General features: G+C 56.9%; 49 protein-coding genes (2 of these 49 only partly in view). 12 read left to right on the top strand and 37 right to left on the bottom strand.

Annotated elements, in window-relative coordinates; translation table 11 throughout:
- The 6 genes from G482_RS0104650 to G482_RS0104625 form a co-directional block, all read right to left on the bottom strand.
- Positions 1-995, bottom strand: partial view of an HlyD family type I secretion periplasmic adaptor subunit gene (locus tag G482_RS0104650; protein WP_034618779.1) — the 5' portion only. It extends 337 nt beyond the left edge of the window; 995 of the gene's 1,332 nt are visible here — the first part of the coding sequence; its start codon is at positions 993-995; its stop codon lies off the left edge, out of view.
- On the bottom strand, positions 992-3,142 hold the full coding sequence (locus G482_RS0104645; RefSeq protein ID WP_028449058.1) for an ATP-binding cassette domain-containing protein: 2,151 nt from the start codon (positions 3,140-3,142) through the stop codon (positions 992-994). Before G482_RS0104645 ends, G482_RS0104650 begins: the two co-directional genes overlap by 4 nt.
- Positions 3,135-4,721, bottom strand: a complete 1,587-nt coding sequence (locus tag G482_RS0104640) for an ABC transporter transmembrane domain-containing protein (RefSeq protein WP_169721050.1) — start codon at positions 4,719-4,721, stop codon at positions 3,135-3,137. The genes G482_RS0104645 and G482_RS0104640 overlap by 8 nt, the downstream gene beginning before the upstream one ends.
- Before the next feature lie 29 nt (positions 4,722-4,750).
- The gene (locus tag G482_RS17305; RefSeq protein ID WP_034618778.1) at positions 4,751-5,899 is read right to left on the bottom strand and encodes an HD-GYP domain-containing protein; all 1,149 of its coding nucleotides are present in this window, start codon (positions 5,897-5,899) and stop codon (positions 4,751-4,753) included.
- A 207-nt stretch (positions 5,900-6,106) separates the two neighbouring features.
- Positions 6,107-7,522, bottom strand: coding sequence for a GNAT family N-acetyltransferase (locus G482_RS0104630; protein WP_028449056.1), 1,416 nt, complete (start codon positions 7,520-7,522; stop codon positions 6,107-6,109).
- A gap of 244 nt (positions 7,523-7,766) precedes the next feature.
- Entirely contained in the window at positions 7,767-8,597 is an 831-nt protein-coding gene (locus tag G482_RS0104625; protein WP_028449055.1) for a class I SAM-dependent methyltransferase, read from the bottom strand.
- Positions 8,598-8,915: 318 nt separating this feature from the next.
- Here G482_RS0104625 and G482_RS17300 point away from each other — a divergent pair, with 318 nt between their 5' ends.
- The 3 genes from G482_RS17300 to G482_RS0104610 are packed head-to-tail and all read left to right on the top strand — an operon-like array spanning position 8,916 to position 11,627.
- The gene (locus tag G482_RS17300) at positions 8,916-10,238 is read left to right on the top strand and encodes a M23 family metallopeptidase (RefSeq protein ID WP_051258718.1); all 1,323 of its coding nucleotides are present in this window, start codon (positions 8,916-8,918) and stop codon (positions 10,236-10,238) included.
- A gap of 24 nt (positions 10,239-10,262) precedes the next feature.
- A complete protein-coding gene (locus G482_RS0104615) occupies positions 10,263-11,360 on the top strand; it encodes an anhydro-N-acetylmuramic acid kinase (RefSeq protein ID WP_028449054.1) in 1,098 nt (365 codons plus the stop codon).
- Positions 11,361-11,378: 18 nt separating this feature from the next.
- Positions 11,379-11,627 (top strand): DUF2164 family protein, encoded by a 249-nt coding sequence (locus G482_RS0104610; protein WP_028449053.1) that lies wholly within the window; start codon positions 11,379-11,381, stop codon positions 11,625-11,627.
- A gap of 2 nt (positions 11,628-11,629) precedes the next feature.
- Here the strand turns inward: G482_RS0104610 and G482_RS0104605 are convergent, their stop codons facing one another.
- The 4 genes from G482_RS0104605 to G482_RS17290 form a co-directional block, all read right to left on the bottom strand.
- A complete protein-coding gene (locus tag G482_RS0104605) occupies positions 11,630-13,750 on the bottom strand; it encodes a prolyl oligopeptidase family serine peptidase (RefSeq protein ID WP_028449052.1) in 2,121 nt (706 codons plus the stop codon).
- An 85-nt stretch (positions 13,751-13,835) separates the two neighbouring features.
- Positions 13,836-15,404 (bottom strand): L-piperidine-6-carboxylate dehydrogenase, encoded by a 1,569-nt coding sequence (gene amaB, locus G482_RS0104600; protein WP_084414453.1) that lies wholly within the window; start codon positions 15,402-15,404, stop codon positions 13,836-13,838.
- On the bottom strand, positions 15,401-16,519 hold the full coding sequence (locus G482_RS17295) for a saccharopine dehydrogenase family protein (protein WP_051258732.1): 1,119 nt from the start codon (positions 16,517-16,519) through the stop codon (positions 15,401-15,403). Before G482_RS17295 ends, amaB begins: the two co-directional genes overlap by 4 nt.
- Complete coding sequence (locus G482_RS17290) at positions 16,519-17,352, bottom strand: DUF1338 domain-containing protein (RefSeq protein ID WP_034618777.1); 834 nt, start codon at positions 17,350-17,352, stop codon at positions 16,519-16,521. Before G482_RS17290 ends, G482_RS17295 begins: the two co-directional genes overlap by 1 nt.
- A 164-nt stretch (positions 17,353-17,516) precedes the next feature.
- Here G482_RS17290 and G482_RS0104585 point away from each other — a divergent pair, with 164 nt between their 5' ends.
- Positions 17,517-19,415 carry an MFS transporter gene (locus tag G482_RS0104585; protein ID WP_028449050.1) on the top strand — a complete coding sequence of 633 codons (1,899 nt, stop codon included), beginning with the start codon at positions 17,517-17,519 and terminating at the stop codon, positions 19,413-19,415.
- 108 nt (positions 19,416-19,523) lie between these two features.
- On the opposite strand, the gene G482_RS0104580 is transcribed toward G482_RS0104585, so the two are convergent.
- The 6 genes from G482_RS0104580 to G482_RS19415 form a co-directional block, all read right to left on the bottom strand.
- A complete protein-coding gene (locus G482_RS0104580; RefSeq protein WP_028449049.1) occupies positions 19,524-19,958 on the bottom strand; it encodes a DUF4124 domain-containing protein in 435 nt (144 codons plus the stop codon).
- Between the two features lie 126 nt (positions 19,959-20,084).
- Positions 20,085-21,089 carry an ADP-glyceromanno-heptose 6-epimerase gene (rfaD, locus tag G482_RS0104575; protein ID WP_028449048.1) on the bottom strand — a complete coding sequence of 335 codons (1,005 nt, stop codon included), beginning with the start codon at positions 21,087-21,089 and terminating at the stop codon, positions 20,085-20,087.
- Positions 21,090-21,098: 9 nt separating this feature from the next.
- Positions 21,099-22,874 (bottom strand): glycoside hydrolase family 9 protein, encoded by a 1,776-nt coding sequence (locus G482_RS0104570; RefSeq protein ID WP_245575242.1) that lies wholly within the window; start codon positions 22,872-22,874, stop codon positions 21,099-21,101.
- A 79-nt stretch (positions 22,875-22,953) separates the two neighbouring features.
- Positions 22,954-23,832 (bottom strand): ROK family protein, encoded by an 879-nt coding sequence (locus tag G482_RS0104565; protein WP_034618775.1) that lies wholly within the window; start codon positions 23,830-23,832, stop codon positions 22,954-22,956.
- Between the two features lie 2 nt (positions 23,833-23,834).
- Positions 23,835-24,512: a uracil-DNA glycosylase gene (gene ung / locus G482_RS0104560; protein ID WP_028449045.1), complete on the bottom strand. Its 678-nt coding sequence runs from the start codon at positions 24,510-24,512 to the stop codon at positions 23,835-23,837.
- Entirely contained in the window at positions 24,509-24,964 is a 456-nt protein-coding gene (locus tag G482_RS19415; protein ID WP_028449044.1) for a PilZ domain-containing protein, read from the bottom strand. The genes ung and G482_RS19415 overlap by 4 nt, the downstream gene beginning before the upstream one ends.
- Before the next feature lie 196 nt (positions 24,965-25,160).
- Here G482_RS19415 and G482_RS17280 point away from each other — a divergent pair, with 196 nt between their 5' ends.
- A complete protein-coding gene (locus tag G482_RS17280) occupies positions 25,161-25,967 on the top strand; it encodes a carbonic anhydrase (protein WP_051258717.1) in 807 nt (268 codons plus the stop codon).
- Positions 25,968-26,041: 74 nt separating this feature from the next.
- Here the strand turns inward: G482_RS17280 and acnB are convergent, their stop codons facing one another.
- Together acnB and G482_RS0104535 are read right to left on the bottom strand one after the other, a co-directional pair.
- Positions 26,042-28,627 (bottom strand): bifunctional aconitate hydratase 2/2-methylisocitrate dehydratase, encoded by a 2,586-nt coding sequence (gene acnB / locus G482_RS0104540; protein WP_028449043.1) that lies wholly within the window; start codon positions 28,625-28,627, stop codon positions 26,042-26,044.
- Positions 28,628-28,868: 241 nt separating this feature from the next.
- Positions 28,869-30,347 carry a DNA recombination protein RmuC gene (locus tag G482_RS0104535; RefSeq protein ID WP_028449042.1) on the bottom strand — a complete coding sequence of 493 codons (1,479 nt, stop codon included), beginning with the start codon at positions 30,345-30,347 and terminating at the stop codon, positions 28,869-28,871.
- Between the two features lie 73 nt (positions 30,348-30,420).
- Between G482_RS0104535 and flgA the strand changes: the two genes are divergently transcribed.
- The 6 genes from flgA to G482_RS0104505 all read left to right on the top strand — a co-directional run bounded on the left by flgA (position 30,421) and on the right by G482_RS0104505 (position 38,400).
- The gene (flgA, locus tag G482_RS17275; RefSeq protein ID WP_051258716.1) at positions 30,421-31,119 is read left to right on the top strand and encodes a flagellar basal body P-ring formation chaperone FlgA; all 699 of its coding nucleotides are present in this window, start codon (positions 30,421-30,423) and stop codon (positions 31,117-31,119) included.
- A gap of 156 nt (positions 31,120-31,275) precedes the next feature.
- On the top strand, positions 31,276-32,202 hold the full coding sequence (locus G482_RS0104525) for a bifunctional riboflavin kinase/FAD synthetase (protein ID WP_028449041.1): 927 nt from the start codon (positions 31,276-31,278) through the stop codon (positions 32,200-32,202).
- Between the two features lie 30 nt (positions 32,203-32,232).
- On the top strand, positions 32,233-35,118 hold the full coding sequence (ileS, locus tag G482_RS0104520) for an isoleucine--tRNA ligase (protein WP_028449040.1): 2,886 nt from the start codon (positions 32,233-32,235) through the stop codon (positions 35,116-35,118).
- The gene (gene lspA / locus G482_RS0104515) at positions 35,111-35,602 is read left to right on the top strand and encodes a signal peptidase II (RefSeq protein WP_028449039.1); all 492 of its coding nucleotides are present in this window, start codon (positions 35,111-35,113) and stop codon (positions 35,600-35,602) included. Before ileS ends, lspA begins: the two co-directional genes overlap by 8 nt.
- The gene (gene ispH, locus G482_RS0104510; protein ID WP_028449038.1) at positions 35,599-36,519 is read left to right on the top strand and encodes a 4-hydroxy-3-methylbut-2-enyl diphosphate reductase; all 921 of its coding nucleotides are present in this window, start codon (positions 35,599-35,601) and stop codon (positions 36,517-36,519) included. Before lspA ends, ispH begins: the two co-directional genes overlap by 4 nt.
- Positions 36,520-36,624: 105 nt before the next feature.
- Positions 36,625-38,400: a GGDEF domain-containing protein gene (locus tag G482_RS0104505; protein WP_028449037.1), complete on the top strand. Its 1,776-nt coding sequence runs from the start codon at positions 36,625-36,627 to the stop codon at positions 38,398-38,400.
- Positions 38,401-38,463: 63 nt separating this feature from the next.
- Here the strand turns inward: G482_RS0104505 and rfaE1 are convergent, their stop codons facing one another.
- From rfaE1 to G482_RS19405, 19 genes are all read right to left on the bottom strand, one after another.
- Positions 38,464-39,387, bottom strand: coding sequence for a D-glycero-beta-D-manno-heptose-7-phosphate kinase (gene rfaE1, locus G482_RS17270; protein WP_051258715.1), 924 nt, complete (start codon positions 39,385-39,387; stop codon positions 38,464-38,466).
- Positions 39,388-39,391: 4 nt separating this feature from the next.
- A complete protein-coding gene (gene pyrF, locus G482_RS0104495) occupies positions 39,392-40,090 on the bottom strand; it encodes an orotidine-5'-phosphate decarboxylase (protein WP_028449036.1) in 699 nt (232 codons plus the stop codon).
- Between the two features lie 41 nt (positions 40,091-40,131).
- Complete coding sequence (lapB, locus tag G482_RS0104490) at positions 40,132-41,307, bottom strand: lipopolysaccharide assembly protein LapB (RefSeq protein WP_211227557.1); 1,176 nt, start codon at positions 41,305-41,307, stop codon at positions 40,132-40,134.
- Positions 41,308-41,310: 3 nt separating this feature from the next.
- Positions 41,311-41,613 (bottom strand): LapA family protein, encoded by a 303-nt coding sequence (locus G482_RS0104485; RefSeq protein ID WP_028449034.1) that lies wholly within the window; start codon positions 41,611-41,613, stop codon positions 41,311-41,313.
- A gap of 114 nt (positions 41,614-41,727) precedes the next feature.
- Positions 41,728-42,012 (bottom strand): integration host factor subunit beta, encoded by a 285-nt coding sequence (locus G482_RS0104480; RefSeq protein WP_028449033.1) that lies wholly within the window; start codon positions 42,010-42,012, stop codon positions 41,728-41,730.
- Between the two features lie 25 nt (positions 42,013-42,037).
- Entirely contained in the window at positions 42,038-43,726 is a 1,689-nt protein-coding gene (gene rpsA / locus G482_RS0104475; RefSeq protein ID WP_231550504.1) for a 30S ribosomal protein S1, read from the bottom strand.
- A 179-nt stretch (positions 43,727-43,905) separates the two neighbouring features.
- Positions 43,906-44,562 carry a (d)CMP kinase gene (gene cmk / locus G482_RS0104470; protein ID WP_028449031.1) on the bottom strand — a complete coding sequence of 219 codons (657 nt, stop codon included), beginning with the start codon at positions 44,560-44,562 and terminating at the stop codon, positions 43,906-43,908.
- 106 nt (positions 44,563-44,668) lie between these two features.
- Positions 44,669-45,658 carry an L-glyceraldehyde 3-phosphate reductase gene (gene mgrA / locus G482_RS0104465; RefSeq protein ID WP_028449030.1) on the bottom strand — a complete coding sequence of 330 codons (990 nt, stop codon included), beginning with the start codon at positions 45,656-45,658 and terminating at the stop codon, positions 44,669-44,671.
- A 27-nt stretch (positions 45,659-45,685) separates the two neighbouring features.
- Positions 45,686-46,555 carry a prephenate dehydrogenase gene (locus G482_RS0104460; RefSeq protein ID WP_034618774.1) on the bottom strand — a complete coding sequence of 290 codons (870 nt, stop codon included), beginning with the start codon at positions 46,553-46,555 and terminating at the stop codon, positions 45,686-45,688.
- Positions 46,552-47,220 (bottom strand): META and DUF4377 domain-containing protein, encoded by a 669-nt coding sequence (locus G482_RS19410; protein WP_051258714.1) that lies wholly within the window; start codon positions 47,218-47,220, stop codon positions 46,552-46,554. The genes G482_RS0104460 and G482_RS19410 overlap by 4 nt, the downstream gene beginning before the upstream one ends.
- Before the next feature lie 10 nt (positions 47,221-47,230).
- Positions 47,231-48,235, bottom strand: coding sequence for a 3-deoxy-7-phosphoheptulonate synthase (gene aroF, locus G482_RS0104450; protein ID WP_245575241.1), 1,005 nt, complete (start codon positions 48,233-48,235; stop codon positions 47,231-47,233).
- Positions 48,236-48,375: 140 nt separating this feature from the next.
- Positions 48,376-49,542 carry an MFS transporter gene (locus G482_RS17260; RefSeq protein ID WP_034618768.1) on the bottom strand — a complete coding sequence of 389 codons (1,167 nt, stop codon included), beginning with the start codon at positions 49,540-49,542 and terminating at the stop codon, positions 48,376-48,378.
- Positions 49,543-49,604: 62 nt separating this feature from the next.
- Positions 49,605-50,171, bottom strand: a complete 567-nt coding sequence (pgsA, locus tag G482_RS0104440; protein ID WP_028449026.1) for a CDP-diacylglycerol--glycerol-3-phosphate 3-phosphatidyltransferase — start codon at positions 50,169-50,171, stop codon at positions 49,605-49,607.
- A 114-nt stretch (positions 50,172-50,285) separates the two neighbouring features.
- Positions 50,286-51,620, bottom strand: a complete 1,335-nt coding sequence (locus G482_RS0104435) for a DUF3422 family protein (RefSeq protein WP_028449025.1) — start codon at positions 51,618-51,620, stop codon at positions 50,286-50,288.
- A gap of 194 nt (positions 51,621-51,814) precedes the next feature.
- Entirely contained in the window at positions 51,815-52,570 is a 756-nt protein-coding gene (rlmB, locus tag G482_RS0104430; RefSeq protein WP_028449024.1) for a 23S rRNA (guanosine(2251)-2'-O)-methyltransferase RlmB, read from the bottom strand.
- An 81-nt stretch (positions 52,571-52,651) separates the two neighbouring features.
- The gene (locus G482_RS0104425; RefSeq protein ID WP_051258713.1) at positions 52,652-53,101 is read right to left on the bottom strand and encodes a gamma-glutamylcyclotransferase family protein; all 450 of its coding nucleotides are present in this window, start codon (positions 53,099-53,101) and stop codon (positions 52,652-52,654) included.
- Between the two features lie 27 nt (positions 53,102-53,128).
- Positions 53,129-54,457, bottom strand: coding sequence for a chitinase N-terminal domain-containing protein (locus G482_RS0104420; RefSeq protein ID WP_028449022.1), 1,329 nt, complete (start codon positions 54,455-54,457; stop codon positions 53,129-53,131).
- 21 nt (positions 54,458-54,478) lie between these two features.
- Entirely contained in the window at positions 54,479-56,191 is a 1,713-nt protein-coding gene (recJ, locus tag G482_RS0104415; RefSeq protein ID WP_028449021.1) for a single-stranded-DNA-specific exonuclease RecJ, read from the bottom strand.
- Positions 56,191-57,222, bottom strand: a complete 1,032-nt coding sequence (locus G482_RS19405) for a hypothetical protein (RefSeq protein WP_051258712.1) — start codon at positions 57,220-57,222, stop codon at positions 56,191-56,193. Before G482_RS19405 ends, recJ begins: the two co-directional genes overlap by 1 nt.
- Positions 57,223-57,594: 372 nt before the next feature.
- Here G482_RS19405 and G482_RS0104405 point away from each other — a divergent pair, with 372 nt between their 5' ends.
- On the top strand, positions 57,595-57,671 hold the start of the coding sequence (locus G482_RS0104405) for a DEAD/DEAH box helicase (RefSeq protein WP_051258711.1). The gene runs 1,729 nt beyond the window's last position; the window shows 77 of its 1,806 coding nt (coding positions 1-77); it begins with the start codon at positions 57,595-57,597; its stop codon lies beyond the right edge, outside the window.

Below are 57,671 nucleotides of genomic sequence, written 5' to 3'. Positions count from 1 at the left end.
ATACCCTGCCCGGTAGGAACGACTTCTGCTACCGTCCCGCCTGGCGGGATAACCGTACCCGCTTGGGTATGCGGCAGATTGGTAACCACGCCGTCCACTGGGCTTTTCACTTCGATATCGCGTTGGTTATCTGTCAATGCGGCAAGTTCAGCCTCAAGCTCACGATAAGCCTCGGTGGTTTTGCTCAGCTCAAGGCTGAGTTGCTGATTAAGGTCGGCGCGGATTTTCAGCAAATCGGCATCAATCGCCCCCATACCGCTACCGATGCTTTGTACCCGGGCTTGTAGATCAGATAAGCGCTCTTCCAGTGCACTGGCTTGTTGGCGGGCTTCGCTTAAGGCTAACTGTGAAATCACGCCTTTTTGCACCCCTTCTTCCAGTCTTTTAATACGTTGGCGTGCTTCATTAAGTTGTGACTCAACGAGCCGGATATCGCGCTGGGCCGCCTGCTGTTGGGCTGTTTGCTGCCCCCCTTCGCTACGTTTGGCGGTAAGCGCCGCATCACGGACGGCTTTTTGCTCACGATAGCTACTTTGCGCTTGTCTCACGAGGCGCGGATAGTCGGCCTCATAAGGTGAGAAATCTGGCGCCCGACCTTCAAGCAAAGCCAGCATCCGCTCACGATCGATCGCGAGCGAATTCAAGCGGATATTGGCTTGTGCAGCCCGCTTTTCAACATCAACAGCTTTAAAGCGCGCAACAAGCTGGCCAGCTTTCACGGTATCGCCTTCTCGTACCAAGAGCTGCTCGATAACCCCACCAGTTTGGGTTTGCAGCACTTGCACGTAACCGCTCGGAATCACCTCCCCGCGCGCGCGCGCCAGCTCATTGACAGGGGCAAAGACAGCCCAAAGCAAAAAAGCGAGGACCAGCAGCACAATCAACCACATACTGCGGCGCAAAGCGGGGCTCATGCCCGGGTCTTCAAGTAGTTGCTGGATTTGTCCTTGGGTCTGTACTAGCAGTGCTTGGCTAGAGGAGTGTTGCGGCATCATGAACGAGCCTCCACAGAATCGGCCACGACTACGGGGCCAAAATGCGCCAAGCTGCCCGCATGTAACACGGCGATGTGTGACATAAGTTGTATCAGCTCTGGGCGATGGGTAATCAGAATTAGTGTGGTCTTGCCTTGCAGCCGGCGAAGCAATGCTTGTAGATACGGGTCTAGCTCTGGATCTCGATCGGGTAATGGGTCATCCAGAATCAGCAGCGGTGGCTGCCCAAGCAAGGCACTGGCCAGCCTCGCGATATAACGCCCGCGCAGAGCGGCAAGATCTTGCCGCGAAGCCATAATTTGCTGCGCCAAGCCGCTTTGCGCATCGCCGGCATTAAAATATCGATACCAGTCTGGCCCGGCCACATCCGTAAGCGCCGCCAGCAATTGCGTATCCGTCGCCTGCTGGTGGCGCAAGGTGAGTGATTCGCGCAAAGTGAGCGGTACCCCCGGCATTCTTTGCGGCAAATAGCCCACGGCAGCACGGTAACTAGCCAGCTCAATTTGCCGCAAATCGGTGCCATTAACCAAGACTCGGCCATTTTGCGGGGGGTGTAAACCAAGCAACGCTTCCACCAGAACGGTTTTACCCGCGCCATTCGGCCCGACCAGCGCAAGGCTGGCGCCGGCAGGTAACACCCAACTTAGCCCTTGTAAAGCCGGCTCGCGATCCTGCGCAAATCGCAGATAAAGCCGATCCAATTCAATACCTAGCGCTGAGCCTTTTTCCAGCCGCCGGCCCAGTGGCATTTCGGGCTCGCTCGGTGTAGCTAGCAACTGCACCAGTTGTTGATTGGCAGCGTGCAATGAACGCAGGCGCACTTGGGTTTGCAGCATCTGCTGTGCTGGCGTAGTAATGCGCCAAATCAGCATCATGGTGGCAATCAAACCGCCGGTGCTCATTTGCTGCGCTAACACCAGCCAGATTCCCACCGCCATCGTGGCCAAAACTGTGAGAGACGATAGCATTTGTCCGGCAGCCAACACAGCGCCCTGCACCAAAGCGTGATCTCGGCTAGCCTTGGCTGACTGCAATAGCTTCTGTGGCAAAAACTGCTGCCAAAGCAATGGCGCTGCAGTGTGCCGCACAGATCGTAAGCGCTGAACTAATGCAAGCTGCAGAGCCCCAAGCTGCCGATTAGCTGTGCCAGTTTGCTGGGCATGCCAACCCAGCCAGCGGTTGAGCGGCCAAGCCAGTAGCGCAAAGAGCAGCAAGCTCAGCAGCGGCACTAGTACCACTAGGCCACCAATCAAGGCAATCACCAGCAAAAACAGCAGCACAAAGGGAAAATCGATATTGAGTGGGCCTTGGCTGGAAAACCACTGCCGCACCGACTCAAGGCTACGCATACGGGAAAGGTTGTTATCTACCCCAGAGCGCATACTGGCCGCCAAAGCTAAATCCAACGTGCGCTGTAAAGCCAGCTGAGCAATGCGTTGCCCCGTGCGAGCAGAGAGTGCACTCAAGACCTGATTGCGCACCAAACGCAATACCCACGCCCCGAGCACCAGCATTAAGGCGCCCACACTCATCGCTAGCATGGTGTCATAAGCCCCAGTAGGAATCACCGAGTTGTACACCAACATGGTGAATAAGGAGACTACCAAGGCAATAAGATTGATCAAGGCGCTTAGTACCCCGACTCCGCGTAGCTCGGGTGCGGCACGTTGCAACCAATCCCCCAACCAGGCAGCACCGCCGTGCTGCGGCTGACTTAACAACGGATCAGGTTCAAGCTCGATTACTTGTTCGATCGCTGCGGGGCTAACTGCATGCAGACTTAGCCCGTCATGAAGCAAAATCTGTTGTTGCTGTCGCCCAAGATCGACAGCTAGACCCGCTGGTAATACCAGTAGCTGCCCTATCCTGCCGGCGTAGCGCTGCGGCGGACGCTTTAATAGGCGAAAACCCAATTGTTGCAACACTGCGCACAGCTTAACCAGTGGCGCGGCTGCTTCAATAACACTCAATGCAGTTTGTAACTGCCGCTCAGAGCCAGACCATTGATGTAGACACAATAGGCTGGCCAGTAATTTGGCGCTTTGGGCGTCGATGTGTGGGCAGGTGGCGATTATTTCATGCAGCGCTTGCAAGCGGGCTGATTGCTCAAATTCGGTTTGCCATTGGCCATTTACATGCTCAGTCATGACCCACCTCAGCGTTATCGAGCGTGATGATCTGCTGGGCAACCGCCAACAACTCAGGCTGATTACTCACCAGCAACACCGTAGTGCCGTGCGCCTGTTTGGCCAGATAGTCAGCCAGTTGTTTCAGCCCACCTAAATCAATTCCTATTGCAGCATGATCTAAAAGCAGCAATCTGGGCTGCTGCAGCAAAGCGCGCAGTACGCCAATCCGCTGCACAATGCCCTGATTCAGCGTTTCCGCCCCTACGGCACCAATCGGTGTATGCAGGCCTAATGCGAAGGACTTAAGCGCGGCATCGAAATCCAGTGCTTGCATCAACTCGCTAAGCTGCGCTTGCCGGCTTTCATCAAACAGCAGCAGATTGTCACGAATGGTGCCAGGCACCAGCGCGACCTGCCGGCCTGCCATAGCCACCAAAGCGACGGGGGGAACTGAAGAAGCTGTCGTCGCTAATGTCTGTGATGAACTGCTTGGCGTGGAGACAAGCGATGCAACTGCGTGCAAAAAATCGCTCGCACGCACGGGATCATTGCTTTTAACGGCAATGACTTGCCCTGCTGGCAACGCTAATGGCGTTGAGAAATACGCTGGTGCAATCAATTCGATTTGATCGCTGCCCTTTGACCGAATCTCAACACCATGCTGGCTTGACTGAGGTGGCAGGGCTAGTAGCTGATCTACTTGGGACTGCGCCTCTCGTGTACGCGACCATTGCGCCCAAAACCCTAGGCTGGCCATCGCCGGGCCGATTGAGCGGCCTGCCAACATACTGCACGCGGCCAAAGCGCCCGTCGTAAGTTGACCTTGCAATACCAAGACGGCCCCAAATGTTACGACCAAAATAGTCGACAGCTGCCCAATCAGGATCGCATTTTCCCGCACCGCCCCACTTTGCGCTTCAAGCGCGGCATTAGCAGCAAAATAGTCAGCATTTTTTTGCCGCCAACGCATGGCTATTCGATATTCGGCAGCAATGCTCTTTATATAAGGTAAAGCGGTGAACGTCGTCCATAGAAAATCATTGCGCACCGCCTCTTGCGCGGCAGTGGCCGCCGCATAGCGCTGAATTTGTTTCGCTCGATAGCCAGCCAGACCAATCGCGAGAATAAACAGCAAGAGTGGAATAGCTGCTAGCCAACCGCCCAAATAGGCAATCAAACCGATATACAGTAAGGCAAAAGGCACTTCGTATAGCGCCACCGCCGCTGCGCCCGACCAGAAATCACGTACTTGCTGCACAGCGCGCAAGGCCTCGTGGGTTTGCGCGGTGCCGATGCGCTCTAATTGGGCAATCGGTGCTGACTGCAAACGCTGACAGAGTTCAAGCGTGGTTTGTACTTCATAGCGCATCCCCAGATTCGCAAATAAGGCGCTGCGGCCAAAGCGAAGTAGCGCCTCCAGCACGATCGCCAAAGCCACGCCCAGCACCAGAAAGGTGGCCGTGCCATAGGCCTGGGCGGGCAAGATCCGGTCGTAGATTTGCAGCAATGCCAAGGGCAAGGCCAAACCCAAGGTATGAATCACCACTGAGGCCAAAAAGGCAGAACGGGTGAGATGAATCGTGCGCCGAGTATGCATGGCTTTGTCAGTCCATCGTGATGGCTCGATCATGGCTTTTCGGCCAAAGATTGGTCAAGGTAGTTCAATTTTCGTTGCCAATCTGCCTCAGCATCCGCGTGTTCGGCGGCGATATGCGCAAATTGCGCCTCTAGCAGCATAAAAGCATCCACAATATCGGGATCAAAATGGCTGCCGCGCCCGTGGTAGATTTCAGCCACGGCATCGGCATGAGGCATGCCGGCTTTGTAAATGCGGCGACTAATGAGCGCGTCGTACACGTCGGCAATCGCCATCAGTCGCGCTGCCAGCGGGATATCATCGCCAGACAAGCAATCCGGGTAGCCACTACCATCCCATTTTTCATGATGCGAGCGGGCAATCGCTTTCGCAGTGGCAAGAAATGGCACGCTTAAGCCTAAATTTGCCTCAGCCGTTTCGATCGCCGCCGCGCCTTGCTGTGCATGGGTTTTCATAATTTCAAACTCGGCGGCATCGAGTTTGCCAGGTTTGAGCAAAATTCGATCCGGAATACCCACCTTGCCGATATCGTGCAAAGGCGCTGACTGGTACAGCGTTTCAATTTGCGTGGTGGTGAGCTCGGCCGCAAAGCGCGGATGATGCCGCAGCTGCTCGGCCAAAGCCCGTACATACAGTTGTGTACGCCGAATATGCTGGCCGGTGTCGCTATCGCGGGTCTCGGCTAAGGAGGCCATCACTTGTATCGTGACTTGTTGAATGGCGGCGAGCTCAGCTGTTTGGCGCCGCACTTCGGACGCCAAAAAATCATTTTGATCACGCAAAAAATCGGCCGCACTTTTAAGTAGAAGGTGATTTCTTACCCGGGCCAAGACCACCGGCGCACTAAATGGTTTGGTAATGTAATCAACTGCCCCTAAGGCCAGACCACACTCTTCCTCAGCCGCACTATTATTGGCGGTAAGAAAAATTACCGGTATCGCCTGCCAAGCCGGATTTACCTTGAGTTGAGCGCAAACGGCATAGCCATCCATCCCCGGCATCACCACATCCAGCAAGATAAGATCCGGCAATTCCCCCTGCGTCAGCAGCTGAATGGCTTTTTCACCACTGCTGGCTAAGCGGACCCGATATTCATCCTTTAGAAGATCACTCATCAGCACCAGATTTTCACTGGCATCATCAACAACCAAGATGCGGGGGCGGAGAATTTCAGTCATGTCTGTGCCTGCCGAGATGAAAACTTACTCTCCAGCGTAGCAGGGAAAGTCAGCGCTTTCAGCTGCGCTGCTTAATGCCAACCATTCGCACCATCTGCAGCTAAAAAACAGGGGCAAAGTGAACCACCACCTTACCCCTGTCCTTGCCAGCAGTTGCTATTGCTGTTTGCGGCCGCTATTACAACTTACCGTAACCCCAACTGAAACTCATCTTTGCTGGGCCAACCACGCCGCGCGTAACTCAGCATACGGAACGCCCTCAATCACTAGCCCATCCAGCTGCCCGCCCTGTATCTGGGCACCTTGCCAATCACAATCTTCCAGCCTTGCGCCCGATAGGTCCACTCGGCTTAGCCTCACCGGCTGCACATCACCGTGCCACCCCAGCGCCAGATCATGCAAATGGGCGCCACCCCATGAGGCATGACAAATCTCCAGCCCCGCCAGGCGCGCGTCGCCGATGCGCAGGCCCGTGGCATTCACATTGTGCAGTCGCGCGCGCTCAATTGAACTATTAACGATCTGCAAATCTGGCCAGCCACAATCGACCACGTGTAATTCAGGCCGATATTCGCCTAAAAAGCCATGCGGTTGGCTAGGCGCCTCTGGCACCGCCGCGGCCACCTCTTTGCGAAAATAGCGATAGCCGCCACTGCAATCAGTCTCTTGATAGCCGCAGCGCTGATAAAAACGCGCATTGTCGGCACTGGCCGCAGACGTACCCAGACTCCAGCTTTGCGCCGTAGGGTATTGCGCCTCAAGGAGCTGCAACACATGTTGCCCTAGCCCCTTGCGCCCGAAGGCCGGATCGATAAAAAACCAGTTGATGCTGATATCCCGCGCAAACGGCCCTTCCACGCAGACACCGCCGACCAGGACCTCGCCCAGACTCACCACCCAGTATTGCGCGGCCTCAATCAAGTAGCGGATCATCTCGGCCGAGTTATACCCGCCCGGGCCTGCGGCGGGGTTATCCAGTGCATTCCATGGCCCCCAACGCTTGGCGTGCTCTACATAGGCCGCAGTTTGCATGGCAGCCAGCTCACGCACATCGGCCTGGGTGGCGCGGCGTAGTTGCAGCGGCCATGCCAATAGATCGGGTCGTGGTAGCCGCCAGAAGGTGAATGGCTCACCATCATCCAGCGTTACTTCGCCGCGTGAGATAAAGCCAGCCTTTTGCACCACCCGCAGCGAGCCCTGATTCCAGTCTTTCACAATCGCCAGCACGGCGGGCAAATGTGGGCATTGCGCAAAGATGGCTTGCGTAAACGCCCGCACCGCCTCGGCCATTAGCCCCTGCCCCCAGTGCGCAGGGGAAAGGGCGTAAGCAATTTCCGGCCCCGTTTCATTCAGGCCGATTTTGGGCCAGATCCCCAGCCAGCCGATAAGCTCACCGCTGTCACGCAAGCAGATGGCGGCCAGCCATTCGGGGGCTTGTGGATCAAACTCGGCGTAATGGGCAATCCACCAGCTGAGATAATCAGTAAGTTGGGGCCGGCTCATAGCCCAATCGGGCAAAACGGCCAGGATTTCAGCTTGCGCGGTCAGCGCCAGCATTGCGTCAAGATCAGCGAGGGAAAAACGGCGCAGCACCAGCCGCGCGGTCGTCAGAGAAGAGAGCATGAGTGTACCTGAAATAGCGAATTCAAATTTGCCGCAAGCCAGCTCAGAACTAAGCTGCTTGCCAAGGAAATAGCGAGCCCGATGGCGCCTAAAGCGCGATCAGCAAGCTGAGTCGGGGGCAAATTAATTCGGCACAGGGATACACTCAAAGTCGATGTAAGGTATGGCGCCAGCATATACCCACATAATTTATATGGTCAATGCCAGCGCCGAGGGTGTTGCTAAACTGCGCACACCCGTCGCTTTATACCTCGTACATAAAGCGATTGGTCATTTCTTGCAGATTGAGCTCATCCAGGATTTGCGCCATGCGCTCGCGCGCTTGCTTGCGCGCCACACTGCTATTGCGGCTGGCAATAATCAGCTCGTTTTTCATCGAGTGTTCCCAGCCCACTAGCTCGGTCACGGTGACTTGATAGCCTTTCGATTGCAACAGCAAGCAGCGCAACACATTGGTCAGTTGGCTACCAAATTCGCGGGTATGAATCGGGTGGCGCCAAAGCTCGGCCAAGGGCGTGCGCGAGAGCGACTGGCTTTTGTGTTTGCGCAGCACGCTGGCCACTTCGGCCTGGCAGCACGGCACCAATACCATGTGCTGGGCGTTTTTTTCGAGGCCAAAGCGAATCGCATCGTCGGTCGCGGTGTCGCAGGCGTGCAGCGCCGTTACGATATCGATCTCGGCCGGCATTTCTTTGGCCGCGGCGGCCTGCTCGACCAACATATCGAGGAATGTCATCCGGCTAAAGCCGCAGTTTTGTGCCAGTTCACGCGATTTTTGTACCAGCTCGGCGCGAAACTCGGTGCCATAGATGTGGCCGGCGGCTTTGTCTTTGAAAAACAGATCGTAAATGATAAAGCCCAGATACGATTTGCCCGCGCCATGATCCACCAGCGTGACGTGCTCGTGCTGGCTAAGCACATCGTTGAGCAGCGGCTCGATGAAATTAAACAGGTGATACACCTGCTTGAGCTTGCGGCGGCTATCTTGGTTGAGCTTGCCATCCCGAGTCAGGATATGCAGGGCTTTTAGTAGCTCCACCGATTGGCCGGGGCGAATTTCAGGAATCGTGCTCATAAAATACTCTCCAGGGGTATAAGGCTAAGGCCAAATTAAATTAGCACGTCTAACCAGATACCCACTTTAAAAATCAAAAGCCAAACCTTTGATCGGTTTGGTAAAAGTACCACCGCGGAACTGCCGATCAGCGGCGACAGTCTGCCAGCTGCAGTCCCTGCCTACGCTCACGGCCTATCAGCCCTGCCGGCAGCGCATTTCTGTCGAATCTAGTCAGCTCTAGTTAGCCGCTAGAAATTGGCATTTTGGTAAAAACTGGTAGTCTAGCGCCCGGAAAGGCTGTTAGATCAGCCGCTTAGCAGTCGAGATGGTGTTTGAATGGCCGAGATTTTACCGCAAAACCCGCCGCGCGCGGACCGTAGCCCTGTTGCCAGCTGGCAGCGCCAGCATATGCAATGGCTCGTCGCCGCTGTGTTAGTCCCCCTGAGTATGACCCTCACCGCCTATGGCGTGGTGGAATTCGGCCCTCAGGTTACGACCACCTTTAGCACCGTCACCCAAACGCTGCCCACGCCGGAGCTGCGCGCCGAAAATGGCGATGTCAGCCTTAATCATGTGGAAGTGATCCGCAGTGGCGACAGCCTGAGCCGCCTACTGGCGCGGATGGGCGTGATCGATAGCGAGCTGCAGCAATTTATTCAAACCGACCCCACCGCCCGCAAACTGTATGAACTCAGCCCCGGGCGTTTTCTGCAGGCCAGCACCCGCCCCGATGGGCTGATTCGCGAAATCAGCTATGTCACCAGCAAAGGCGAAGAAGTCCGCATCGGCCGCGAAAACACCACCCTCACCGCGCAAGCCAGCCCGGCGCAAACGCAGACTCAAACCTTTTTGAAATCAGGCCGGATTAATAGCTCGTTTTTTGCTGCCACCGATGCGGCCGATATACCCGATGCGATTACCCAGCAATTGATCGAGCTGTTTGCCAGCCGCGTGGATTTTCACCACAAGCTGCAAAAAGGCGATCAGTTCACCGTGATTTACGATGCCGAAGTTCATCAGGGCAGTTTGGTGCGGCCCGGTAAAATCTTGGGGGCGCAATTTATCAGCAACGGCGTGGTACACGAGGCGATGTGGTATGCCGATGGCAGCCCCAGCGGCAATTACTACACGCTGGATGGTGCCAGCCTGAAACAGGGCTTTATCAGCTCGCCGGTGAAGTTTTCGCGAGTGAGCTCCGGTTTTGGGATGCGTTTTCATCCGGTGATGTTTGACTGGAAGCAGCATCGCGGCGTTGATTATGCCGCACCGACCGGCACCGAGATTATGGCCACCGCCGATGGCGTGATTACCAAGCTGGCGCGCGAAGCCGGTTATGGCAATGTGATCGAAATTCGCCACGACGGACGCTACAGCACCCTGTATGCGCATATGAATGCCTTTGCGCCAGGTTTGAAAGTGGGCAGCAACGTCACTCAAGGCCAGATCATCGGTGAAGTAGGCAGTACCGGCCGCAGCACTGGGCCGCATTTACATTACGAATTCAAAATCAATGGCGAGCAAGTTGACCCGCTGGCGGTGAAACTGCCCGAAGGCAAAAAGCTCACTAATCAGCAGCTATTGGCCTTTGGCCCGGTGGCACGCAGCATGAAACGCCAACTTTCTATCGCCGGACAGGTAGAATTGGCGCAACTCGACTAATCGCGCCGTAGGCGCGCCTGCGCCATGACTGCTTCTGCGTATTACATTGGCTTAATGACCGGCACCAGCCTCGATGGGATCGATGCGGTGCTGGTGGATTTTGCACCCGACTCCCCCCAACTGATTGCCACCGCAAGTGCGCCCCTCCCGGCCGATTTGCGCGCCGAGCTCTTGGCCTTGCAAAGCCCCGGCGCGAATGAGCTACAGCGCGCGGCGTTGGCCGCCAATGGCCATAGCCGCGCTTCAGCGGCCTTGGTACAACAATTATTAGCGCAAGCGCAGCTCAACCCGGCGCAAATCAAAGCCATCGGCAACCATGGCCAGACCATCCGCCATCGCCCTGAGCTGGGGTATACGCTGCAAATCGGCAACCATGCTTTGCTGGCGGAAGATACCGGCATTACGGTGATTGGTGATTTTCGTTCGCGCGATGTAGCAGCCGGTGGCCAAGGCGCACCGCTGGTGCCGGCTTTTCATCACGCACTGTTTGCCGCGCCCGGACGCAACCGGGTGGTGCTCAATATCGGCGGCATGGCCAATTTAAGCTGGCTGGGCGCCGATGGCTGGGTCACTGGCTTTGATAGCGGGCCGGGCAATGTGCTGCTCGATAGCTGGATCGCCCAACAACGCGGCGCCAGCTACGACGCCGATGGCGCTTGGGCGGCCACTGGCACGGTCAATGCAGCGCTGTTAGCCGCGCTACTGGCTGAGCCCTATTTCGCCCTGCCCGCGCCTAAATCCACCGGGCGGGATTTATTTGATGCGGCCTGGCTGCAAGACAAACTCAGTGCCTTTAGCGCGCTGGCCGCGGTGGATGTTCAGGCCACGCTGGCCGAGCTAAGCGCCCAGACCATGGCCGCAGCGATATTGCAGCTCGGCCAACCCGATGAAGTATTTGTCTGCGGCGGCGGAGCATTTAACACCGACCTGCTGCAACGCCTGGCGCGCCAGCTCGGCTGCCCGATCAGCACCACCGCGGCGCTCGGCGTCGCTCCCACCTGGGTCGAGGCTTATGCCTTTGCCTGGCTGGCACTGCGCTGCCAGCAAGGGCAAAGCGGCAATTTGCCCGCCGTAACTGGCGCACGGGGCGAGCGCATTCTGGGCGCGATTTATCCAGCCTAAACCATCGAAGGGGAAGCCATGGCCGAGCTAATCGATAAAGCCACGCTGTTGCGCGCCAGTAGCGCAGTGCAGGATTATTTAGCGCAAGAAATGGAGGTGGAAGCCAGCCAGCTGCAATGCCAGCTCTTGCTCGATTTTTTGCTGCACAGCGAGTTTGGTACGGCGCTGTATCACGGTGCGCTGCAAGACGCTCAGCAACAGCTACAGCGGCAACTGGAAGATCTGCCGCTGTACTGCCTACCGCCGGCGGAGCGCCGGCGCAGCTAAACTTAAGCCGCTGCCGACATCCCCAGCTGTTTACGCAAAAACACCATCACGCGGGCAAAGTCGGCGGCCACCGCCTGCTGGCCGCTACGGCCACCATGCCCGCCCTGCGGGCTTTCCCAAAATAATACCGGCTGACCCGCACTCGCCAGCGCCGCAGCCATTTTGCGCGCGTGGCCGGGGTGCACCCGATCATCATCGCTGGCGGTGGTGAGCAAGATCGGTGGGTAGCGATGAGCGCTGGCCGGCTGAATACAATGATAGGGCGATAAAGCCGCCAGCCAGCCCGCCTGTTCGGGCTTGGCTGGGTTGCCATATTCGGCCAGCCAGCTGGCGCCCGCCCCGAGCTCCGGGTAGCGCAATAAATCCAGCACCGGCATTTCACAGACTACCGCCCCGAGCGGCAGCAAATCTGCCCGCTGCGCGGCCTGCTGCATAGTGCGCGCCACCAGCCAGCCACCGTGACTGCCGCCTTGCAAAGCCAGCTGCTGCGCTTGCAGCCAGCCTTTGGCTTGCAGATCGGCCATGATGGCCAGTAGATCGTCTACGCTGCATTGCCGCTGCTCGCGCAGCGCCGCCTGATGCCAGCGCGCACCAAACTCACCGCCGCCACGCACATTGGCCACCACATAGCGCCCACCGGGGGCGAGCCAGTGCGGGCCGAGGTGATCGAGGTAATACGGCAACTGTGGCACGGCAAAACCGCCATAGGCATACAGTAATGTGGGGGCTGGCTGCCCTGCCAGCGCGGCGGCTTCGACCACAAAATACGGCACCCGCGTGCCATCGGCACTGGTGGCCCAACATTGCTGCACCTGATAATCCGCCGGGTTCAGCTCCGCCGGCTGCTGGCGCAAGCACTGCGCCGGGCTCGCAGCTCCCAGCTCACAGGCATAGACCGCCGCGGGGGTCAGAAAATCGTTGTAGCTGTAGTAGATAGTATCGGTCTGCCAGGGCTGGCACATGATTTCCAGCACCCCGCCCGTGGGCAGTGGATTAGGACAAGCTTGCCACTCCCCCTGAGCATGGCGCCAGCTGTGCGCGACGCAGCGCACCTGATCCAGCACAATCAGCAGCAAGCATTGCCAGCTGCCCACCACCATCTGCACCGCCTGCTGCGGGCTAGGCGCGAAAATCAGCTGCGCACGCCCCAAGATACCTTGCTGGGTATCGAGCTCTACCGCAACCACACTGCCGGCCACAAACTCATACCCCTGCCCAGCCGGATCGGTATAGGCCCAAGCGGCCTCCAGCCGCACAATCAGATCGCCATGACTGTAGGCTTCGACTATTGCCTTGGGCGGCAAGGGTAAATGAACCGGCTCGATCTCCTCGTCGCACGCGCATTCGGGCAGCCAGAAATAACTACGCCGATGCAAATCTAGCGCCACTTCTGCCAAATCGATCTGCGCCGCGCCACGCTCGCCCTGCGCTAAAAAGCGCCACGCGCCAACTTGCAATACCTGCTCTGGTAGCACCAGCATCGAGGTGGAGTCCGCCCAGCTTTGCCCGCGCCGATACAGCACCAGCTCGCGCGAATAGCCGGCGGTGGTTTGCTGGTCTTCATCCCACGCCGGGCACACCCACAGGCTATCGAGATCACGCCAGCTGATCTGGCTTTTGCCTAGCGGGAAGGCAAACCCATCGGCCACAAAGGCTCGTGCGCCCAGATCATATTCGCGCACTACACAGGCATCGCCACCGCCGGGGCTCAGGCTCAGCAAACAACGCTCAGGCTGCAGCACATAATGCGCCACCCCCGCCAGCTGCCAGGCCACGCCTTCGGCTGCGGCCAGCGTATCCAGATCCAGCAGGGTCTGCCATTCGCAATGGCCCTGCCCATAGTCCGCTACGCGGCAGCGGCGATAGATGCCCAGCGGCTGCGCCGCACTTTGGGCAAAATGATAGAGATACTCACCGTGCACATTGCCATAGGGAATCTGCCGCTGATCCCGTCGCGTTTGCAGCACGGCCGCACTGATGGCGGCGAAAGCGGGGTCGGTCTCTAGCTGCAGCTGTGTCTTCGCCGTGGCGCTTGCGGCCCACTGTTGCACAGCTGGATCGGCGTTGTTTTCTAGCCATAAGTAGGGATCGTGGCTTGGGGTGGGTAGCGCGGGGGTATTCATCATTGCAGAGGGGAAATGGGTAGTAGATCGGGTGGTAGATCAGTTGCAGGGGGCTTAGGTCGGCGATGATACCATCCACGGCCGCTCAGTCAGTGCCTAGACCAAACTGCACCCCTTGCGCCAGCGGCAGACTTTGGCCGTAATTGATGGTATTGGTGCTGCGGCGCATATAGTTTTTCCAAGCGTCCGAGCCGGATTCCCGCCCTCCACCAGTGGCCTTCTCGCCGCCAAAGGCGCCGCCGATCTCAGCCCCGCTAGTGCCGCAATTGACATTCGCCAAGCCACAATCCGAGCCGGCGGCGCTGATAAACAACTCGGCCTCACGTAGATCACGGGTAAATATCGCCGAGGATAAGCCCTGGGCCACGGCATTATTCAAGGCAATGGCTTCGCTGAGCGTATCGTAAGGCAGCAGATACAGCAGCGGCGCAAAGGTTTCTTCCTGCACCACGGCGGTTTGCGTTGGCATACTGATCAGGGCGGGCTGCACATAATGCCCCACTGGCACTCCGACCACCACTTGGCCGCCCGAGAGTAAAGTACCCCCCTCTTGTATCGCCTGCTGGATCTTATTTTTCATAGCCTGCAGGGCAATACTATCGATAATCGGCCCCACCAGCGTACCAGCCACACGCGGGTCGCCTATGGCTAGCGTTTTATAGACCTGCACCAGCGCCTCGCTCACTTGCGCCAAGATACTGCGAGGCACCAAGAGCCGGCGCAAACTGGTGCAACGCTGCCCGCAAGTACCCACCGCTGAAAACACGATAGCCGGCAGCGCCTGCGCCCAATCGGCGGTGGGCGTTAAAATCAGCGCATTATTGCCCCCCAGCTCCAGCAAGCTGCGGCCAAATCGCGCGGCCACCCGTGGCGCCAAAGCCTGCCCCATCCGCGTTGAGCCCGTTGCCGACAGCAGCGCCACTATGGGCGAATCGGCCAGCGCCCCACCAACAAGTGCATCGCCCTGCACCAATTGCAATAAGCCTGCCGGTGCGGCATGCGCCTGCAAAACGGGTTGGGCCAGCTGCTGCATCGCTAGCGCAATCAGCGGGGTTTTCTCGCTGGGTTTCCATACCACCGCATCCCCGCACACCAGCGCCAGCATGCTATTCCACGCCCACACGGCCAGCGGAAAATTAAACGCGGTAACCACGCCCACCACGCCGAGTGGATGCCATTGCTCGAGCAAGCGATGCTCTGGCCGCTCGCTAGCGATGACCAGCCCATGCAGCTGGCGAGAAAGCCCCACCGCAAAATCACAAATATCGATGCATTCCTGCACTTCGCCCAGCGCTTCGCTTTCGATCTTGCCGGTTTCCAGCACGATGAGCTTGGCCAGTGCCGCTTTATGGGCGCGAATCACCTCGCCCAAGGCGCGCACCAGTGCGCCACGTTGCGGAGCGGGCCGCAGCCGCCACTGTACAAACGCCGCCTGCGCGGTATTCAAAGCCGCAGGTAGCTCGGTGGGTGGGAAATAGGCTTGGCGGCCGTGGCTGGCGCAATCGATCGGGCTAGATAACTCGCGCTCGCCCACTACCAAGACCGGGTACACTGGCAGCCCATCGACCCAGCCGGCCGGCCAGCGCCCCTGCCGGATTAAATCGGCCAGTCCCAGCTCGGCGGCCACCTCGCTGAGTGTATACAGGGCCGTCATACCGGTACCTCCTGCGCATAGCGATCAATCGCGTAATACTGCCCAAAGCGATTGGCCAGCAAAGCGGCCAGCGTGATTTCTTCCTGCGCCACAAAGCCACGCCGCGTGGCCCGTTGCGGCAGTAAAAGATCGACTGCGGCACACGCCGCCGCGGCGGTGGTGAGCTGGATGGCGCTCCAGGTTTCACCAGCAATTTCGCGGTGATACACCTTGCGCGCGTCGGTAATCTGCCGGTATTGGCCATCTAGCTCGCCACTGGCGGCGACCATAATCAGCACCACATCCTGCAGCGTAACCGGAATGGCGGCTTCCAAGATCTGTTTGAGTTGCCGCCGGCTGGCCTGATCGGCGCCTAGGCGCAAATCATTGAGCAGAAAATCCATCCGTTCGCGGTGCCCCAGATAGCGCACGGTTTTGTAATCGAGCTGATTAACCCGCCCGGCCCAGGTTTCGCATAAGGTACCCAGCCCGCCCGAGGTGTTAAACGCCTCGTATTCGATCCCATCAAGCGCGAAATGCTCTAGCCCTTCTAGCGCCTGCACTTCCAGCCGCACGCCATGGCGGATGGCCGCGCAAGGGTTGCAATATTCATTGATCAGCCCGTCGGTCGACCAGGTGAGGTTGTATTTAAGCGCGTTATTCGGGTATTGCGGCAACGCCCCAACCCGCATTTTCAGCGTATCAAGCCGGCTAAAACGGCTAGCCAGCGCATGGGCCAAGATGCCGATAAAACCGGGGGCCAGGCCGCATTGCGGCACGAAGATTTGCCCCGCACGCGCCTGCAGGGCCAGCTCACGTATCAGCGCGGTGGCGGTGGTGTCTTCGGTCAAATCAAAATAACTGCAGCCTGCCTGCAATGCGGCGTGGGCAATGCGCGGGTTTTGATCAAAAGCCGTAGCGGCAATCACCGCGTCTTGCCCGCGCAATAACACGCTGAGATCTTCATCGCCGCGCAGTTGCAACGTTTGCAGCCCGCTTTTAGGCCAATAAGCTTGCAGCCGCGCGAGTGCGGCGGCGGCGGTATCCAGTAACACAATCTGATAATCGCCACTGAGCAGCAGTAATTTACAGATGCTGGCGCCAATTTTCCCCGCGCCGATGATGACTACCTGCATCATTGCCCCCTTGCCGCACCGGCGGCGGGCTGATTCATGGCGCTATTGGTCGCTCGATTCGTGGAGGTGAAGATTTGATTCGCGTTAGCTGCCACAAAGCCCGAATACCACTGCCCATCAGGCTGGCGAAAACGCTGGGCAAATTCGTAGTAACAGCCAGGCACGGTATAAAGGCCATCGGCCAGCGCCACTTCAACCGGGCTGGCTATCGTTGCGGCCTGAATAAGCAGATCTTCCGGCTGGCCTTTAATCAATCCTCCAGCCGTATTCATGGGGTATCCATCTGCAAGCAAACTATCTACTACCTCTTGCAGTGATACCCCCAGGTGATGCACGGCAATGGTAAAATGATTGGCATGCAGTCCATGCACCGCCAGCCAAGCCGCGTATTCGCTCACGGCCGCCAGCGCCTGAAATTCGGCATAGCTCGGGGCCGGCCATAGCCGCCCAGCCCAAAATAGTCCGTAGCCCAAATCCGGCGGCAAGGTCATTTGCCCCAGTAACCGCGCCAAGATCGCCTGGGCGGCGTCTGGCAAGGCGCTGATTTGCAGTTCGCTTAAAAATACCAGCGGCGCTGTAGGCTCCAGATGCACATAGCCCCACGCCTGCAGGTGCTTATCGGGAAACACATAGCGCTGCTCACGCCGGTAGCCAAGCTCTAAGAGCCAAGGCTCAAGCACGGCGATGCCCAGCTCAGGGGTGGCAAAGGTGCGAAACGCGACATGATCATTGGGCACCTGCGCGCCACCAAAGCGCGCACGGATAATGGCGGCCTGCGGGTTGAGCTGGGTATAGTCATCCCAAAGCTGGGCAAAGAATGTGGGGTAGTCCATGGGGCACTCCTGCGGTGCACTTATGCCCACCATAGGCAGCGCGCCTGATGTGCTGCTGCAACATGCCGACTAGCGGTGCATGGGCGCGGCACGGGCTACATGGCAGTGGGATAGGCTTGCGAGCGGCTTTCGATTAGACTGGCGGCACTCTACTTTTTGCCCTCATGCCCATGCACGATACCCAGCAACCCGAAAGCCAGTTTGGTCTCTTTCGCCAGCGCCGTTTCCTGCCGCTCTTCATCACCCAGTTTTTTGGCGCTTTTAACGACAATCTGTTTAAAAACGCCTTTCTGGTGCTGGTGACTTTTCATGGCCTGTCGATGCTGGGCATGAATACTGCGATGATTGTGAATCTGAGCGCCGGGATTTTCATGCTGCCGTTTTTCCTGTTTTCGGCCCTGGCCGGGCAGCTGGCGGAGAAATACGATAAAGCCACACTGGCGCGCTGGATCAAGCTCTTGGAAATCGCCATTATGCTGGTGGCTGGCTTTGGCTTTATCTGGCACAACGCCACCTTGCTGATGGCGTGTCTGTTTATGATGGGCGTGCACTCGGCGCTCTTTGGCCCGCTGAAATACTCGGTATTGCCGCAATACCTGCATGAACGCGAGCTCCTGGGCGGCAACGGCCTGATTGAAATGGGCACTTTTGTGGCGATTTTGCTGGGCCAGATTGCTGGCACCATGATCGTGCAAAGTCGCGCCGGCGGTGAAAACCTGATTGTGTTTGCCTGCGTCACAGTGGCGATCATCGGTTACCTCAGTAGCCGCAGCATGCCACCTGCCCCGCCCACGGCCCCCAACATCAAGCTCAATTGGAATGTCTTTAGCGAAACCATGGCGATTATTCGCCATGTGAAAGACAACAAAACCGTATTTAACAGCCTGTTGGGCATTTCCTGGTTTTGGTTTTTTGGTGCGGTGTATCTGACCCAGTTTCCGGAGCTGGCCAAAAACGTACTGCATGGCACCGCCGATGTATACACGCTGATTATGGCGGTGTTTTCGCTGGGTGTAGGCTTGGGCTCGGTATTGTGTGAAAAGCTCTCGGATCGGCAGATTGAGCTGGGCTTAGTGCCGTTTGGCTCGATTGGTTTATCGGTTTTTGGGGTTGATCTCTTTTTCGCCACCAGTGCGGTGCCTGCCGCCCATTACACACTCAGCAGCTTTCTGGCCGAGCCCAGCCATTGGCGTGTGTTGGCAGATATTTTGCTGATCGGGGTGTTTGGCGGCTTCTTTATTGTGCCCCTGTATGCCCTCATCCAAACGCGCACCGAGCGCGAATACACTTCACGCGCCATCGCCGCCAATAACATCCTGAATTCTCTCTTTATGGTGATTGGCGCGATTATGAGCATGCTACTGCTGGGCAATGGCGTGAGCATCCGTGAATTACTGCTGATCGTGGCGATCATGAATATTCTGGTGGCGATTTACATCTACACGCTGATCCCCGAATTCTTGATGCGCTTTATGGTCTGGATTCTCACTCACACGCTATATCGGGTGAAAAAAGAGGGCCTGATGCATATTCCGGCCAGTGGCCCCGCGGTGCTGGTGTGTAATCACGTTAGCTATATGGATGCGCTGGTGATTGCCGGCGCCATCCGCCGCCCCACCCGCTTTGTGATGGATTATCAGATCTACAATCTGCCGGTGATCAATTTTATCTTCCGCACCGCCGGCACGATCCCGATTGCTTCCGCGCGTGAAGATGCGCAGATCAAAGAAGCCGCCTTTGAGGGCATTGCTGCCGCGTTGGCAGCGGGTGATTTGGTGGTGATTTTCCCCGAGGGGCGCATTACCAAAACCGGCGAAATGAATCGCTTTATGCCGGGCATTGAGCGGATTTTGCGCGATAGCCCGGTGCCAGTTATTCCGATGGCGTTGCAAGGCTTGTGGGGTAGTTTCTTTAGCCGCAAAGATGGCGCGGCAATGATGAAATGGCCACGGGGCCTGTTCTCGAAAATCGCGCTGCGCATTGGCCCAGCCATTGCCGCCGCCGAGGCTGACCGCCAGGGCCTGGAGGATGCGGTACGGGCGCTGCGCGGTGAAGTGCAATAAACGCTTTTGCATGCAAATACAAATAAAAAAGGGGTGCCAATGGCACCCTTTTTTAGTATCGCAGGTCGGTCGCCGCGCGGCGCGCGACTTAAACCACGACCGAGCTGCTTACTTGCAGTTTTTCTCCAGATACGCCTGTTTCTCGGCGATTTCTGCCGTTTTCTTTTCTGCCGGGAGATATTCAATCGAACCATCTGGCCGGTAAGCTTTAAAGAGTTTGCTTTGCTGCAGGAAATTCAGCCGCTCTTGCGCGGCCTTACACGCCGCTTCATCACGCGCGGGCTTAGTGGTCGGCGACGCGGGGGACGCCGGTGCGGCACCGGGTTTGGCTACCGCGCTGGCCGCAGCATCGGTCTTTGGCGCACTCACGGTGGTAACCGCAGACTCTTTGATATTGATCGGCTTGGCTTTGCCGGCTTCTTTGGGGGGCGGCTGGTCGGAATAGACGGTCCGGCCAGTTGAATCTACCCATTTGTAGACTTGGGCCTGTGCACTAAAGGCAAGGCCTGCGGCCACGATGGCCAATCCGATTACTGCGCGCATGTGATGTCCTTTGCGTTCTGGCTTTTGCTCTGCTTGCCATCTTAGCCCGCCACAGCGGTGCCTGCCAGTATGCAGGCCCACTGTGACGTAATGGCGTGGTTATGGCATGACCCGGATCAGCGCGATCTAGCGCTGACCTAACAAGCTTTGCACATAGCGGGCCACGCCCTCTTCCACGGTCAGGAATTTCTCCTGATAGCCCGCTTCGCGCAACAAGGTGAGGTCCGCCTCGGTAAAGCACTGATATTTGCCTTTGAGTGCCTCTGGAAAATCAACGTATTCCAGCAAGCCCTGCGCCAGCAGCTCTTCCAGACTCAGCGCGGGTTTACCCTCGGCCAGCCGGCAGGTATTGACCGCGGCGACGGCAATATCATTAAACGGTTGTGCCCGGCCAGTGCCCACATTGTAAATGCCGCACACTTCGGGGTTATCGAGGAACCACAGGTTCACTTTCACCACATCTTCTACCGAGATGAAATCGCGCGTGTGGCCGCCGGCCGGATAACCGCCGTATTCGCCAAACAATTTCACCTTGCCGGTGGCCTGATACTGATTGAAGTGGTGGAAAGCCACCGAGGCCATCCGCTCTTTGTGCCATTCGCGCGGGCCGTAGACGTTGAAATAACGGAAACCGGCTACTTGCGCGGTAATCTCGCCGGCGGCGATGCGCTGGCGCAAGACCTGATCAAACAGCAACTTCGAGTAGCCATAGACATTCAGCGGGCGCTCGCAATCGGGCGTTTCGATAAAGCCGTTTTCGCCATTGCCATAGGTGGCGGCTGACGACGCATACAGAAACTGCACCTCTTCTGACTGGCACCAGTCAAACAGACTGAGGGTGTACTGATAGTTGTTATCCATCATGTACTTGCCATTGTGCTCCATTGTGTCTGAGCACGCACCCTGATGCAGCACGGCCGACACCATGCCATCAAAGGTGCCAGCGGCCAGCTCTTCGATAAAGTCGTGCTTGTCCAGATAGTGAGCGATCTGCAGATCGGCCAGATTGCGGAATTTATCCCCGCGGGTGAGGTTATCTACGGCGATGATGTCGGTTTCACCGCGCTCATTCAGCGCCTTTACAATATTCGAGCCGATAAAACCGGCTGCGCCAGTGACGATAATTGCCATATAGTCTCCTTAAGCCGCGGCCTGAGTGGCCAAGCGGGTACACAATGCCAGATACAGCCAGGCTGCATGCGGCATCCATTGTTCGGTCCAGCGCCAGCTATTGGCCATGGTCGCGATCTCGGATGGACGGAAATCGATATCCGTTTCATCATCCAGCCCGCTGGTAATACCGTTACACACGCCACCCGGAGCATTAAAGAAGCCCGGTTCATAGCGCGGATTATTCCGCCCCCAGCCTTGCAACATGCAGGCGTCAAACGGATTATTGCCCAAGACCCAATCCAGCGCGGCCTGCTCATAGCGCGCGAGCTGCGCGACCAACTCGGCCTCGCCCGCAAACAGGCGCTGCGCCCGCGCCGCCGCGGCAGCAATCGAGCCCAAACGCGCATTTTCGCCCTGCCACCAGTAGCCAGTGCCATTGTCATGCGGGATAAAGAACTGGGTATTGCCCGCTACGCCTTGCTGCTTAACGTATTGGCGCGGATACCCGAAGGGGTTATTCACTTCATTAAAGGTAATTTGCAGCTCATACGCATAGGCTTTGCGCAGCGCGGCTTTCACATCTGCCACCAGCGCGTGATCAGGGGCCACCTCAACAAAGCGCATCAGGGCGATATACAGCAAGCCCGCTTCGGCCGCGTGGAAGAAGCTACGCTCGCCCAGATGATCGGCCACAAACCAGCCAGCAGCCTGCTGACGCGCCAGCAATTGGCTAACACGGCTGGCTGCCGCGCTTAAATATTCAGCGGCCGGTGCCACCGCTTGTAGCTCGCAGGCGGCCAGCAAGGCGCAATAGTCGTCGATGATATTCTCAACGCCATCTTCGAGGTAGCTGACATTGTTCGCTTGCAAATGGGCAAAACCGCGTTGCGCCGCGGCGAGGTATTCGGCACGGCTAAATTCGCCATCGCGCGCCAGGGTGCTGGCACGGGCCAGTGCTGCAATCGCCGAGCCGCCACCTTGCCGGTACGCGGCTTGATAGGTGGTGTATTTGTCGCCTTTATTGGTTTTGTATTCGCATAAACTTCGGCGAGCTGGGTCTTTGCTCCACTGATCAAACTGCGTCATGTAGAAAAAGCCGCTCTCATCCTGCATGCGCAGCAGGTAATCTGCGCCGTGGCAGGCTTCGTCGGTAATCCGCTCGTAAAACCATTTATTAAAGAAGGCGATTTTCTCGGCGTCATCCGGAATCAGCCCCAAGGCAATATGGTTTTCCAGCCAGATGGGGCGCGCGGGCAGCTGCGCCAGCCCATCGACCAGATTCCACACCACCTGCGGGGTTTGCTGCGGGTTCATGTATTGCGCAAAGGACAAATGCGACAGGTATTTAGAGACATCGCCCGAGGCGTCGTACCAGCCACCGTGCACGTCTTTGGTGGCGTTGCTACCTTCAATCGGCGCGTTACGATCAGCATTATCAAAAATGCCGGTGCAGCGTTGGCCTTTGATGTAATGCACGATGTCGGAAATCAAGAGCTCGCCCAGCAAATGGCCGGCTACTTTAAAAGGTGCCGACACCAGCGGCGGTAGCAGGTCATCCACCGCGATGAAATACTCACCCTGCTGGCTTAGCTCGCTAAAATCAGCCTGCCAGTAGTGGCGTTTCTTGCCATCACGAGTCCAGTTCGCTACCGTACCCTGCGGGAGTATCGGCCCGCGTAGCACAGCCTGACGCGTCTTTGCGTCATATACGGTATAGGTTTTGCCTACCAGCAGATCGGGGCCAGCCTCGATCAGTGCTACTTTGCGCCCTTGGGGCTCAAAGCCCAGGTGATTCAGGATCATCTTCACAATGCACTCGCTTATCGCTAGAAAGTATTGAAATTCGGTTGTTTCGGTGCTTGCCGCCGCGCACGTTTAGTTGTTAATCGCGCGCGTGTTCATCCAGCCAGTTGCGCACCGCGCCGATCATGCCGGCATGATTACCGGCGCTGGCCAGCACTAATTCGGTCATCTGCTGAAAATCGGGCTGCAGGGCCGCCTGTACCGCCGCCTGCAACTGACGATGAAACGCATCCCCACGCGCAGTAATCCCACCGCCAATCACCAGCCGTTGCGGGTTAAAGGCATAAATCAGATTCGCCAGGCCTTTACCCAGAAGGCCAAACCAGCGCTCAACATGCGGCACTATCGCTACATCGCCAGCATCATAGCGGGCAAAGATGGCGCGGCCATCCAGCTGGGTTTGCAGATCGGCATTTACGGCATTAACAAGGCCACGCATGGAGGCGTGGTCTTCCCAGACCAGGCCATCGATCCACATATAGCCCCACTCGCCCGCTGCCGCCCGATGCCCACGGTAAATCTGGCCATTGAGCACAATGCCGCCCCCAATCCCGGTACCAATCGCCACTGCAATATAATGCCGCACTTGCTGCGCCGCGCCCCGCCAGCCTTCGGCCAAGGCCACGCAATTCACATCATTATCGATGCTCACGGGTAGCCCCAAAGCTGCTTGCAGCGCGGCTTTGACCGCGGTGCCGGTGTAGCCGGGCACGGCCTCGGCCGCGCCCAAGACCACGCCATTTTCTGCATCAATCAGGCCAAAACTACTGATGGCGATGCCTTCAACGGGCTGCTGTTGCTGCAATGTTTGCGCCAGGTGAATCAGCGCGGCCACCAGCCCTTCGCCACCGGCCTGCTTGGGCGTGTCGTACAGCGCGGCGCTCAGCACCCTGCCATCGCGCTCGACCAAGCCGAATTTAATCTGGGTACCACCAATATCAAATGCAATCAGTGCCATAGTTATGCCTGCGCCCAATCAATGGGCGTTTGTCCTGTTTCTAAAAGATAGCGATTGGCTTGCGAAAAATGCCCGCACCCCAAAAATCCGCGGTAAGCCGAGAGCGGCGATGGATGCACCGATTGCAGCACGCAATGCTGACTGGCATCAATCAATGCGGCCCGTTTGTGGGCATGTGAGCCCCATAAGACAAACACCAGCTGCTGCCGCTGGCGCGCCAGATAACGAATAATGGCATCGGTGAGCACGTCCCAACCTTGTTTGCTGTGCGAGCCGGCGCAATCTGCGCGTACGGTCAGGGCGGTATTTAATAGCAGTACGCCCTGCGCAGCCCAGCCAGTGAGATTGCCATGCTGCGGCGGGGTTAAGTCCAAATCGCGGGCCAATTCTTGCCAGATATTGCGCAGCGAAGGAGGTACTTTCACGCCATGCGGCACGGAAAATGCCAAGCCATGCGCCTCACCGGCGCCATGATAAGGATCTTGCCCTAAAATCACGACTTTCACTGCACTGGGCGCCAGCGTTTCTAAGGCGTTAAACCACTGTGCAACTGGCGGATACACACGCTGAGTCGCCATTTCCTGCGCCAAAAACTCGCCCAAAGCTGCAAATTTGGCATCCGTGGCCAACTCTGGCAGCGCCAACTGCCAGGCGCTGGGCAGCTGCGAAAATAAATTCATACTTGTCCTTGCCGAGCATTGGAAATAGCCCGGCGATGATAGCGAAACACTGTGGTTTCAAATTGATCTTGCAAGGGGCCGGCTAATTGCCACTCCGCCCGTACCCACTGCCCGCCCGCCGGGTTCGCCGCCACGGCCGTAATGGTGGCAGGCAAATGTAAGAGGCGCGGAAAATGAGTGGATAGCGCCAATGCCACATAGCCCGTTGCACCGGGTTGAGGCGTGGCCGTTTGGCTGGTCCACACGATGGCCTGCATCCCAAGCTGCACGGTTTGTGCCGCAGGCAAAGCCGCCTCTTGCTGCCGCGCCAGCCATAAAAGTTGCAGGTCTTGCTTAGCCTGCGCTAGCTCGATCGGCGCCGCCGGCTGCTCGAAATCGGCCAACACCATTAAGTAGCGCAGCATTTCCCAATCGCTGGCTGCCGCCGGCGGCAAACTCTGACACCACTGCATGGGCAATTGCGCGGTCAATGTGGGTCCGCTCAGGATCACCGAAATACCCCTTGGTTAATTGCTGGCCATTATATCGTCGTTTCTATGGCGACTGAGCTGTGGCTTTACGCAATGCACGCTGATTTTGACTTTTTCGATGGTGAATTCAAATGGCATTGCTAAAATGGTTTTATTCTGACGACATCGAGACAATATCATGCGCCCACACCTGCATTGGCTTGGCCTGGCTTTAGTCACTAGTATCTTCAGCACTTCACTTTTGGCCAGTGGCGGGCACACCGTCAGCCATAGCAAAAAAAGCCACAGCGCAGCCCCGCACGACCCTAGCCACTGGAGCTATGAGGGTAGCACCGGTGCCGAGAACTGGGGCAATATGAAACCCGAGTTTGCCCTATGTAAAAGCGGCACCCAGCAGTCACCAATCAATATTAATGAAGCCTACGCACAAAACCTTGATCGGCTGCAATTTTTCTATCAGCCCAGTAAATTAAATATCCAGAATAACGGCCACACGATTCAGCTCAATTACGATGGCGGCAGTTTTCTGGAGGTCGGGAAAGATCGCTATCAGTTGTTGCAATTTCACTTTCATACCCCCAGCGAAGAAGCCATTGGCGGCAAACGCTATCCGATGGTGGCGCACCTAGTGCATAAAAACGAAGCTGGTCAGCTGGCCGTGGTTGCACTACTGATTAACCAAGGCAAGGCCGACAACCCGCTGTTTACCCAATTCTGGGAAAATCTACCGAGTGAGCTCAACGAAACCAAGATTAAAGACGACATCAAATACAATGTCGCCAGCCTACTTCCTGGCAATAGCAGCTACTGGACCTTTATGGGCTCGCTGACTACACCACCCTGCAGCGAAGGAGTACGCTGGTTTGTGCTTAAAGAACCCCTGAATATTTCAGCTAAACAAATTAGCCGCTTCAAGCGCGAATTCGCCATGAATGCCCGGCCATTGCAGCCTTTATTCGAGCGTGCAGTGCTCGATAGCAACTAAGCACCCTCACAACCAACCAAGACAAAGCCAATAAAAAAGCCCCGCAGTGCGGGGCTTTTTTTACTCAGTGCCGATTAGACTTGCACTGAATCGGCTTCGGCTTGATAAGTATCGATCTCGTTAAAGTTCAGATACTTGTACACTTCACCGGCTTTGCTATCCAGCACGCCAACATCCGCCATGTATTCAGCTACGGTTGGCAGACGGCCCAGACGCGAAGCCACGGCAGCCAGCTCGGCAGAGCTTAGGAATACATTGGTGTTTTTACCCAGACGATTCGGGAAGTTACGGGTCGAAGTAGAAACCACGGTTGCACCTTCACGTACTTGTGCTTGGTTACCCATACACAGCGAGCAACCTGGCATTTCTGTACGGGCACCCGCTGCGCCGAAGGTACCGTAATAGCCTTCTTCGGTCAGTTGCTGGGCATCCATTTTCGTCGGTGGCGCAATCCACAGCTTGGTTGGCAAGTCACGTTTGCCTTCCAGCAGCTTACCAGCGGCACGGAAGTGACCAATATTGGTCATACACGAACCAATAAACACTTCATCGATTTGCGTGCCAGCGACTTCAGACAGCACCTTCACATCATCCGGATCGTTCGGGCAAGCCAAGATTGGCTCTTTCACGTCGGCCAGATCGATTTCGATCACAGCAGCGTATTCAGCATCGGCATCAGGTTGTAGCAGGTTTGGCGCCGCCAGCCATTGCTCCATGCTTTTCACACGGCGCGCCAGCGTTTTCGCATCGCCATAACCATTTGCGATCATGGATTTGAGCAGCACGATGTTGGAGTGCAGATACTCTTCGATCGGTTCTTTGTTCAGGCGTACGGTACAACCTGCAGCAGAACGCTCGGCAGAAGCATCGGTCAACTCGAAGGCTTGCTCAACTTTCAGATCTGGCAGACCTTCGATTTCCAAAATACGGCCCGAGAAGATGTTTTTCTTGCCGGCTTTGGCAACAGTCAACAGACCTTGCTTGATTGCGTACAGCGGAATCGCGTTCACCAAGTCACGCAAAGTGATACCAGGCTGCAGCTCGCCCTTGAAGCGCACCAGCACTGATTCTGGCATGTCCAGCGGCATCACGCCGGTAGCGGCGGCAAACGCCACCAAACCAGAGCCGGCTGGGAATGAAATACCGATTGGGAAACGAGTGTGCGAGTCGCCACCAGTACCTACAGTATCTGGCATCAGCATACGGTTCAGCCATGAGTGGATAACCCCGTCACCTGGGCGCAGCGAAACACCACCACGGTTGCGGATAAACTCAGGCAGAGTGTGGTGCGTTTTCACATCCACTGGTTTTGGATACGCTGCCGTGTGGCAGAACGATTGCATCACCAGATCAGCCGAGAAACCCAGACACGCCAGATCTTTCAATTCGTCGCGGGTCATTGGGCCGGTAGTATCTTGTGAGCCCACTGAAGTCATTTTCGGTTCGCAGTAAGTACCTGGGCGTACGCCTTGGCCTTCTGGCAAACCGCATGCGCGACCCACCATTTTCTGTGCCAGTGAGAAACCTTTGCCTGAATCGGCTGGGTTTTGCGGCAGACGGAAAGTCGTTGAAACAGGCAGGCCCAGCGCTTCACGCGCTTTAGCCGTCAGGCCGCGACCGATAATCAGGTTAATCCGGCCACCCGCGCGCACTTCGTCAAGCAGCACTTCAGTTTTCAGGCTAAAGGTGGTTACCAGCTGGCCGTCTTTTTCTACTTTGCCTTCGTATGGGTAAATGTCGATTACATCGCCCATATTCAGGTTGGTTACATCAAATTCGATTGGCAGTGCGCCCGCGTCTTCCATGGTGTTAAAGAAGATCGGTGCGATTTTGCCGCCAATGCAGTAGCCGCCAAAGCGTTTGTTGGGCACGAATGGAATGTCTTCACCAGTCCACCACAGCACCGAGTTGGTAGCTGATTTACGTGAAGAGCCAGTGCCGACTACATCGCCTACGTAGGCCACTGGGTGGCCTTTCTTTTGCAGCTCAACCAGCTGTTTGATCGGGCCAACTTGGCCTGGTACGTCGGCATTGATGCCTTCGCGAGGGTTTTTCAGCATCGCCAGTGCGTGCAGCGGGATGTCTGGGCGTGACCATGCATCAGGCGCGGGTGACAGATCATCGGTATTGGTTTCGCCAGTCACTTTGAATACAGTGACAGTCACTTTAGCTGGCACTTCAGGACGGCTAGTGAACCACTCCGCATCTGCCCATGATTGCAGGACAGCTTTGGCATTGGCATTGCCAGCATCCGCCAGCTCTTTCACATCGTGGAAGTAGTCAAACATCAACAAGGTCTTTTTCAGACCTTCTGCAGCAATCGCGCCCACTTCGGCATCGGCCAACAGATCGATTTGCGGCTTGATATTGAAGCCACCCAGCATCGTGCCCAGCAATTCAGTCGCTTTGGCGCGGCTGATCAGCGCACAGGTATCAGTGCCTTGGGCTACAGCGGCCAGAAACGCGGCTTTAACTTTAGCTGCATCATCAACACCGGCGGGAACACGGTGAGTCAGCAGTTCAACCAGAAAAGCTTCTTCGCCCTTCGGTGGGTTTTGCAGCAGGGTGATCAGATCAGCGGTTTGTTGTGCAGACAGTGGTAGTGGAGCGATGCCTTGGGCGGCGCGCTCGGCAACATGTTGACGGTAGGCTTCTAACACGGCGTTACCTTTATATGTATTGAGGGGGATGAAACTTGATATACAACAAATCTTTTTGATTCTACCCCTTTGTTAGGCTGCTGTGAATCAAAGCGTAGCAAGGTGTCAATCACTACATACGCTGATGGGTAAAGCGGCAATAGTCGCCCCCGTGGCGCGACCACCCCGCCATACCCTATGCCGTATCAAGCCCGAAGCCAAACAACACAATCATTCGCAACCTATACCCCATGCAGCACGCTTAATCTGCACTTGGCAATGCCAATTCGCCCTCGCCAGCCAGCCGCACTTGCTCGATTTCGGTAAAGCGACGGGAGATTTTCTCGCTGGTGATGCTGACCTGCTGCACATCATCGTGCGCCTGGCGGATATGAGTGGCCAGTTTCTTCATCCGATCGTCAAAACGGCTGAATTCCTGCGCCAGCTTGCCTAGCGCTTCTTTGATGATGTGCACTTGCTTGCGGGTTTCCACGTCTTTGATCACCGCCCGGGCGGTATTGAGCACCGCCATCAGCGTGGTTGGCGACACAATCCACACCCGCTTGGCCAGCGCATGCTGCACCAGCTCAGGGTGGTAGGCATGAATCTCGGCAAATACGGCCTCGGCCGGTATAAACATCACCGCGCCATCGGCGGTCACATTCGGAATAATGTATTTGCTGGCAATGTCATCGATATGTTTTTTCACGTCGAGCTTGAACTGGCGCGTGGCTTGTACTTTATCCAACTCGCCATTAAACATGCGGTGATAGTTTTCCAGCGGGAATTTGGAATCGACCGCCACCGTGCCGGTAGGCTCAGGTAGTTTGAGCAAGCAATCCGCGCGCACCCCGCCTGGCAGCACGGCTTGCAGCTCATACACTTGCGCCGGCAAGACATTACTCACCAGGTGCTCCAGCTGCACCTCACCAAAGGCGCCGCGCGAGCGTTTATCACCCAGCAACTCCTGCAGGCTCACCACATTGGTGGTCAGGCCATCGATTTTCTTTTGCGCCTCATCAATCGTCGCCAGGCGCGCCATCACATTGGCAAAGGTTTCATTGGTTTTCTTAAAGCCTTCGTCCAGCCGCTCGGTGACTTTGCCCGAGATCTCGCCCAACCGTTGATCGGTGGCCTTGGTAAGCTCCGCAACACTTTGCGTGAGCGTGGCCGCCGATTGCGCCAGCGCCGCTGCAATTTGCTCCATTTCGCGCTTGGATTGCTCCGCCAGCATGGTGGAGAGCTTCAGCAGCATATCTTCGCGCAGCGCATCCTGTTTGGTTTGCAATGCGCTCGCAATTTCGGCCAGCTGTTTATTAATCTGCTCGCGGCTTTCGCTCAAGCTCGCCACCAGCGTGAGGCGCAAGGTAGCGAGCGCATCAGTTTGCGCCGCCTGCAGGCGATTAAGCGCCTCGCGGCTATCTTTCATTTCCGCGCCCACCGCCCCGCGCAGGCGATCAAATGACTCGCTCATCGTGTCGCGCAAGCGATCGCCACTGCGGTTAACCGCTTCATGCAACAAGCTACCATGCTGGGTCAGCCCCGACTGCAGTGCTTCGCTTTGCTTGGCGTAGCCTTGATGCAGATCGCCCAGCATTTCGCGATGCTTGGCTTCCAAATCCTGGGTTAAGGTATCGAGTACCTCGCGCTGCTGAGTCACCAGCTGCTGCATGCGCACCACCACCAGCGCACAACCGAGTAAAACAAAAATCGTGGTAACGCCAAACAGCACTTCCAACATCGGGTATTTTTCCGCAAAGAGAACCAAACCGCGATTGTAGGCGATGCAGCCACATGCGCCTATAATCGACGGCATGCATAAATACACTTCTGCGCTGCTAAGCGCCCTCGCCCTGAGTCTTTACCAGCCGGTTTTGGCCAATACGCGCCAGGATTTGGGCGCCTTGCAACGTGCGGCCAGCGCCTGGCTGGATGAAGCATTGGCCAACAGCCCGGGCGTACCGAGCTACACCCTCAGCGAGCCGGATAGCAAACTTAATCTCCCCGCCTGCCAGCAACTCGAAATCGGCTTACCCAGCGGCTACCGGCTGATGGGCAAAACCATGCTGCGGGTGCGTTGCGTCTCGGGCGCCAGCTGGAGCATTAATCTGCCCGCGCAGATTAGCCTGCAGGTGCAATACGTCAGCGCCGCCCGCCCAGTTGCCGCCAACCAAACCCTGAGCGAAGCCGATGTACTGCTACAAAAAGGCGATTTGGGCACTTTGCCAGGCTCGGTCATTCTGGACGCTAGCCAAGCCATCGGCCGCACCTTGAATTCGGCCATTGCCGCCGGCCAGCCAATTCGGAAAGAACAATTGCGCGCCGCGATGGTGATCCAGCAAAACCAGCGAGTGAAAGTGATATTTCGTGAAGACGGGCTGGAAATCAATAACGAGGGTATAGCGCTGGGGGGCGCAGCAGAAGGCGCAATCGTACGGGTACGGGTGGGGAGTAATAATATTATCTCCGGCATAGCGCAAGCGAACGGCAGCGTTTTGGTGTCTAACCCCTAAGCGCGCCCGCGCCACCAGTCCAGCGCGGGCCAGCATGGCCACACACCCATCTGACAAAGCGCGCCATCCAAGGTAGAATCTGCACTATCCAGACCCGACTTTTGCCGGGTCTTTTTACTGTGTCACCCACTTTATTAGCGAAGCTATTAGCACGGCATGCAAGTTATCCGCGGCACCCCGACCAGCCCCTTACCCCCCTCGGCGCTCACCATCGGCAATTTTGATGGCCTGCATCTGGGGCATCAGGCCGTATTGCAGCGCTTAAGCGCGCTGGCCCGCGCGCAAGGGCTCTGCTCGGTGGTAATGACCTTCGAGCCGCATCCGCGCGAGCTGTTTACCCCCCAAGCCGCACCAGCTCGGCTCACAAGTCTGCGCGAGAAAATCGAATTATTGCGCGCCTGTGGCATCGATTACCTGATTGTGCAGCGCTTTAGTCGCGCCTTTGCAGCGCTGAGTGCCGAGCAATTTCGTGATGACATCATCGTAAAGCAAATCAATGCCCGCCAAGTGTTAATTGGCGATGATTTTCGTTTTGGCGCCAAGCGTGCCGGCGATTTGGCGCTACTGCAAGCCCACCCGCAACTGCGATGCGAAAGCCTGCCAACCCAGGCCGAAGGCAGTAACCGCATTTCCTCCACTGCAGTGCGGGAAACCTTAGCCCAAGGCGAAATGGCGCTCGCGCAAAAACTGCTAGGCCGTCCGTATGCGATTTCAGGCCGTGTAGTGGGTGGCGAGCAATTGGGGCGGCAGTTCGGTTTTCCCACTGCCAATATCCAGCTCAAACACAACCGCCCGCCGCTTCTTGGTATATTCGTGGTTGAAATCCACGGTCTAGAGCGCAGCTATCAGGGCGTGGCGAGTTTAGGTTTTCGCCCCACCATCCACGGCGGTGATCCAACGCCCAAGCTGGAAGTGCATATATTTGATTTTGCCCGCGATATTTATCGCCAGCATTTGCGCATTGATTTTCTGCACAAGCTGCGCGACGAAGAGAAATACCCCGATTTTGACACGCTGATCGCCCAGATCGGCGTTGACTGCCAGCAAGCCCGTGACTGGTTTGCCGCGCAGACCACCGTTTGATATTTGAATGATTGAAAGAAAGAGACAGCCATGAGTGACAAGCCCGCCAATAAGTACCCGGTTAATTTGCTGGACACCCCCTTCCCAATGCGGGGCGATCTGGCCAAACGAGAGCCGGGCTTTTTGAAACAATGGCAAGACCAGCAGCTGTATCAAAAGCTGCGCGCCAAAGCCAAAGCGGAAAATCGCCCCTCATTCATGCTGCACGATGGCCCTCCGTATGCCAACGGTGACATCCACATCGGCCACGCCGTCAATAAAATCCTGAAAGACGTGATCATCAAGGCCAAATCGCTGTCGGGCTTTGATGCGCCCTACATTCCGGGCTGGGATTGCCACGGCTTGCCGATCGAACACCAGATCGAAAAAATCGTTAAGTTCGATAAAGACGCGGTGAAAAACAACCCCGACATACACGCCCGCATCGTGGAATACCGCAAAGCCCATGGTTTGGATGAAAAAGAAACCCAGCTGCCGGCTTCATTCACCCGCGAGCTGTGCCGCGCTTATGCCGCCAAACAGATCGAGCGCCAGAAAGTCGACTTTATCCGTCTAGGCGTATGGGGCGACTGGGAAAACCCATACCGCACCATGGATTTTGGCACCGAGGCCGAAATCGTACGCACGCTGGGTAAAATCCACGCCAACGGCTATATGCGCCGCGGACAAAAACCCGTGCACTGGTGTGTAGACTGTGGCTCGGCGCTGGCCGAAGCCGAGGTAGAATACGAAGACAAAACTTCACCCGCCATTGACGTGGGTTTCCGTGTAGTGGATACCGCGGCCTTGTCGCAAGCCTTTGGTGGCGTGCAAGTGGGCGAGCAAGCGGCTTACGCCATCATCTGGACAACCACACCATGGACTCTGCCCGCCAATCAGGCAGTGTGCTTGTCGGCTGAGCTGACTTACGATCTGATCGCCACAGAAAAAGGTCTGCTGATTCTGGCACGCGAGCTGGCAGAAGCCGCGCTGAAACGCTATGGCATTGATGCCAACGAAGTGATTGCCCAGGCCAAAGGTGCGGCGCTGGAAGGCTTGCAACTGCAACATCCATTCTTTGCTCGCCAAGTGCCGATCATCTTGGGTGAACACGTCACCACCGATGCCGGTACGGGCTTGGTTCACACCGCGCCAGCGCACGGGGTAGAAGACTATCAAGTGGGCCTGAAATACCAACTGCCAACTGAAAATCCGGTCGGCAATGATGGCCGCTATATCAGCAGCACCCCTGCCATGAATGGTGAAGTGGAGCTGGCTGGCCTCACCGTGTGGAAAGCCAACCCCTTGGTGCTGGAAGTCCTGGCCAACAACAATGCACTGTTTGCCAATGAAAAACTGCTGCACAGCTACCCACATTGCTGGCGCCACAAAACGCCGATTATCTTCCGTGCCACCAGCCAGTGGTTCATTTCTATGGATCAGCCAGGCCACGAAGGTGTCTCGCTGCGCAGCAAAGCCAATCAGGCTGTGGATGCCACCGAGTTTTTCCCGGCTTGGGGCCGCGCGCGTCTTACCGCCATGATCGGCAACAGCCCGGATTGGTGTATTTCCCGCCAGCGCAACTGGGGTGTGCCGATGACCTTCTTCGTACACAAAGAAACGGGCGAGTTGCACCCACGTTCAGGCGAATTGCTCGAACAAGTTGCCCAGCGCATCGAAGCCCAAGGCATTGAAGCCTGGTTTAGCTTGGATGCCAGCGAGCTCTTGGGCGATGAAGCCAATGATTACGTCAAACTCAAAGACACGCTGGATGTGTGGTTTGACTCTGGTGCCACGCATTTTGCGGTACTTAAAGCTCGTGGGCTGCCTTGGCCAGCCAATCTGTACCTGGAAGGCTCGGATCAGCACCGTGGCTGGTTCCAGTCTTCGATGAAAACCGGTTGCGCCACCGAAGGCCGCGCACCGTATGATCAGCTGCTCACGCATGGCTTTGTGGTTGATGGCAAGGGCATGAAAATGTCTAAATCCAAGGGCAATGTGATTGCGCCGCAAACCGTCATCAACCAAATGGGCGCCGATATGCTGCGCCTGTGGGTGGCCAGCACCGATTACTCGGGCGAGCTGTCGATTTCGGATGAGATCCTCAAGCGCACCACCGATAGCTATCGCCGTCTGCGCAATACACTGCGCTTCTTGCTGGCTAATCTGTCTGATTTCTCGGCCGCCCAATTGCTGCCGGTGGCGCAGCTGACCACACTGGATCGTTACGCTCTGGCGCAGCTGGGCAAATTCCAGCAGACCGTACTGGGCTTGTATGACAAATACGAATTCCACCTAGCCGTGCAGGAAATGACCAGCTACGCCTCGGAAGAGCTGGGCTCGTTCTATCTGGACATTATCAAAGATCGTCTGTACACCATGAGTGCCGATAGCCTCGGCCGCCGCTCGGCACAGACGGTGCTGTGGCATATCACCGAAACGCTGGTACGGCTGCTCGCGCCAATTACATCGTTCACGGCGCATGAAGTGTGGGAAGTGCTGCACGGCGCCGAGAGCGAAAGCGTTTTCCTAGATTGCTGGTATGCCGTGCCGGGCGTGGCCGATGCCGACCAACTCGCGGCGCAATTTGCGCTGGTGCGTGATGTACGCGCTCAAGTGCAAAAAGACATCGAAGTCTTACGCGCTAGCGGCCAACTGGGCTCAAGCCTGCAAGCCGAAGTCAGCATCAAGGCCGAAGGCGACACGCTGGCCGCCTTGCAAGCACTGGGTGGCGAGCTGAAATTTGTACTGATCACTTCACAGGCTAGCGTCGCCGCTGGCGAGTTTGCCATCGAGGTATTGCCTTCAAGCCATGAGAAATGCGAGCGTTGCTGGCATTACCACCCTACCGTATCTACGTTAGCGAGCCACGCCACGCTGTGCGCGCGCTGTGATGACAATCTACACGGCCAAGGCGAGGTGCGCGAGCATGCCTAAGCTGTTCACGCCGCGGTTTGGCGCCTTTCTCGGGCTCGCCGCGCTGGTGCTGTTACTCGATCAGGTGAGCAAACACTGGATTGAGGCGGTATTCGAGCTGTATCAGGTGCATGAAATCATTCCGGGTTTCTTTAATCTGACCCTTGCCTACAATCCGGGCGCGGCCTTTTCGTTTTTGGCTGATGCCGGTGGCTGGCAGCGGCACTTTTTTACGGGCCTCGCGCTAGTGGTGTCGGTAGTGATTGTGTTTTTGCTGAAAAAACACCAGCACGAGCCGCGCTATGCCACCGCGCTGGCGCTGATTCTCGGTGGTGCGCTCGGCAATGCGATCGACCGAATGATCTTTGGTCATGTGATCGACTTTATCCAGCTGCACTATCAGCAACGCTGGTTTTACCCCGCGTTTAATATTGCCGATTCGGCCATTTGCGTTGGCGCCGCGTTATTGGTGATCGACAGCTTTAAAAAGGAAAAAACCGCATGAACATTATCCTCGCCCAGCCACGCGGCTTCTGTGCCGGCGTGGATCGTGCGATTGCCATCGTCGAAAAAGCGCTCGAAAAATACGGCGCCCCGATCTACGTGCGCCATGAAGTGGTCCACAATAAATTTGTGATCGAAGATCTGAAAGCCAAAGGCGCGATTTTTATCGAGGATTTGGCCGATGTGCCGGCCGGTAACACGCTGATTTTCTCCGCGCATGGCGTATCACAAGCCGTACGCGCGGAAGCCGCCGAGCGGGGGCTGACGATTTTTGATGCGACCTGCCCGCTCGTGACCAAGGTGCACTCCGAAGTCAAACGCCTGCGCGAGCAAGGTTTTGAAATCGTGATGATCGGGCACAAAGGCCACCCAGAAGTTGAAGGTACGATGGGCCAAAGCGAAGGTGGCATGTACCTGGTGGAAGACGAGCAAGATGTGCTGAATCTGCAAGTGCGCAATGCCGAGCAACTGGCCTACGTCACCCAGACCACGCTCTCGGTGGACGACGCGCAGGTGGTGATCAATGCCTTGCGGGCGCGCTTTCCGGCGATTGTCGGCCCGAAGAAAGACGATATCTGTTACGCCACCCAAAACCGGCAAGATGCGGTGAAACAGCTGGCCAAAGATATCGATATTCTGATCGTGGTGGGCTCACCCAATAGCTCCAATTCCAACCGCCTGCGCGAAGTTGGCGCGGGGCTTGGTATCGCCGCCTATATGGTCGACAACGAAACCGAGCTCAAAGCCGAATGGTTTGCCAGTCAAGGTCGTGTCGGCATCACGGCTGGGGCCTCAGCGCCGGATGTATTAGTCCGCCGCGTGATTGAGCAAATTCAGGCCTTCGGTGCCACCACGGTCGAAACCATGCCCGGCGTAGAAGAAAACGTGATTTTTGCCCTCCCCAAAGGCTTGGTTTAAGCATAAATTATCCGCCCAACGCCACGTCACCGACGTGGCGTTTTTTATTGGGCGCAGCGCTTTGCTGCTCTATACTTTCGTCTACCTGCCCTCTGGTTCGCCCGTATGGAAAAACTGACCAACCCGACCGATATTGCCCGCGAAACACTCAAGCAATTGGCGCTCCGCCGCATCGTCCCCAGCCCGGATCATTATCAGTCGATTTATCACGAAATCGCGCAAAGTAGCGAGGAAGAGCGGATTCATCCTGGCCTGCGCGAGCTGATTCAGGCACTGGATGGTAGTGAGCATCCCGATGCCAAGCGCCAGCTTGAGCAACTCAAACGCCTTATAAAACGCGAAGAGTGGCAGCCATTACTCGATCAGATTATCCGCTGCTATAACCTGCAGCACGGCAGTGCCGATCTAGCCCGCAATTGGGCCGACCTGATCAAAGATTTGATCCTGCAGTGGGATTTGCGTAACCCCGCCTACCCCCCTAGCCGCAAGCGTGAAGCACTGGATAAGGTGCTGATCAATTTTGGCAGTGACAGCAACGAACTTAATCAAAAGCTCAGCGGCCTGATTACGGCCTGGGGCGAAACTGGTATTGATAGCGGGCTGAGCAGCGCCGAGGCTAGCGAGGGCAATGCGCCCGCCAATCCAGCCACTACACCAGCCGAGGGGGCTGCCTATGGCGGCATTAACTGGCAGGACTGGCGCGATGCCACAGTTACCGCATTGGAGCTCGGCCTACAGGCACGCCTCAGCCACAACCCGGATCTGCAGCAAGAGACGCAAGCAATGGCGGGTGAAGCCCGCGCGGTGAGCAATGCCGCCGAGATGGATAAATGGCTACCGCGCTTGCGCAAATTCTGGCTCAAACTGGAGCTGCAAAACGATCAGGAAGACCGACTCTGCGATGGGCTGATGCGCTTATTGCGCCTGCTCACCGACAATATGGCCGAAATCGTGGTCGACGATGAATGGGTGCGCGGTCAGATCGCCGTGGTGCAAAGCATCATGGCCCAACCGCTGGATATGCGCGTGCTGTACGACGCCGAGGCCGGCCTAAAAGAAGTGCTGTATAAGCAAAGTCAGGTAAAACACAGCCTGGTTGAAGCGCAATCGGTCTTGAAAGATATGCTGGCGACCTTTATCGATCGCTTAAGCTTTATGTCTGAAAGTACCGACACCTATCACGAGAAAATCAGTGGCTATGCCGAGAAAATCACCGTCGCCAACGATCTCACCTCGATCCGCCATGTGATGGAAGATCTGCTGCAAGACACCCGCAGCATGCAGCTGGATGTAATGCGCTCGCGCGATGAGCTGCGTGAAGCGCGCAAACAAGCCGACCTTGCCCATTCCCGCGTGGTCGAGTTAGAAAAAGAGCTCACCGCGCTGAGTGATAAAGTCCGCGAAGACCAACTTACCGGCGCCCTCAATCGCCGCGGTCTGGAAGACGCTTATCAGATCGAAACTTCACGCGCCTTGCGCAGCCATACCCAGTTTGCTGTGGCGCTGCTGGATATTGATAACTTCAAAAAACTCAATGATGGCATGGGCCATGCGGCAGGCGATGCGGCGCTCAAGCATTTGGTGGCGGTCGTGAAAGATCTGCTGCGACCCACCGATACCGTCGCCCGCTATGGTGGCGAAGAATTTGTGGTGCTGATGCCGGACACCAATCTGGCCGCTGGCACGATGATTATGCAGCGGGTGCAGCGTGAGCTCACCAAGCGCTTTTTCATGCATGACAACGAAAAGGTGCTCATCACCTTCAGCGCAGGCATCACCTTGGCCGAGCCTACCGAAGCGCGCGATGCGGTCCTCAAGCGTGCGGATGAAGCCATGTATCGGGCGAAGAAAAACGGCAAAAACCGGGTGGAACAAGGCTGAGCGAGCCGCAAACAAAAAGGACGCCACGGCGTCCTTTTTAATACCCCAGCCCAGTATAGCTCGCTAAAATAGCTCTTCTGCGCTCGCTACGGCAGTACCCAGCTTGGCCACCACGATGCCAGCCGCTTTATTCGACCAATCCATCGCTTCGGGTAAATCCAGCCCCGCCGCCAGCATTAAGCCCAGCGTGGCAATGACCGTATCGCCCGCCCCTGAGACATCAAACACCTCGCGGGCTTGGGTGGGTTTGTGTACCACTTGATCCGCTTTGAAGAGGCTCATCCCTTCTTCGCTGCGCGTCACCAGCAATGCCTGCAACTGCAATTGCTCGCGCAGAGCTTGAGCTTTACGGGTAAGTTCTGCCTCATCTTGCCAGCTACCCGCCACTTGCTTGAATTCGCTGCGATTGGGCGTGAGCAACGTCGCGCCTGCATAAATGCTGTATTCATCCCCTTTCGGATCGACCAGCACCGGTTTACCCGCTTCATTGGCGGCCTGAATCATGGCTTGCACGTGCGATAGGCTGCCTTTGCCATAATCGGACAAAATCACCACATCAATATCAAGCAACGAGGCTTTGAAATCATCGAGCTTCGCGGCCAGCACTTCGTGGCTGGGCTTGTCTTCAAAATCGATGCGTAGTAATTGCTGCTGACGAGACAATACCCGCAATTTGACGGTGGTGGAGATCTCGGCATCACGGTGCAGGCCCGTTTCTACCCCAGCCTGCTGTAAGAGTTTTTCCAGGCTCGTGCCCGCCTCGTCATCACCGATGACTGACAAGAGCCGTGCCTGACCACCCAGCGCCACGATATTGCGGGCCACATTCGCGGCGCCACCGGCACGCTCGTCGCTCTTGGTAATCCGCGCAACCGGCACCGGGGCTTCAGGTGAAATCCGCTCAACGTCGCCAAACCAGTAGCGATCCAGCATCACATCACCGACCACCAATACTCGCGCCTGCTTTACCTGCTCTTTTAACTGCATTGGCTTACCCCAGCAAAGATGCCTGAATGGCTTGTAGGGTCGCCAGTGGGTCGGCACTTTGCGTGATCGGACGCCCAATCACCAGATAATCCGCTCCAGCCGCAATCGCGGCAGCAGGCGTCATCACGCGGTTTTGATCATCCAGGGCCGCATCGGCTGGGCGAATACCTGGGGTAACCAATTTAAAATCTTGGCCGCAAGCAGCCTTTAATAAGCTGGCTTCCTGCGCAGAGCACACCACGCCATCAAGACCGCAGCTTTTGGTCAATTTTGCCAGGCGCTCCACCTGCTCGGCGGGGCTGCAGTGCAAGCCAAGCTCTTGCAGGTCTTCGGCACCCATACTAGTTAGGACGGTAACCGCTATCAGCAGTGGTCGTTGGCTGAGTTTATCCAGCGTTTCGCGGGTGGTTTCCATCATTTTGCGGCCACCACTGGCGTGCACATTCACCATCCAGACACCCAAATCGGCGGCCATTTTGCAGGCTTGCGCTACAGTATTCGGAATATCATGGAATTTGAGATCAAGAAAAACTTCAAAGCCTTTGCCCGACAATTGCTCCACCAACTGTGGGCCAGCGGCAGTAAACAACTCTTTACCCACTTTCAAACGGCACAGTTGCGGGTTTACACGCTCAGCAAAGGCCAAAGCACCAGCGGCATTCGGATAATCCAGTGCCACCACAATACGAGGATCAAGCGTCATATTTAAAACCAAACAGAAATTAGAATTAGCAAAGCGGCCAATCAATGATTAGCCGTACGGCGTTTGCCGCGGATCGGCGCATAGGTTTCCCAGCCATTACAACCGGGACAATGCCAGAAAAATTGGCGGGTTTTAAAGCCGCATTCATGGCAATAATACATCGTGTGTTCGCGGGTGTTGTCGTGCAGCAGTTTGCCGATGAGTTCGATTTCTGGCTTTTGCTCATCGGGTGCCACCAGCAGATGTGCCTCCAGCAATTTGCGCAGCCCGGACATCGTTGGCGTCTCACGTAAGCGTTCACGCACAAAGTCGTGCGCCGCCTCCACGCCATCTGCAGCAATAATTTGCTCGTATAAAAGATCAACAATATCCAGCTCCGGATACCGCGCCAGATACCGCCGCAGTAGTGCCACGCCTTCGGCCGCCAGCCCTATTTGGGTGTAAGCATGCAAGACCTGCTTGGCAGCCAGAGTTAAATATTGTGGATCTTGGTTTTCAATCGCCAGCCATTCATCCAGCGCTGCTTGCGCACTGCCTTGGGCCAGCAAGATCTCACCGCGCATCAGGCGCGCCCGCACACATTGGCGATGAATCTGTAAAGCCTGCCCCAGAAAACCATTCGCCGTATCTAGCTCTTTACGCACCAAGGCCGACGCCGCCAATTCGCAATAAAATTGAGCAATTTCATGCTGATAGCTGTGGCTTTCATCGCGCAACTGCTGGGCGATCTCAATGGCTTTGAGCCACTCATGCTCTTGCTGATAAATTGCTAAGAGCTCAACTAAAGCGGCGCGTGCCGCTCCGGTGCCGGATAATTCATGCAGCAAGTTTTCGGCACGATCAAAGAGCCCTGCCTTAATAAAGTCGATCGCCAATTCAAGCTTGGCTTTTTCTTGCTGCACGTCACTTAGATCACGCCGGGCGAGCAATTTTTGGTGCATGCGAATAGCACGCTCCAATTCGCCACGCCGCCGGAATAAATGCCCGAGCGTGAATTGCAATTCAATGGTTTCTTCGTGCTGCTTGGCAATATCGACATAAATCTCCACGGCCTTATTGGTTTCACCCGATAAGAGGTGATTAAGGCCTTTGAAATAAGCCGCCGGCAGCGATTTACTTTGAGCAATAACGTGTTTGATATCGACCCGGGCGGCAAGCCAGCCCAAGCCAAAAAAGGCTGGCAAAATCACCAGCCACCAGAATTGGATTTCAATCATTGATTAGATCGCGTCTTTTGGTTGAATCAGGGGGGAGTCAGTGAGTGGCGCAGCAATCGGCGCGAGTTGTTTGTTTTCTTTGCGCAATTTCACCAGCTCGCGACGCAGACGAAATACCTGGCTAAAACTCGCCAGCAAGCCAAACACCACGCCCAGCACGAAAAACACTAATAAAATCATGGCCAAAGGCGCATTCCAGACATAGCCAAGGAAGAAATGCAGATCGACAGGGACAGCGTTATGCATGGCAAAACCAAACAACAACACAAAGATCAGAAATTTAACGATCCAGCCCAGATATTGCATCGTAATACTCCCCTTGTTATCTGCGTTCCATTGTAGCCTAAATTAGCATTGGGTTAAGCAAGCACAATAAAAAAGCGGCCTCCGCAGAGGCCGCTTTGGGTAAAGCCACTCAGATTACAGCTCGAAATCGACCCGCTCTCTCAGCTCTTTGCCTGCTTTAAAGTGCGGCACAAACTTTTCTGGTACAGCCACTTTCGTGCCTGACTTTGGGTTGCGCCCCACCCGTGGCGGGCGATAGTTCAAGTCGAAGCTACCAAAACCGCGAATCTCGATGCGTTGGCCTTGCGAAAGGCTACGGGCCATGGCATCGAGCATTGTCTTCACGGCCAACTCTGCATCTTTGGCAACCAGCTGTGGATAGCGCTCGGCCAGTCGTGCGATGAGTTCAGATTTGGTCATATCCTACTGCGATTCCTATGCAGGATTATTCAGCAGAACCTGACAGCTTAGCTTTCAGCAGCGCGCCCAAGCTCGTCGTACCAGCGTTAGCGTCTGTTGACAGTTTGCTCATTGCTTCGCTTTGTTCAGCACTGTCTTTAGCTTTGATTGACAGGTTGATCGAACGAGTTTTGCGATCCACGTTGATGATCATCGCTTCAACTTCATCACCTTCTTTCAGAACGGTGCGGATGTCTTCTACGCGATCACGTGAAACTTCAGTCGCACGCAGGTAACCTTCAACATCATCCGACAGAGTCACTACGGCGCCTTTCGCGTCCAGTGATTTAACCGCGCCTTTAACTACGGCACCTTTGTCGAATTGAGAGATGAAGTTGTTGAATGGATCACCTTCCATCTGTTTGATGCCGAGGCTGATACGCTCTTTCTCTACATCGATAGACAGAACGATGGCTTCAACTTCATCGCCTTTCTTGAAGTTACGAACGGCTTCTTCACCAGCCACGTTCCAAGACAGGTCAGACAAGTGAACCAGGCCGTCGATACCGCCAGCCAGACCAACGAACACACCAAAGTCAGTGATCGATTTGATCGCGCCTTTGATTTTGTCGCCTTTCTTGTAGTTAGCAGCGAAATCGTCCCATGGATTAGCCATGCACTGTTTCATGCCGAGGCTGATACGACGTTTGTCTTCGTCGATATCCAGGATCATCACTTCAACTTCGTCGCCCAGCGCTACTACTTTCGATGGGTGAACGTTTTTGTTAGTCCAATCCATTTCAGAAACGTGTACCAGACCTTCGATGCCTTGTTCGATTTCAACGAACGCGCCGTAGTCGGTCAGGTTAGTTACTTTACCGAACAGACGAGTGCCTGATGGGTAACGACGTGACAGACCCACCCATGGATCTTCGCCCAGTTGTTTCAGACCCAGAGATACACGGTTCTTGTCTTGATCGAACTTCAGAACCTTAGCTTCCAGCTCATCACCCACTGACAGAACTTCAGATGGGTGTTTAACACGGCGCCATGCCAGGTCAGTGATGTGCAACAGACCATCAATACCGCCCAGATCAACGAACGCACCGTAGTCAGTGATGTTTTTAACGATACCTTTAACGATCGAGCCTTCTTTCAGGGTCTCGAGCAGTTTCTGACGCTCTTCACCCAGAGAGTCTTCCAGTACCGCACGACGTGATACCACCACGTTGTTACGTTTGCGATCCAGTTTGATCACTTTGAATTCAACTTGCTTACCTTCGTAAGGCGTAGTGTCTTTCACTGGACGGATGTCTACCAGAGAACCTGGCAGGAAGGCACGCAGGCCATTTACCATCACAGTCAAACCACCTTTGACCTTGCCGGAAATAACACCGGTCATGATCTCGCCGCGCTCCAGGCAGTCTTCCAGCTCGATCCAAGAAGCCAGACGTTTCGCTTTTTCGCGAGACAGCTTAGTTTCACCGTAGCCGTTTTCCAGGCTGTCGATGGCAACAGGTACGAAGTCACCAACTTTAACGTCAACTTCGCCGCTGTCGTTTTTGAATTCGTCCAGCGGAATCAGAGATTCTGATTTCAGGCCAGCATTTACAGTGACAAAGTTGCTGTCGATCGCTACAACCTCAGCGGTAATCACTTCACCAGCGCGCATTTCTTGGCGGGTGAGGCTTTCCTCAAACAGGGCTGCAAAGCTGTCCATAGTAGCGGTAGTCATTATGTGGAAAATTCCATTTGCCGGTCGCTTGCGCGCGCGTCACACAATGCAAGAACGGCGGGTTAAGTTAATAAAAAAGGCCAGCAGAATCAGTCCGCTGGCAGGACGCGCGTCCATGTAAAAATGGATTTACACAGAATCCGCGCATTCTACAGATTTTCTCTCTTGCGATCAAGCCCTTAGCGGTCTTGCCACCAAGCCAGCACCTGCTCAACTGCGGCATCCGCACTCAACTCGGTCGTATCCAGCAGCAAGGCGCCTTCGGTTTGCGCCAGCGGCGCTACGCTGCGCGCACGATCCCGTGCATCGCGCGCTTCCAGATCAGCGGTAATCACCACCAAATCAGCCGCCTCACCGCGTGCCTGAAGCTGCTTAAAGCGCCGCTCGGCCCGCGCAGCGGCTGATGCGGTCAGAAAGACTTTGAGCTTGGCATCGGGAAACACCACGGAGCCCATGTCTCGGCCATCGGCCACCAGCCCCGGCGCTTTGGCAAAGGCTTGCTGGCGCGCAAGCAAAGCAATACGCACTTTGGGCAAGGCGGCAATTTGCGAAGCACCTGAGCCAATTTCTTCGCTGCGTATCGCGGTGGTGACGTTTTGGCCTGCCAGCAAAATCTGGTCGCCATCAAATACTACATCCAGGTATTGCGCCACAGACGTTACTGCATCTTCATCAGACCACAATACCCCCTGCTGCAATGCAGCGAGCGCGGTGAGTCGATAGATGGCACCGGAATCCAGATAATGAAAACCCAAAGTTTCGGCCACGCGCTGGGCCACGGTGCCTTTGCCGGAGGCGGAAGGCCCATCAATGGCGATCACGGGAATGTGCGGCATACTGCAACTCCTTCTCCAAAACAACTCAGTCAGAACGAGCAGCTGCCCGCCCAAAAAACAAACATCCTGCAGCAAGGGCTGCAGGATGCTTTTGATCTAAAGCGAATTAAGCGCTGGCTAGAATCGCTTCAATGGCTTGCAATTCGTCCGCGCTAAAGTCTAGATGGTGGATGGCGCCAACATTTTCAATAATCTGTTCTGGCCGGCTCGCGCCAATGATCACCGAAGTGACCGTTTGCAGGGCCCAAGCCAGCGCCATTTGCGCCAGCGACTGGCCACGCTGCTGCGCCAGCAGATGCAAGGCCTGAATTTGCTGCAAGCGCAGCTCCACCTTATCAGCGCTTAAGAAATGATTCTGGGCATCTGCCGCCCGCGAATCTGCTGGAATACCCGCCAAATAACGATCGGTGAGCAAACCTTGCGCCAGCGGGCAAAAAGCAATCGAGCCCACGCCTTCATCAGCCAGCACCTTGGTCAGGCCACCCTCAATCCAGCGATCAAACATCGAATACGAAGGCTGGTGAATCAGGCAAGGCGTACCCAATTCTTTGAGTACCTTCACGGCCACCGCAGTTTGCTCCGCCGAATAGGACGAAATGCCCACGTACAGCGCCTTGCCTTGGCGCACCAAACTATCGAGCGCACCCATGGTTTCTTCAATCGGAGTATCCGGATCGGGGCGATGCGAGTAGAAAATATCGACGTAATCGAGCCCCATCCGGCGCAGACTTTGCTCGCAACTGGCAATCAGGTATTTGCGACTCCCCAGATCGCCATAAGGGCCGGGCCACATTTCCCAGCCGGCTTTGCTACTGATAATCAGCTCATCGCGATAGCCGTGCAGATCGGTCGCCAAGAGCCGACCCATGGTTTCTTCTGCCGCACCGGGTTTGGGGCCGTAGTTATTCGCCAGATCAAAATGCGTAATCCCCAGGTCAAAGGCCTTGAGCACCATGGCGCGGCTATTGGCATAAGGGCGATTTTCGCCAAAGTTATGCCACATCCCTAGCGACACGGCCGGCAGTTTCAGCCCGCTGCGCCCGCAGCGACGGTAAGGCATCTGGGTATAACGCTGTGGGTCGGCGACATAGCGCATAAAAATCTCCTACCGGCCAGTGGCCGCTTAGCGAAAGGTTTTGCCCCAAGCGCTGCGCGCCTGACTGGCCCGATTGATGTATTCGGTGAGCGCATCAGCTTGCTGCGCTTCGATCAAGCCAATCAACTGCTGCAACTGCGCGGCATTGGCGCGTAAATCCTGCAAAATGGCCTGCTGATTCGCAAGGGTAATATCGCGCCACATATCCGGGTGCGAGCCGGCAATGCGGGTGAAATCACGAAAGCCGGTGCCGGCAAAATCGAGGCACTGCGCCGCATTGTCTTTATCAAGCACCGTATTCATAAAGGCAAAAGACAAAAGATGCGGCACATGGCTCACCGCGGCAAACACGCCGTCATGGCTGGCGGCATCCATCTCATACACTTGCGCCCCGCAGGCTTGCCACAGCTGGCGCACCAGCGCTAAAGCCGCTGCATCGGTCTCGGCAAGCGGTGTGATCACCACCCGCCGGCCTTCATACAAGCCATAGGTCGCGGCGCTGGCGCCGGACAGATCGGACCCCGCAATCGGGTGTCCTGGCACGCAACGGCTGAGTTGCTGAGGCAAATACTGGCGATACAGCGCGCAAACGTCCTGCTTGGTGGAGCCACCATCGGTCACAATGCAATCGGGGGCCAAATGCGGGGCGATTTGTTGCAACAACGCCCCCATCTGCCCCACCGGCGTACCCAGAAAGACCAGATCGGCCCCTTGCACCGCCTCAGCGGCGACATGGCTGGCCTGATCAATCACCCGCAGCTCAATGGCCCGCTGCAGGTTGGCCGCATTGCGGCCAACGCCCACCACCTCTTCCACCAGCCGTGCGCGCTTTAAGGCCAGCGCAAACGAGCCGCCAATCAGGCCCGTACCCAGCAAGACCAGTTTGCGCAGTTTCATTGCTGCTCCAGCACCTTGATCAGGCTGTAGCGCAGATTGCTGGCATCGGCCGGCGGATTGGCCACTTTTTCGATTTTGACTTTCAGGCGGTAGCTTTTGCCCGCCTCAGGCTGAAAGCCGGCAATCGAGTTATAAAAGTTTTCCCACTCACCAGTGGCGCTGGTTTTCACCTGCAGACAATCCATTTTCATCACCCCGGCCGAGCACGGCTTAGTCTCGGGGCCAACCCACAGCTCCGCGGTACGTACGGCAGGTGTGCGCTGCAGGCGCAGCTCGCCCCCCTGACCGTCTTTTACTCGCAAAACCTGGCCTTTTTTATGCAATTGCAACTGCTCAGCGCCTTGCAACACCTGCAAATAGGCCGTTTCAACCTGCATCTGCGCCGGGGCGCACATCATCCGCGTAGTGGCCAGCGGGCCGATTTTGAGCGGATTGGCTTGCAGCTCACCATGAAAGCGGTTACAAGCGGCAAAACCACTGACGCGACCATCTTCACCCACCTGCAAACTAGGGCGTTGCTTGGCATTCAGCTTGATGGCCTTGCCCGCTTGTTTGAGAGACACCAGCTCATACTCACCATTGAGCAACAATGGCTTAGATTCTGCCGCATAGCTCAGTAACGGGGTTGCCAGTGCCACCGCCAAAATACAAGAAATCGTACGCATCAAGGTTCTCCTACAGTTCGCGGCCCACTGCGCTGGCAATTGCGCGCAAAGTGGCCATCAGACTGGTTAATTGTTCGGCCGAGAGGGCCTGATCAGCATCGCACCAGGCTTCGGGTGGATTGGGGTGCATTTCCACCAGCAAGCCATCCGCGCCAGCCGCAACGGCGGCCTGCGCCAGCGCCGGCACCATCCACGCTTTACCACCGGCATGGCTTGGATCAACGATCACCGGCAAATGCGTTTCCCGCTTGAGGACCGGTATCGCCGTTACATCCAGCACATTGCGATAAGCGGTTTCAAAGGTGCGAATACCGCGCTCGCAGAAAATAATATTGTGATTGCCACCGGCGGCAATGTATTCAGCGGCCATCAACCATTCATTGATGGTGGCAGACAAACCTCGCTTGAGGATAATCGGCTTATTGACCCGGCCCACTTCTTTGAGCAGATCAAAATTTTGCATATTGCGCGCGCCGATCTGGATGACATCCACGTCGTATTCCATAAAGGTGTCGAGCATACGCACATCCATCAGCTCGGTAACCACGGGCAGATTGTGCGCGCGCGCCGCGGTTTGCAGATAATCCAGTCCCTGCACCCCCAAACCCTGAAACGCATACGGACTAGTGCGCGGCTTGAAGGCCCCACCCCGCATCATGCGGCAACCAGCGGCGGCCACCATGGCGGCCGCATCGGCCATTTGCGGCTGGGTTTCAACCGAGCATGGGCCGGCGATGACCTGAATCTGCTTGCCGCCCAAGGGGATACCGCGCACCGAAATCACCGAGCCGGCCGGGTGCGTATCGCGTGAGACAATTTTGTATTGCTTCATGATGCGGGTCACACGCTCCACCCCAGGCAGGATTTCAAAGCGCGACGCATCCAGCAGGTCTTCATCGCCCATCGCACCAATAATCACCAGCTCCGAGCCCCGCGATACGTGCTCGGTCAGGCCACGGGCGCGGATTTCATTCACCACCGCCTGCACCTGAGTATCGGTGGCCGATAATTTCATCACAATGATCATCGTATCGCCCTTTTTTTCATGTTAAACCCAGTGTAATCACCGAGGGATAACCAGCCAGACTAACACCGGCAAGCCTTACCCGCCAATACGGTCGGTATTAATCACTGCCAGCGTTCGCATCGCCATGCCTAGGGAGCCACCCGCACAGCCTCATCCGGTGGCACACCCCAGCGGGCCAGCGCCCAGCCGGCCGCACACACCAGCGCCGAAGCGGTAAACACCCACGCCCCGCCCCACAGCGGCCAAACGAGCCCCGCCAGGATACCGCCCAAACTGCCACCCAAGCCAAATGACATCGCAATATACAATGCCTGTCCCTTGGCCTGATGGCGACCGGCAAAGTAACGATGGATATACCACATATTCACCGCATGATTACTGCCAAAGGTAAAGGCATGCCCCAGCTGGGCCACGATTACCACTGCCAAGGTAGCAGGCAACCAGCCAATCAGCGCAAAGCGCAGCACCCCGACGGCCAGTCCAAACAATAAGAGGCTGCGATAACGAAACCGCTGCGTCAGCTGCGGCATCAGCCAGAACACCGCGATTTCAGCCACCACCCCGATGGTCCAAAACCAGCCAATCAAGCTCTTGCTATAGCCCTGCTCGGCCGCATAAATCGAGTAAAAGCTGTAATACGGACCATGCGCCAGCGACATTAAAAAGGTGGCTCCGAGCAGCGCCAAAACTTCGCGTTGCCGCAATATCTGGGCAAAGCCCGCTTGCTCCGTGCTGCGCGCTGCCGCCACGCCAGTTTCTGGCACCCACCAGCAATACAGCGCCAAGGCCGTCATCACCGAGATGACTGCCCAAGGCAATACGCCCACACCCAGCGCCTCGATCAAATAGCCCGCCACCAGCGTGGCCACCACAAAACCCACCGAGCCCCAGATGCGCAAGCGCGCATACGCACCCGAATCGCCCTGCAGCAGATTCATGGCCGTGGCTTCCACCAGCGGCAAAGCCGCGCTCCAGAAAAAGCTGGCGAGCAAAACCGCCAAAAACAGCGGCCAGAAACTGGTGCTCAAGGTCAGTGGAATAAAAAACAACAGGGCCGCGACACCAGCCAGGCGCAAAATGGTTTGCCGGCGGCCACTGCGGTCGGCCAGATAGCCCCAAATGGCTGGCGCGTAAATGCGGTTGATTTGCGTGAGGCTAGTCAGAATGCCGATCTGCCAGGCCGGAAAAGCCAGCCCAGCCAGATACAGGCCCCAGTAAGGGGAAAACAGACCGTTAAAGGCGAAATAGCAAAAATAAAAGCCGGCGATCGCCAGCAAGGCGGTTTTTTTCTGCATACCTAGCTAGGTATTGACCTAGCAAGCTGATTAAGATTGGCGTGGGTAGTAATACCCTTGCATCACGATTTAAACTGCTCGGCCGCAACACGCAGATAATAAAACATCGACACGATGGTCAGAATGCCGGCCAGATAGAGCGCAATGCTGCCAATCAGTGGCGTTGATACGCCCGGCACCAGCGGCGCCCACCACAACAGGAACAAGATCGCAATCATCTGCGCGGTGGTTTTGAGCTTGCCGATCATATTTACCGCCACGCTCTTGGATTTACCCAGCTGGGCCATCCATTCGCGCAGGGCCGAAATGGTGATTTCGCGACCGATGATAATCACCGCCAGCCACGATGGCGCGCGATCGATCTCCACCAGCAAAATCAGCGCCGCCGCCACCATTAATTTATCGGCGACTGGATCGAGAAAGGCGCCAAACTGGCTGGTTTGATTCCAGCGCCGGGCCAGAAAGCCATCAAACCAGTCGGTGATGGCGGCCAGCGCAAACAGGCCAGTGCCGACCATATTTTGCCAGGCCACCGGATAATCGGTATGTGGCAGATAAAACACACCCACAAACACCGGAATCAGCGCCACGCGCAACCAGGTTAGCAAAATCGGCAAATTCAAAGGCATAGTCTAAGGTCGTCGGTAGGCCGGTGGCCAGCTATCACGGCCATGCAGGCGAGCAAAGCCCACCCGCATGAGAATGGCCGAGATTGTAACTGTTTTCCGCGCCCACCGCTTGCCCTAAGCGGCCGGCTGCTCGCCCAGCTTACGCCGCACCCGCCGCAGCACAGCGAACAGCACTGCCACCAACAGCGGCAAACTCAGGCCTTGCACCAGCTCCACCGCCACTGGCATGCCCATGGCCTTGAGCCCCTTCAGCCCATAGCCCAGCAGCCCACATAAGTAGTAGCTGATCGCCGCAATCGACAAGCCTTCCACGGTTTCCTGCAAACGTAACTGCAGCCGCGCGCGTTCGGCCATGCCGCTCAATAAATGCTGATTTTGCTGCTCTAGCCCGACCTCAACCCGCGTGCGCAGCAAGGCCGTGGCGCGACTCACGCGCTGAGCCAAGGTGCGCTGGCGCTGCGCCACCACCGCACAATGCTGCAACTTGGGCGCCAGTCGGCGAGTCAGGAATTGACTCAAGGGTTGCACCCCTTGCACCCGGGTTTCGCGTAGCTCTAGCAGCCGTTCACGCACCTGCGTGTAGTAATCAGCCGAAGCGGCAAAGCGGTGGTCGGTGCGCGATAGCGCGCTTTCCACCTGCGCCGACAGGCGCGTCAGCCGTTGCAGCAGCGGCCATTCATTGTGCGCGCTCAAATCTTGCAAGCTGCTGATGAGCTCGGCCAGCTCCAGATCGGCCGCGGCGAGCTCAGGGCCGATTTGCTGGGCGATCGGTGGCGCCAGTTGGGCCAGTGCCCGCGCGCTTTCGATATCAAACAGCCGCTGCAACATCCGCCCGGCCTGCCGCCGCCCCATACGCCGATCGGCGAGCACAAAGTGCAAAAAGCCATTGTGATCGGGCTGGTAATCACCAAACAGCCAACCGGCGCCATCGCCCACTTCGCCGCCCACCAGCTCATGGCCGGTAAAGAAATGCGCCGCAAGCTCTGGCACCGCCTGCGGCAGCGCAGCCGCCGGTAACACCTGCGCATGGATCGCAACCAAGACTTGTCCCGGCAATAAATCCAGCCATTCGGGCGGCAAGCCCGCCAAGGCTGGCTGGGCAAAAGGCGGGCTCACCGAATCGAGCGGCGCGCTGATGCTCAGCATGGAATGTTCGGCGTGGCGCTGCCAAAACAGTTGCAACTCGCCCAACTGCGTACTGAACGCAGCGACTTCGCCCGCCGGCCCCGCCACGCCAAAATGGCGACAAAGCCGCTGTAATAGCCACAACTCATTGGCAAGACTCAGATGCTGATTAGCATACGCCAGGTGGCTCACTTGGCCGGGAATCTGCAGCGCGGGATAAGCCAAAGTATGCGTTTCGCTGGCCACTTGCCGGCGCAGCGGATGCTCATGCAGGCGCAAGCTAAATTCGGTTGCGGCGGTCTCGGTGTTGGCGTCGTGGGACATGTGGGTCTCCTCACCGTTGGGCGGCGATCTTTACCCATAGAGCAATGCAAAAGCCATGCCACATAACGAAGCAAGGGGTATTGCCAGCAGCGCCTTATAAAATAAGACCCCAGCAGCAATACCCCTTATATAATTCATGCTCTGCACCAGTGCGGATCAGCCCGCGCGGCGAGCGCACCAGCACTGCGCAAGCTTTAGGCGCTAGCGGCTTTGCTCGCAGCCAAACGCTGACGACGGCTTTCGGATAGCACCATGCCCGTGGCCACCGACACATTCAAGCTTTCGACCGTGCCAAACATCGGAATCGACACCAGTGAATCGCACAGCTCGCGTGTCAGGCGGCGCATGCCCTCGCCTTCATTGCCCAAGACCCAGGCAATCGCGCCGGTCTGGTCGTAGTTATACAGATCAGTCTGACCATCGGCAGCTGTGCCCACGATCCAGATGCCGCGCTCTTTCAAATCACGAATAGTGCGCGCCAGATTAGTCACCATCACATAGGGCACCACTTCGGCCGCGCCACACGCCACTTTCGAAACGGTGGCGGTAATGCCCACGCATTTGTCTTTGGGGGCAATCACTGCATGCACACCCATGGCATCGGCCACCCGCAGGCAGGCACCCAGATTATGCGGATCGGTAATGCCATCCAGAATCAGCAAAAAGGCCGGCTCATCCAGATCATCGAGCACATCTTCAATCGACAGATAGCTCTTATCGCTATCAATCAGCGCGGCCACACCCTGATGGCGCACATTGCCGGCCAGGCCATCCATGCGCTCGGCGGTCATCGGGGTGATTTTCTGATCGGCTTCTTTGGCCAGACGCAGCAGGTCTTTCATCCGTGGATCGCTGCGCTCGTTGCTGACATACAGCTCGAGCACACTATCCGGAAAACGGCGCAAACGCGCGGTAACGGCATGAAAACCGTGGATCAATTTTTTTTGCATTTGGCGCAATTCCCCATTCAAAGGCGGGATTTTACGGCTTTTTGCCCCGCCGCGCTGCAAGATTGCGACTAAGGCCGCGCGCTAGCGACCTGAGAGCGTATCCAGATCAGCCTGATAATCGCCGCGCGGCAACAAGCGCCCTTGCGGCGCCGGATGAAAATACACCCACGCCCAGATCCGCTCGCCCGCAGCCGTGATGATCGGGCTCAGCTCGCGACAATAATCGTTGGGGTGTTCTTCTAGCTGATCGACCTGTGCCAGCGTGGCCGCATCCAGGGCATACAATTCACCCTGCACACGATATAGCGCCGGGCTTTTGGCTAGAAATGGATAGTCAAGGGTATACAGCGCAAACTCATGCTCGGTGCAGGCTGGCGCAATATACGTAGCTTGCGCCAGATAATGGTGATTGGCAAAACCCGCTTTGAGCGTGCCATAGACAAACAAAAACTGCTCGGCGCTAGGTGTGGCCGAGTCCGTGGGCGAGGCTGAGGATGGGGCTGGGGCGGCAGAGGCACGCGACTCAATCATGCTGACATAGCCTGAAATGATGGAGCGCTATTGTGCCTGTGCGGCCGTGGGTTTGCCTAGCGGCTCCACCACCGCCGGGCCACTTTCTTCGCCCACCGCGGGCACTTGCAGCACGTCCGAATCCACGCAGCGCTTGGCTTGACAGAGCTTAACGCGCCAGCTGGCCGGCCGGCTGGCGGGCACGCCTTGCCAGCTGCCACACCATACGCCATTGCCGCAATCCGTTTTTAGCGCCTGGCTGTACAGCACTTCGCGGGTGGTCTGATCAATCAGCAGCCAGCGATCCGGCGCCACGCCGGGCTGCTCGGTTTTCCAGCTTAATAACACTTGCGTCGGCAATAAGCCATCGCCCAAGTCAGGATCATCCGGGGTAAACAGCGCCAGCACCGGCTTGGCCGGCAAAAGCTCGGGCCCGAGCATGGCCTCGACGCGGATTTTCTCCGAACCTGCGCACAATGTGCGCCGGCACAGGCGCACCGATAATTCGTGCACGCCATTGGCCAGCGGTAAATTCACTTGGCCGGCTTGGCTGCGATCATTGTTTTCGGTGAATTTATCCGAGCGGTACACCACCTTGCTGCCGTTCAGCACTTCCCAATGGGTACCGGGATTTCCCCACCATAAATTCCATGCCACCGTCACCACGCCATCGGTGGTGATTTGCGGAATCCACGCCAAGGCCGGCGCATCGGGTGGGCCGGCTTCAGCCACGGCGCCGGGCTCTTCACCGGCCTCCACCCAAGTCGCGGCGCGAACTTCGGTACACAGCGGCGCCTCGAGCGTGCCGTTGCAAAGTTTGATGCGAAATTGATGCTCGCCCGGAGTGAGTTTAGCCAGTTGAAAAACGCCGCTTTGCACCGACTCCAGCCGCGCCTCGGCCAGCTCAGTGACTTGCACGCGCTCACCTTGCACGGGCGGGGCGTTATCGCGCGTGCGGCGGCTAAAATCGCGACCACGATAGCGCAGCACGTCGTTATCCCATACTTCCCACCACTGCCCGGCCGTACCAAACCAGATATCCCAGGCGATGGTGAGCGGCCCGTTTTTGAGCCGTGCCGGTAATGCATCCAGCACCGGCAGCATCGGCGCTTCGACTTGTTGCTCGGGAATGCTGGGGCCGCTATTGGCCACAAACTCGGGCGCATAAATGCTCGGGTCATTGCGCACGGGGGGCGGCGGCGCGCTCAGCTGCTCGCATTCAAGCACCCCCAGCACGGCGGTGGGCTGGCAGGCTAGCTGATCGCGTTTGGCCGCTTCGCTACTGGGCAATAAAAATCCGGCGTGGGCCGCGGCCGAGAAAGCGCCAGCCAACAGCCAGCCAGTAGCACGAACAAGAAGGGCAAAACGCGGAGCCATGCGCAATTTCCTTGGCGGGGTTTAAACTGCTTCGCAATATTCCAACTGTAACTGCAAATGCCGTTCGCCGCGAAATTCGTTAACGGCGATTTTATACACGGCCTGAATATCCCGGGGTATCGGCTCGGCGTAGTTGAAACACATAGCGTCTAGCACCATACCCTCAGGGCTGCTGAGCTTGAGCTTGCTGTGTTTTTCACCCACGATGCGCTGTTCAACCACCCGAAAGCGCCCCTGAAAAACGGGCGCCGGAAAGCCCTGCCCCCAGACCTGCCGATCCAGTTGCTCGGCGGTGGCGATTTGTAGCGCATCGGCCGGCAACTCGCCATCGGTTTCAATCACCCGTGTGAGCTGGCTCTCATCCAGAAGTTCACGACACACATCCTCAAATGCGGCGGCAAAAGCAGCGTAATCGGCCTTGGCAATCGTCAGCCCAGCCGCCATCGCATGCCCGCCAAATTTGCGGATTAACTGCGGCTGCCGCTTGGAAACGAGATCGAGCGCATCGCGCAGATGCAAACCGGGGATCGAGCGACCCGAGCCCTTGATTTCATCGCACACCACGCCTTCGACGCCGCCATCGGCAAACACCAGCGTGGGGCGGTGAAACTGATCTTTGACCCGCGAGGCCACAATCCCGATCACGCCCTGATGCCAGTCGGGCTGATACAGACACAAGCTGTAGCGATCAGCCACATCCACAGCCAGCAAGGCGCGTTCGGCCTCTTCGCGCATGCCCTGCTCAATTTCGCGCCGCGCGCGATTGAGTTGATCCAGCGCCTTGGCTTGCTGCAATGCCTGACCTTCATCGGTGGCGAGCAAGGTGTTGATGCCAAAGCTCATATCATCCAGCCGCCCGGCCGCATTTAAGCGCGGCCCCAGCGTAAAGCCCAGATCAAAACAGCTAGCACGGCCGTGATAACGCCCCGCCGCCGCAAACAGCGCCATGATGCCGGTGCAGGCACGGCCGGCGCGCATGCGTTTGAGGCCCTGCTCGACCAGAATGCGGTTATTGGCATCAAGCTTCACCACATCGGCCACCGTGCCCAGCGCCACGATATCCAGCCATTGCGCCAGATTCGGCTCGGCCTGCTGGCCATTGGCGTACACGCCGCGCTGGCGCAATTCGGCCCGCAAGGCCATCAGCACATAAAACATCACCCCGACACCGGCCAGATTTTTGCTCGGGAAAGTACAGCCGGGCTGATTCGGGTTCACGATCAAGGCCGGCGGCAGCTCATCGCCGGGCAAATGGTGATCGGTAATCAAGACTTCGATGCCGTGAGCCTGCGCATGGCGCACCCCAGCCAGACTCGCGATCCCGTTATCCACGGTAATGATCACATCCGGCGCCTTGGCCCGCGCCAGATCGACAATCTCGGGCGTCAGCCCATAGCCATACTCAAAGCGATTAGGCACGATGAAATCCACCACCGCACCAAACGCCGCCAGGCCCTTCATGCCCAAGGTGGTGGCGGTGGCGCCATCGGCATCATAATCGCCCACGATCAGCAGGCGCTGGCCTGCTGCAATCGCATCGGCCAAGCGCGCCGCCATCGCGGTGGCGTTTTTTAACAGGGTAAACGGTAGCAAACGGCTCAGCTCATGCTCCAGCTCTTGCGGATCGGCAATGCCACGGGCGGCATATATTCGCGCCTGCAGCGGGGTATAGCCCGCTTGCTGCAGGGCGGCGACCGCTTGCGGCGCGATGGGGCGCGGACGAATCAGCGACATCAGCCTTCCTCCGTCAACGGCCCGATCGGCAAAGTAGGCCGACGCCAGAAGCGCCATAAATCACTCCGCCGAATGCGGCATTGCTCGCCGGTATCGGGCAAGGTGAGGCATAACTCCGACAGGCTGCCAGCCTGCAACGCGGCCAAGGCCGGCGCAAACCAGTCGGCTTCCCAGCGCAGCCAGATTTGCTGCCACTGATAGCCTTCACCGTAAATTGCCGGATAGCGCAAATCATCGAGTAAAACGCGAGCATGGCTGATATTCAGCCCCTGAGCCGCAGCAAAATTGCCTGGCACAGACGGTTGCGCCCCCAAGGCACTCAGCAATACATCATCGGCGTATAGCGCCGCAGGCATTGCTACATCTTGATCTGTAGGATATACGCCACCACCCGATAGCCACACACTGTGCACCAATGGCTGGCCTGCCGCATCGCGGGCGTCGTTCACCGGATGCTGGTACAGCAACATTTGCATTTCATTCAATAAGGCATGAAATTGCAGCGCCTTCGGCCCTGCAGGCAAAACGTCGTTCAGATCGCGATTAAGCGCTTGATCCAGCGGGATAAACTCCAGCTGCGGGTCAGCCGGCAGGCGCAGCAGCCATTGGCGCGGGCTGATGGCAATAAACTGCCAGCCATCCGCACCATACAAGCCATTCAGGCTGGCCACTAGCGCCTCGGCTTCCGCTTGCTGGCAGGCCAGATACGGCTCACCCAAGACGGTGAGATGATCACGTTCCAGCCGCAGGTGCACCGGCTCAGCCAGCAACCAGTAGCCCGCCGTGAGTGGTGTAGCACTTTGGGCTTGATAGTGCGCCGCCAAAATTGGCCCGGCGGGTAGCTGCGCCAGCCCCGCTAGGCTAGCCAGGTAGGCCGCCCGCCCGCGCAGTGACAAAATGCTTTTTCGGCTTGCGCCATAGAGTTTGGCCAGCGCCGGCAGGGCTTGGTTTTGCCAGATCGCGGCGCGTGTATTTAGCTGCGGCCACAGCGCGCCGGGCAGAATCAGTTCAAGTTGGGTCAAGGTCGTCATACGCGCATTTTAACATCGCCACGCCCAAGCTTTCGCCCACCTAGCACAAGAAAAAACCACTGAGTAAAAACCCGAATTGGCTAGCAGCATCCCGCAGCGAATTCAAGCATCTGAAAATGTGTGTTGCATTATTGGCAACACCTAGGCATAATTCGCCCCCTTCGATGCATTGCCCGCTGCATTGCAACAGTTTCGCTGCCGATGGCAGGTTTGTTGCACACTTTATTTCTTTCGGTGGGCGTTTTGCTTTTTCATAGATCTCATCGCCTCTGACCTTCTTCCCCGCACTGCAGTTGTTGATAGCGGAACTTCTGGTTGGCGTCGATGCTGAGTCAAGTCATGGACTTGGCCACACATATAAGGACTGCCAACATGCCGCATACCGCTGCTACGGCTACAGACACGCCTAACGCTTTTATCGAACTGGGCCTGGCGCCACAAATTACCGC

Source organism: Chitinibacter tainanensis DSM 15459 (assembly GCF_000429785.1).
GTDB lineage: Bacteria > Pseudomonadota > Gammaproteobacteria > Burkholderiales > Chitinibacteraceae > Chitinibacter > Chitinibacter tainanensis.
The sequence above is the reverse complement of the archived record's forward strand: the minus strand, read 5'-3'. Positions and strand labels throughout refer to the sequence as shown.

Excerpts from the sequence above, each read along its gene's own strand:
- G482_RS0104435 (WP_028449025.1), bottom strand. The coding sequence starts at position 51,620 with ATGTCCCACGACGCCAACACCGAGACCGCCGCAACCGAATTTAGCTTG.
- G482_RS0104535 (WP_028449042.1), bottom strand. The coding sequence starts at position 30,347 with ATGTTGGAAGTGCTGTTTGGCGTTACCACGATTTTTGTTTTACTCGGT.
- G482_RS0104485 (WP_028449034.1), bottom strand. The coding sequence starts at position 41,613 with ATGCAATATCTGGGCTGGATCGTTAAATTTCTGATCTTTGTGTTGTTG.
- G482_RS0104605 (WP_028449052.1), bottom strand. The coding sequence starts at position 13,750 with ATGAATACCCCCGCGCTACCCACCCCAAGCCACGATCCCTACTTATGG.
- G482_RS17280 (WP_051258717.1), top strand. The coding sequence starts at position 25,161 with ATGCGCCCACACCTGCATTGGCTTGGCCTGGCTTTAGTCACTAGTATC.
- G482_RS0104640 (WP_169721050.1), bottom strand. The coding sequence starts at position 4,721 with ATGCATACTCGGCGCACGATTCATCTCACCCGTTCTGCCTTTTTGGCC.
- G482_RS0104645 (WP_028449058.1), bottom strand. The coding sequence starts at position 3,142 with ATGACTGAGCATGTAAATGGCCAATGGCAAACCGAATTTGAGCAATCA.
- pyrF (WP_028449036.1), bottom strand. The coding sequence starts at position 40,090 with ATGACGCTTGATCCTCGTATTGTGGTGGCACTGGATTATCCGAATGCC.
- G482_RS0104565 (WP_034618775.1), bottom strand. The coding sequence starts at position 23,832 with ATGGCACTGATTGCATTTGATATTGGTGGTACCCAGATTAAATTCGGC.
- G482_RS0104505 (WP_028449037.1), top strand. The coding sequence starts at position 36,625 with ATGGAAAAACTGACCAACCCGACCGATATTGCCCGCGAAACACTCAAG.
- amaB (WP_084414453.1), bottom strand. The coding sequence starts at position 15,404 with ATGACGGCCCTGTATACACTCAGCGAGGTGGCCGCCGAGCTGGGACTG.
- G482_RS0104610 (WP_028449053.1), top strand. The coding sequence starts at position 11,379 with ATGGCCGAGCTAATCGATAAAGCCACGCTGTTGCGCGCCAGTAGCGCA.
- recJ (WP_028449021.1), bottom strand. The coding sequence starts at position 56,191 with ATGTCGCTGATTCGTCCGCGCCCCATCGCGCCGCAAGCGGTCGCCGCC.
- G482_RS17300 (WP_051258718.1), top strand. The coding sequence starts at position 8,916 with ATGGCCGAGATTTTACCGCAAAACCCGCCGCGCGCGGACCGTAGCCCT.
- G482_RS0104460 (WP_034618774.1), bottom strand. The coding sequence starts at position 46,555 with ATGAAACTGCGCAAACTGGTCTTGCTGGGTACGGGCCTGATTGGCGGC.
- G482_RS19410 (WP_051258714.1), bottom strand. The coding sequence starts at position 47,220 with ATGCGTACGATTTCTTGTATTTTGGCGGTGGCACTGGCAACCCCGTTA.
- G482_RS0104525 (WP_028449041.1), top strand. The coding sequence starts at position 31,276 with ATGCAAGTTATCCGCGGCACCCCGACCAGCCCCTTACCCCCCTCGGCG.
- pgsA (WP_028449026.1), bottom strand. The coding sequence starts at position 50,171 with ATGCCTTTGAATTTGCCGATTTTGCTAACCTGGTTGCGCGTGGCGCTG.
- G482_RS0104615 (WP_028449054.1), top strand. The coding sequence starts at position 10,263 with ATGACTGCTTCTGCGTATTACATTGGCTTAATGACCGGCACCAGCCTC.
- lspA (WP_028449039.1), top strand. The coding sequence starts at position 35,111 with ATGCCTAAGCTGTTCACGCCGCGGTTTGGCGCCTTTCTCGGGCTCGCC.
- G482_RS0104480 (WP_028449033.1), bottom strand. The coding sequence starts at position 42,012 with ATGACCAAATCTGAACTCATCGCACGACTGGCCGAGCGCTATCCACAG.
- G482_RS0104425 (WP_051258713.1), bottom strand. The coding sequence starts at position 53,101 with ATGATTGAGTCGCGTGCCTCTGCCGCCCCAGCCCCATCCTCAGCCTCG.
- rlmB (WP_028449024.1), bottom strand. The coding sequence starts at position 52,570 with ATGCAAAAAAAATTGATCCACGGTTTTCATGCCGTTACCGCGCGTTTG.
- G482_RS0104630 (WP_028449056.1), bottom strand. The coding sequence starts at position 7,522 with ATGCTCTCTTCTCTGACGACCGCGCGGCTGGTGCTGCGCCGTTTTTCC.
- flgA (WP_051258716.1), top strand. The coding sequence starts at position 30,421 with ATGCATAAATACACTTCTGCGCTGCTAAGCGCCCTCGCCCTGAGTCTT.
- rfaD (WP_028449048.1), bottom strand. The coding sequence starts at position 21,089 with ATGGCAATTATCGTCACTGGCGCAGCCGGTTTTATCGGCTCGAATATT.
- G482_RS17295 (WP_051258732.1), bottom strand. The coding sequence starts at position 16,519 with ATGCAGGTAGTCATCATCGGCGCGGGGAAAATTGGCGCCAGCATCTGT.
- G482_RS0104420 (WP_028449022.1), bottom strand. The coding sequence starts at position 54,457 with ATGGCTCCGCGTTTTGCCCTTCTTGTTCGTGCTACTGGCTGGCTGTTG.
- G482_RS0104625 (WP_028449055.1), bottom strand. The coding sequence starts at position 8,597 with ATGAGCACGATTCCTGAAATTCGCCCCGGCCAATCGGTGGAGCTACTA.
- G482_RS0104585 (WP_028449050.1), top strand. The coding sequence starts at position 17,517 with ATGCCCATGCACGATACCCAGCAACCCGAAAGCCAGTTTGGTCTCTTT.
- G482_RS17260 (WP_034618768.1), bottom strand. The coding sequence starts at position 49,542 with ATGCAGAAAAAAACCGCCTTGCTGGCGATCGCCGGCTTTTATTTTTGC.
- G482_RS19415 (WP_028449044.1), bottom strand. The coding sequence starts at position 24,964 with ATGCAGTGGTGTCAGAGTTTGCCGCCGGCGGCAGCCAGCGATTGGGAA.
- G482_RS0104570 (WP_245575242.1), bottom strand. The coding sequence starts at position 22,874 with ATGATCCTGAATCACCTGGGCTTTGAGCCCCAAGGGCGCAAAGTAGCA.
- mgrA (WP_028449030.1), bottom strand. The coding sequence starts at position 45,658 with ATGCGCTATGTCGCCGACCCACAGCGTTATACCCAGATGCCTTACCGT.
- ung (WP_028449045.1), bottom strand. The coding sequence starts at position 24,512 with ATGAATTTATTTTCGCAGCTGCCCAGCGCCTGGCAGTTGGCGCTGCCA.
- G482_RS0104580 (WP_028449049.1), bottom strand. The coding sequence starts at position 19,958 with ATGCGCGCAGTAATCGGATTGGCCATCGTGGCCGCAGGCCTTGCCTTT.
- G482_RS19405 (WP_051258712.1), bottom strand. The coding sequence starts at position 57,222 with ATGACGACCTTGACCCAACTTGAACTGATTCTGCCCGGCGCGCTGTGG.
- G482_RS17290 (WP_034618777.1), bottom strand. The coding sequence starts at position 17,352 with ATGGACTACCCCACATTCTTTGCCCAGCTTTGGGATGACTATACCCAG.
- lapB (WP_211227557.1), bottom strand. The coding sequence starts at position 41,307 with ATGATTGAAATCCAATTCTGGTGGCTGGTGATTTTGCCAGCCTTTTTT.
- rfaE1 (WP_051258715.1), bottom strand. The coding sequence starts at position 39,387 with ATGCAGTTAAAAGAGCAGGTAAAGCAGGCGCGAGTATTGGTGGTCGGT.
- rpsA (WP_231550504.1), bottom strand. The coding sequence starts at position 43,726 with ATGACTACCGCTACTATGGACAGCTTTGCAGCCCTGTTTGAGGAAAGC.
- ileS (WP_028449040.1), top strand. The coding sequence starts at position 32,233 with ATGAGTGACAAGCCCGCCAATAAGTACCCGGTTAATTTGCTGGACACC.
- ispH (WP_028449038.1), top strand. The coding sequence starts at position 35,599 with ATGAACATTATCCTCGCCCAGCCACGCGGCTTCTGTGCCGGCGTGGAT.
- aroF (WP_245575241.1), bottom strand. The coding sequence starts at position 48,235 with ATGAAATTATCGGCCACCGATACTCAGGTGCAGGCGGTGGTGAATGAA.
- cmk (WP_028449031.1), bottom strand. The coding sequence starts at position 44,562 with ATGCCGCACATTCCCGTGATCGCCATTGATGGGCCTTCCGCCTCCGGC.
- G482_RS17305 (WP_034618778.1), bottom strand. The coding sequence starts at position 5,899 with ATGACTGAAATTCTCCGCCCCCGCATCTTGGTTGTTGATGATGCCAGT.